The following is a 56268-nucleotide window of genomic DNA, read 5'->3' as shown; positions in this document are numbered from 1 at the left end:
CCGTGGACGCGACCAGGGTGAGGCGGCCGCGCTCGGCGGCCTCGACCTCCACGCCCTGCGCGAACTGCGCGTAGAACGCCCCCACCACGTCGTACATGAGCACCGCGATCGTCTTGCGGCCCGCGCCCGCCAACGCGCGCGCGTGCGCGTTGGCGACGTAATCCAGGTCCTTGACCGCGCGCAGCACCTTGGCGCGCGACGCCGTGGACGTCGGGTAGTTGCCCGCGAGCACCCGCGAGACCGTCGCCACCGAGACGCCCGCGCGCGCGGCCACCTCGCGGATGGTGACCCGCTCACCCACTGTGTCTCCCTCACCTAGCCATCGGTCGACCGCCGTCCGGCGGCCAACCCGCCGGGAGCGGGGCGGAGTTGCGGCCGCCATGGCCTGTCCCGCCCCGGTCCCATCATCCCGCGCCCCGCCGCCGGGTCAGTGCGCGGCCTCGTACTCCTTCAGGAACTCCTCGGCGGCCCGCTCGCCGCCCTGCGACCGCCACTTGCGGTAGACGCCGTCCCAGTCGGATAGCTTCTTGCGGCCGGAGACGATCGCCGTCACGCCGTCCTCGATGACCTGCTGCATGGAGGCGCCCTGCCGGTTGTACGTGTCCGACATGAGGCCCCAGTGGTCGTCGGGCACGAGGAGTGGGACGACCTTCTTCTCCCAGGCGTGCAGCCGCTCGGTGAGGTCGGGGAAGCCGGGGAAGTACAGGGGCTGCGGCGCGTCCATGAGGTACGGGAAGGGCAGGTTGGTCCTGGAGTCGATCAGGCCGAGCTCGGTGGCGACCGGGTCGCCGTCCTTGTTGTACCTGAAGTGGGTGCCCTCCACTCCGTAGTGCATCAGCTCGTACTCCTTCGAGCCGAACGGCGAGGCCAGCCAGTCGAGCACCCGCAGCATCAGCCGCACCCGCTCCTTGGAGGCCTTCTTGATGACGGTGTAGCCGAAACAGCCGCGGTTCTGCTGGTAGACGGGTGTCGTGCCGTCGACCGTGTAGGGCTCGGCGACGTCGAGGGTGAACTCGTCCTTGATGCCCTGGGCGTTGGAGATGACGGCGCCCCAGCCGTCGGTCATCGAGCGGACGGTGCCGTTGTAGAACTGGGTCTTCAGGTCGACCTGGGAGATCGACGTGGCGTCGGGGTTGTACGAGCCGGCCTTGCGCACCCCGGCCATGTACTCGAGGGCGGCCTTGAACGCGTCGGTCCCGTACATGTCGGTGACCTTGCCGTCCTTGATCTGCCATTGGTTGGGCGCGCCGTGCCACATCGCGTGGTACAGGTATCCGAAGAAGCCGACCGCCGACGCGCCGAGGGCGTACTTCCTGCCCTGCGAGGCCTCCTTCGCCATCGTCCGGAAGTCGGACGCGGACATCCCCGGCTCGTACCCGGCCTTGTCGAACGCCTCACGGTTGATGAACATCGCGCCCTGCACCTTGGCGCGCTCGATCGGCAGCCCGTAGATGCGCCCGGCGATGCGGCCCATGCCCTCCCAGGCGTACGTGGGGATGTTGGCGAGGTTGGGGTAGTCCTTGACCGCGTCGCCCGACAGGTGCTCGCTCAGATCGGCGCACCGCGACTTCACGAACTGCGACTCGCGCGGCAGGACGTACCCGCCCCCGAAGTTGATCATGTCGGGCAGGTCGTCGCCCGACATGAGCGTGGACATCTTGGCGCGGAAGTCCGCGTCCGGCACGACGGTGAACTCGACCTCCACGCCCAGCGCCTCGTTGACGGCCTGCCAGTACTCGTTGCGGCCGACCGGCTTCGGCGGGGTGCCGTAGGTGATGGTCATGACCTTGATCTTCTGCTTGCCGGTGCCCGGCTTCTCGCTCGTCGCGCGCACCAGCTCGCGCGGATACTTCGTGTACCCGGGCTGGACGCCTTCGGCGGTCGGCGCGAGGTCGGGAGTGGGGCCCTTCGCCGGCGTGTACTTCGGCCAGGGCACCGCCTTCTTGCCGGCGTTGGCGACGTCGCCGCCGCCGCTGGAGCCGGTCGAGCAGGCGGTGAGGACGGACGGGGCGGCCAGGGCGGCGCCGCCGACGGCTATGGAGCGGAGCACGGTACGCCGCGACATCGAGGAACCGGACACGTGGGTGAGCCCTTCTGAACGACGGGGTGCGGAGGGAGGGTGGATTGCGGTATCAGCTCTTGATGGCGCCGGTGAGCACGCCCTTGGTGAAGTACTTCTGCAGGAAGGGATAGACGAGCAGGATCGGCACGGTGGCGATCACCAGGACGGCCATCTGCGTCGTCTGCGGGGCGGAGACCATGCCGGCCTCGCTCAGCCCGGTGTCGGCGATCTGGGATCCGCCGATGACGTACGTCCGCAGGACCTGCGAGAGCGGCCAGTGGCCGGACTCCATGTAGATGGAGGCGTGGAACCAGGCGTTCCAGTAGCTCACGGCGTAGAAGAGGGAGACCACGGCGAGCGCCGCCTTGGACAGCGGCAGCACGATCCGCCACAGGATGTGCCAGTCACCGGCGCCGTCGAGCCGGGCGGCCTCGTACAGCTCCTCGGGTATCCCCTGGAAGAAGCCGCGCAGCACGATGAGATTGAAGACGTTGATGAGCACGGGGGCGATCAGCGCGGCGTACGTATCCATCATCCCCATCCCCTTGACCAGCAGAAAGGCAGGGATCATGCCGGGCGGGAAGAGGAAGGTGAAGAGGATGAGCAGCAGCACGGGCTTGCCGCCGAAGACGCCGGGGCGGGCCAGTGCGTACGCCAGGAAGGTGGTGCACGCGAGCGAGAAGAGCGTGCCCACGACCGTGAGGCCGACGCTCACGCCGAGCGCCTTGGTGACGATGCCGCCGTCGAGGATGGTCCGGTAGGCGCGCAGCGTCGGATCGCTCGGCCACAGCACCCAGCCGCCGTTGTCCACGACCTCCTGGTTGGAGGCGAGCGACGTCGAGATGATGACGAGGAACGGCACGAGCACGAGCGCGAGAACGACCGTCACCGCGACCGCCTTGGCGGCCTTGGTCGCGAACCGCGGCTTCTCCATCCAGGCGGGCCTGGTGACGTGTCCGGCACTCACTTGTAGACCCCCTGCTCGCCGAGCCGGTGGGCGATCCGGTTGGCGGTGAAGACGAGCGCCGCGCCGACGACGCCCTTGAACAGGCCCGCGGCCGCCGCGTATCCGGTGTCGCCGCCGACGATTCCCTGCCAGAAGACGAACGTGTCGAGCACCTCGCCGACCTCCGGGCCGACCGACTGCCGCTGGAGCAGCATCTGTTCGAAGCCGACCGAGAGGATGTCGCCGAGCCGCATGATCAGCAGCAGGATGATGATGGGCCGGATGCTGGGCAGCGTGACGTGCCAGAAGCGCCGCCAGGGCCCGGCCCCGTCGATCGCCGAGGCCTCGTACAGCTGCTCGTCGACCTGCATCAGCGCGGCGAGGAAGATGATCGTCCCCCACCCCGCGTCCTTCCAGATCACCTCCACGACGACGAGCGGTTTGTACGCGTCCGGATTGCCGATGATGTCGACGGTGTGCAGCCCTGCATCACTCAGGAACGTGTTCAACAGGCCGGTGTCACTCAGCACTTGCTGGAAGAGCGCCACGACGACGACCCACGACAGGAAGTGCGGCAGATAGATCACGGACTGCGTGAAACGACGCAGCAGATCCGAGGTCAGGCTGTGCAGGAGCAGCGCGAGGGCGAGCGGCGCGGGGAAGAAGAAGACCAGCTGCAGCACGGCGATGAACAGGGTGTTCCACGTCGCGTGCCAGAAGTCCGGATCACCGAACATCCGCGAGAAGTTCTCCGTGCCCACCCACGGGCTGGCCCAGAGGCCGTCGAAGGGGACGTACTCCTTGAAGGCCACCGCATTGGCGACGAAGGCGCCGTAGTGGAAGACCAGGAAGTACGCGAGCCCCGGCACCATGAGCAGCACGAGGAAACGGGTGCGCTGAAACCGCTTCCACAACGTATCGCGACCAGATTTCGTCCTGTCTGACCCGTTATCGCACCTGCCGGGCGGCGTCACCGCCTCGGTTTCCGCCCGGTCCTTCGTCACCGTCGCCACGGCAACCCCTCCGTCGTCGGAATAAGGTGCCCGGAATCTAAAGCGGTTACTTCGCCCGGTCAACCCCCCTTACCCCGCTGTCTCTTGACCACGATCCCGGATTGGTCCTAGCCTCCAGGCGCTGGTTGGTAACCGGTTACTACGAGGGGCGGTCACGCGTGGCGGAGCAGGCAGAGCAGGCGGATCGACGAGAGCGGAAACGGGAGCGGGACGGTGGCGCCGGCGCGCCCGTCGCGGCGCTGGCCATGGGGGCCGAGGTCGCGGAGCGCGTGTTCACACCGGATCTACGCGAACGGCTCGCCCGCAGCGTACGGCCGGCCCCGCCGCTCCTCTCCGGAACGCTCACGTCACCCGGGGCGAGAGCGGTCCTAGCCGAGACGGAAGTCCTGATCACCGGCTGGGAATGCCCGCCCCTGACCCGGGAGATCCTCACCTCCGCCCCCCGCCTGCGCGCCGTCATCCACGCCGCGGGCTCCGTCAAACCGATGGTGACGGAGGCCGTGTGGGACCGCGGCATCATCGTCTCCTCGGCGGCGGACGCCAACGCGGACCCGGTGGTCGCCTTCACGCTCGCCGCGATCACGTTCGCGGCGAAGGGGGCGCTGCCGGCCTCCGCCGCGTACGCGGCCGGCTGGCCGCGCTTCACCGACCGCGCCGGGGCCGACGCCCGCACGGTCGGCGTCATCGGGGCGTCCCGGATCGGCCGCCGCGTGATCGCGGCACTGCGGGCGTCGGACGCGGGCTTCCGCGTCCTGCTCACGGATCCCTACGTCGCACCCGCCGAAGCGGCGGAACTCGGCGTCGAACCGGTCGATCTCGCCGACCTGTGCGCGCGCAGCAGCATCGTCACGGTCCACGCGCCCCAACTCCCCGAGACGGTCGGCCTCCTGAGCGCCGACATGCTGAAGCTCATTCCCGACGGCGGTGTCGTCATCAACACGGCGCGGGGCTCTCTGGTCGACACGGAGGCGCTGGCGCGGGAGTGCGGGGCGGGGCGCCTGGACGCGTTCCTCGACGTCACGGACCCCGAACCACTGCCCGCGGGGCACGCCCTGCTACGACTGCCCAACGTGCTCGTCACCCCGCACATCGCGGGGGCTCAGGGGAGTGAGGTGCGGAGGCTGGGGGAGTACGCGGTGTCCGAGGTCGAACGTTACGTCGCCGGGGCGGAGCTCCGAGGCCGCCTCCTCCGAGGCGACCTCTCCCGCCTGGCGTGACCTGGCCCCTGGGCCTTGAGCGGGGCCCCCGTCGCCGGGGTAGGGGCGACTAGCCCGCCGCTTCGCGGCGGATGTATCCCACCCACCCGCCCGTTTGCCCCGCGACGCCATGCGGGAGTAGGAGCGAGTCGTCCCACCGGGGCGCAGGCGCTCGCGCGCCGGAGGGGGTGTGGGGGTATGTGCGAACGGAGCACCGAGCGAACTCTGGCGTCTTTGGACTTGAGGCGTGACGCAGGGATAGCGAGTACGCACATACCCCCGCGCCCCCGCCCCACAACCGAGCATGGGCGAGCCCGGCCCAACGAGCCGCAGCGCCTGCTACAGAGGGTGCGCCCTCACCCACCCAGGCCAGCGCCCGCGCCAACGCCAGCACCCGCGCCCCGCGCCTTAAGCAGCGCAGCCATCAGCGAGATCTCCGACTCCTGAGACTCCACCATCCCCCGAGCCAGCCGCTGCTCCGCGGAGACCTCGCACCGGTCCACGCACCCCTGAGCCATATGCACCCCACCCCGGTGGTGCCGCGTCATGAGCTGGAGGTACAGGACCTCCGCCTTCTTGCCGCTCAGCTTCCCCAGCCGTTCGAGCTCCGCCCCCGTCGCCATCCCCGGCATCAGCGCACCGTCCTTGCCCGGCGGCACGTCGCCCATGCCCATCCAGTCCATCGGGGCGCCGTCCGGAACCTTCGGGAGGTCCCACAGGTCCAGCCAGCCGAGCAGCATCCCGCGCTGGTTGGCCTGGGTCTGGGCGATGTCGTACGCGAGGCGCCGCACTTCCTCGTCGTCGGTGCGGTCCCGCACGATGTAGGACATCTCCACGGCCTGCTGGTGGTGGACGGCCATGTCGCGGGCGAACCCGGCGTCGGCCGAGGAACTCGCGGGCGTACCCGTACCCGTACCCCCCGAGCCGGAGTCCGTCGCGGCGACCGCCGCCGTGATGCCGCCACCGGCGAGGACCGCGGCTGCGACGCCCCCGACGAGCCAGTTGGTGCGCCGCCTCACTGGCCGAGACCGCTCGTGCACGCCGCCCCCGGCTCAGGCGTCTGCTTGCCCTGGACGTACTTGGAGAAGAACTCCTTGACCTTCGGGTCGTCCGCGCCCGAGACCGTCCGCTGGTGGGCCCAGGCGGTCAGCATGACGGGGTCCTTCTGGTCCTTGACCGGGCTCATCAGGGAGTACGGCGTGGCCTTGACCTTCGCTTCGAGCTTCTTCAGGTCGGCGGGCTTCGCCTTGTCGTTGTACGTGACCCAGACGGCCCCGTGCTCCAGGGAGTGCACGGCGTTCACCTCCGGGATCTCCTTCTTGTAGACGTCGCCGTTGCAGTTCATCCACACCTGATTGTGGTCCCCGCCGACGGGCGGCGTCATGGGGTAGTCCACATTCTTCGTGACGTGCGTACGGCCGAGTTTGCCCCAGGACTTCTCGCCGTCCGCGGAGACCTTGTACTTCGGCCAGCCCTTCGCGTCGTCCTTGGAGTCGGAGTCGTCGGAGGCCTGGGAGAAGAGGAAGAACCCGCCCACGCCGAGCGCCGCGACGACGACCGCGCTGAGGGTGATCGTCAGGGCCCGCCCCCGGCGGTCACGCGCGCGATCGGCCCGGCGCATCTCCTCTATCCGGGCCTTGCGGGAAGCGTTGCTCGTGTTCTTGGCGGAACCCATGATGTGTCCTTCTGGGGAAAGGGCCGGACGGGACGACGAACGAGTCCGCTGATCGTAATGCGAGGGAGGCCCACTACTACAGGGCGTCCGAGCTACTACAGGGCGTCCGAGCGCGGAATTTGAGCCAGGGATGCGCATTACCTACGCTCGGAGGCATGCGGCTCATGCGATCCACCGACCTGGCGCTGCGCACCCTCATGCGCCTGGCCGTGGTGAGCGACGCGGCCCCCACGACAGCAGCCCCCAAGACAGCAGCCCCCACGACGCGCGAGGTGGCCGCCGACATGGCGGTGCCGTACACCCATGAGGCGAAGGTCGTCGCCGAGCTCCAGAAGATGGGCCTGCTGGAGGCCCGCAGGGGCAGGGGCGGCGGGCTCGCGCTGACGGAGGCGGGCCGCCGGGCGTCGGTCGGCGCGCTGGTGCGGGCCTTCGAGGGCACGGGCGACGTGGTGGACTGCGAGGGCGGCGGCACGCCGTGTCCGCTGAACTCGGCATGCCGCCTGCGGGACGCGCTGCGCAGGGCGCAGGAGGCCTTCTACGCCTCGCTGGACGGGCTGACGGTGGCGGACATCGTGGCGGCGCCGACGGGCCCGCTGCTCCTGGACATCACGACCCGCGACGCCACCTGAGCGGCCTGCGCGTCTTCCTCAGCCCTACGCCGGTTCTCAGCCCTGCGCCAGCCACAGGTCGGGGCCGAACACCTCGTAGTGGATGTCCGCGGCGGCGACCCCGCGCTCGATCAGCTGGGAACGTACCGTCCGCATGAACGGCAGCGGCCCGCACAGGTACGCGCGCGTGCCCGGCGCGACCGCGGGAAGCGCCGCCAGATCGGCGAACCCCGTGAGCTCCGAGGGGTGTCCCGCCGCGGGCCGCTCATAGAAGAAGTAGGCGGTGCCGTCCGGGAGTTTGCCGGTGTACGCCTCGTGGTCGGCGCGGAGTGCGTGGTCCGCGGGGGAGCGGTCCGCGTGCACGACCGTGACGGGTCCGCGGTGGCCGGCGGCGGCGAGCTGCTCCAGCATGGCGATCATCGGGGTGACACCGATGCCCGCGGAGGCGAGCAGCAGCGGAACGTCCGCGTCCGCGTCCGTCTCGTGGAGGACGAGGTCCCCGTACGGCGGGGAGACGCGCAGGACGTCCCCTTCGCGCACGCGCGCGTGCAGGTGGTTCGAGACCTCACCTTCGGGCGTCCCGGGCGCCCCCACGCCCCCCGGCACCCGCTTCACACTGATCTGCCGTATCGGGGAGCCAGAGCCGGAGCCGGCAGCCATGCCCGCCGCCCCGATTCCGCCCGACAAGCTGTACTGCCGTATCTGACGTGCCCCGTCCGCGAGTTCGACCTGAACGGACACGTACTGCCCCGCGCGGAAGCCCGGCACGGCCTGCGCCCCGTCGACGGGACGCAGGCGAAACGTGGCGACGTCGTCCGTTTCCTCGACGCGCTCCACCACTTCCCACTCGCGCCAGGTGTCGGCGCCCGCGGTGACGCCCTGTTCGGCGTAGAGGCGGGCCTCGATGGCGATGAGGGCGTTGGCCATGAGCCAGTAGACGTCGTCCCAGGCGGCGGCGACCTCGGGCGTGACCGCGTCGCCGAGCACCTCGACGATGGCGGCGAAGAGGTGCTGGTGCACCGTCCCGTACTGGTCGGGGGCGACGCCGAGCGAGGTGTGCTTGTGCGCGATGCGGTTGAGCATGACGTCCGGCCGCTCGTCGGGGTGCTCCACCAGGTGGACCGCGAAGGCGGCGATGGAGCCGGCCAGGGCCTGCCGCTGGGTTCCGGCGGCCTGGTTGCCCCGGTTGAACAGGTCCCGCAGAAGCTCAGGATGGGCCTCGAAGAGCCGTGCGTAGAACCGCTCGGTTATCTCCCCGATGGCGGCCCCGACGACGGGCAGGGTGGCACGGACGGTCGCGGCGGACTGCTCGGACAGCAACGGGACTCCTCAGCTCCGGGGAGATACGCCATACGCCTCCCTTGTCTGTTTTCAGACCGTAGAAAACTTGCATCTCATATGCAAGTTAACGTCGCCGGCAGCCGGCGGTGACGCGGAGAGAGATCCACGGCCCGCTGTTACCGAGCCGCCGCGAAGCAGGCACTATGGGCACAGAGCTCGGACACACAACACAGACACACAGCACGGACACACAGCACGGACACAGCGCGGCGGACGCGACGGCACGGAGCCCGCAACGCGTTCGAAACCGCGGAGTGGGATGCTCGGGTGTCAATGTGTCCCGGGCGTGTCCCGAGCGTGCCCAGAGTGTGTCCCGCGGCACGGACGCAGGTGGCCTGACCAGCAAGGATGGGTGGAAGCGGAAGATGAACAAGCAGCAGGAATTCGTGCTCCGTACGTTGGAGGAGCGCGACATCCGGTTCGTGCGCCTGTGGTTCACGGACGTCCTCGGCTTCCTGAAGTCGGTGGCGGTGGCCCCGGCCGAGCTGGAACAGGCCTTCGACGAGGGCATCGGCTTCGACGGTTCCGCCATCGAGGGCTTCGCCCGGGTGTACGAGTCGGACATGATCGCCAAGCCGGACCCCTCCACCTTCCAGGTGCTGCCCTGGCGTGCGGAGGCGCCGGGCACGGCCCGCATGTTCTGCGACATCCTGATGCCGGACGGCTCCCCGTCCTTCGCGGACCCCCGCTACGTACTGAAGAGGGCCCTCGCCAAGACCTCCGACCTGGGCTTCACCTTCTACACCCACCCCGAGATCGAGTTCTTCCTCCTGAAGGACAAGCCGCTGGACGGCTCGCGGCCCACCCCCGCCGACAACTCCGGCTACTTCGACCACACCCCGCAGAACGTGGGCATGGACTTCCGCCGCCAGGCCATCACCATGCTCGAATCGATGGGTATCTCGGTGGAGTTCAGCCATCACGAGGGCGCCCCCGGCCAGCAGGAGATCGACCTCCGGTACGCCGACGCGCTCTCCACGGCCGACAACATCATGACCTTCCGCCTGGTCATGAAGCAGGTCGCGCTCGAACAGGGCGTCCAGGCGACCTTTATGCCGAAACCGTTCTCCGAACACCCGGGCTCGGGCATGCACACCCACCTCTCCCTCTTCGAGGGCGACCGCAACGCGTTCTACGAGTCGGGCGCCGAGTACCAGCTCTCCAAGGTCGGCCGCTCCTTCATCGCGGGCCTGCTGCGGCACGCCGCGGAGATCTCGGCCGTCACCAACCAGTGGGTGAACTCCTACAAGCGCATCTGGGGCGGCTCCGAGCGCACCGCTGGCGCGGGCGGCGAGGCCCCCTCGTACATCTGCTGGGGCCACAACAACCGCTCGGCCCTGATCCGCGTCCCGATGTACAAGCCCGGCAAGACCGGCTCGGCGCGGGTCGAGGTCCGCTCGATCGACTCCGGCGCCAACCCCTACCTGACCTACGCGGTACTGCTCGCCGCCGGCCTCAAGGGCATCGAGGAGGGCTACGAACTCCCGCCGGGCGCCGACGACGACGTCTGGGCCCTGCGCGACGCGGAACGCCGCGCCCTGGGCATCGAGCCCCTCCCACAGAACCTCGGCGAGGCCATCGCCCTCATGGAAAAGTCGGAACTGGTAGCCGAGACGCTCGGCGAGCACGTCTACGACTTCTTCCTGCGCAACAAGAAGCAGGAGTGGGAGGAGTACCGCTCCGAGGTAACGGCCTTCGAACTCCGCAAGAACCTGCCGGTGCTGTAGGCACAGGCCAGAGCACTCTTTGCTCGCCTCACTGAGAGGGCCCGTGGTCGCCGACCGTGGGCCCTCTTGGCTGTCTGCCTGGGGGCGGGGCCGTCTGTGGGTCGTCTGGCCCCGGAGCTGATGATCATCAGTGAACCCGCGAACTGCCCAACCGCCCGACGGTTCGGCGCATCAAGTCCGCCTCCATGTCCGCCAAGGCCGCGTGATGATCTCGCGGTAGGTGTGGTGCGAAGGATGCTGGCCGCAGTGCTTGAGAACCCAGTCCTGCGGCTCCGCGAAGTCCTCACTGGCCGGTGACGTCTCACCATCCACAGCGCATTGCATGGCGTACGTCGTCGGCTCCGCATCCGGTTCTCGGTCGGGCTCGAGGGTCCATGTCTCATGCCGCAGGACGGCCCGGGTGCTCACAGCCCGCACCTCCCGTTGCCCAAGGAGGCCGCGTTGACCATGGACACCTTCGCGCTCAGGTCCTCGGCTTGAGTGGGCAGGCGGAGCGCTTCGGGTGGGACGTCCCATTCCGTGCCGCCGCGAGGTGGGCGGAGCTGCACGTAGGGACCCTCGTGCCCCATGACGACGCCCGCTTTGCCGGTGCGCTCATCCACCATGAGGACGCCGATAGCCGGAGGGTCCGCTTTGTCACTCACTTCTGTTGTCTCCTCGCCGTGGGAACGAACCGGCGCGGAACCGGAGTGCCGTGTCACTCGACAAGCAGTCAGCACCCGTCCGTGCTCATGCGGAGAAGCATCAGGCCGACGGGCAGGACCTAGGAACCACCCCCAAACCCCACTTCGGGACGTTCCGCGTCGGGTAGAACGTCCCTAGTGCCGTCCCAGGACTCAGGGGGAAGCTCGTGCAGAACGAGAGACTACGTGCCGTCATGGCGGCGGGAGGCTGGACGTACGTCGCCCTGGCAGAGGCAGTTGAGGTCGACCCCAAATCGGTTGAGCGATGGGCGAACCTGGGCCGTACCCCACGCCGCGCCACAGCCTTGCAGGCGGCTGAAGCCTTAGGAGAAGACGTGCACGCACTCTGGCCGGCACTTCGGCAACCCCGTGCCGCCCGCGGAATCAGCCCGGAACTCGTGGCACTCCACGAACAGCGTGCGGACCTCCCCGTGTCCACCTACGTCGACATGATGACGCAGGAGCGAGAGCGCATTGACGTGCTCGTCTACGCGGCCGTCTTCCTGCACGAGGCGTACCCCCGGCTCAACGATCTGCTGCGTGAGCGAGCCGCCGAAGGCTGCACTGTTCGCATCGCGGTGGGTGACGCCGAGAGCCCCAACGTCCAGGCACGCGGCCAGGAGGAGAAGTTCGGGCACGGCATCGAGTCGCGGTGCCGACTTGCCTTGATGCACTACAGCTCTTTGACCGGAGTGTCCGGCATCGAGATAAGGACCCACGAAACGACGCTCTACAACTCCTTGTACCGCGCCGATGACCAGCTGCTGGTCAACGCCCACGTCTGGGGTGTGAACGCATACGGTGCCCCGGTGTGGCATCTCCGCCGTAACGGGGAAGGCGGCATGTCCGACACCTACGCCCAGAGCTTCGACGCGGTCTGGGCGACGGCGAAGCCGGTGCAGCAGGAGGAGTGACCATGGCGCGGACCGAGTACTACGACGACCCGAACGCACCCAAGCCGAACAGCATGGTTGTCGCGGCCTCCGCGGTCGTCACCGACGAGCAGGGGCGCATCCTGCTCCAGCGCCGCCGTGACAACGACCTGTGGGCCCTGCCCGGAGGCGGAATGGACCTCACCGATTCCCTACCCGGCACGGCGGTCCGCGAGGTCAAGGAAGAGACCGGCCTCGACGTTGAAATCACCGGTCTAGTCGGTACGTACACCGACCCGAAGCACATCATCGCGTACACGGACGGCGAGGTCCGGCGCCAGTTCAACGTCTGCTTCACCGCTCGAGCTGTCGGCGGCCGACTCGCGATCTCCAACGAGTCGACGGAACTCCGGTTTGTCCGTTCGGAGGACCTTGAGGAGCTGGCGATGCACCACACGCAGCGGCTCAGGCTCCGGCACTTCTTGGAGCACCGCGAGCGCCCATATCTCGGCTGACGGTGACGGATCACAGTAGTAGCTCGGCGTCGAGCGATAGTGGCTGTCGCCGAAGGCCTCGCATACGCCACTCAACACGCTTTCCAACTGTGGTGGTGGGTGGTTGGCTGCTTACGTGCGCGTTCGCCTGTGTTCATGGGTGGCTGACTAGCTTCGCCGGAGCAGTACTGAGGGTGAGCCGCGACGGCGGACGCGTGGTTCCGAGGCCTGGAGCAGTGACTGCTTTGTCCCGAAGCGACTCGGGATGGTTGCTGTCCTTGGGCCGCTATGCCTGTCACCTGCTTCGATGGTCTGCTGACGTCCACGGTTGTTCGTGGTCGTGCGTCGCGGTTGTCACGCAGTTAGACACTCACCTGGTGCGGCCCGCCATGGGTGTAGGGGGCGCACATTGGCCGATCGCCTGAAGTGATCTCGTCTGGGCTCACATGATGATCTAGTGTCTGCCGAAACTGCGTTCACTGTGGCCAGTATTGCTTGTCAGTCCCTCGGCCTGGCCGCTGCTGCTGACGGCTTCCGCCGAACCTTCAAGAGCTCTGCCGCGCCCGGCGAACGGTTCTTCAAGCGGGTGCTAGCGACCGAAGCCGCGATGCTGCGCCGGTGGTGGACGGCGCTTGTTCGTGGGGTGCGTCGCTTACTAAGGCGTCCTTCCCCTCCCGTGACGGGGACTCTCGACACGGCCCTGGAAGTCTCGGCCGCAATGAACGTACGCGGCCTCTTCCAGTTCGGCCCGCTGCCGGACGCGACACAAGATCCAGCAGCCTTCGCGACCGAGATCGAGCGCCGCCTGAACCAGGTTTACCGACTCGCTCAGGATGTTGAGCACAACCTCGCAGAGGAAGTGGACTCTCGCCGCAAGGCAGACCAACGAGTCGCTTCGGAACTGGAGACCCGCATCTTGTTCTTGGACGAAGAGGCGAAGCACGGCGACATTCGCGGTTTGCACGAGCAGGTGCTCGGCTGGTTCTTCGTCGCACTCGGTCTTGTCGCTCAAGCCTTGGCCGACCTGGTGCTCTAAGCAAATGTCCCTTTGGACTCGAAGCTCCGACGAGGGCCTAGGGCGCGTATCGAGTCGTGATCAATGTGTGAGCTTTCCCCTCGTTGCACTTCGTTCTGGAAGATCGTCTGGCGTGGCCGGTGTCTGTGCTCGCGCCGGCCGGAATACGCACTCACGGTCGCCGGTTGCAGCGGAACGTGCACCATCCTCAGGAGCCGCCCAGCGGCATACACCCACTGCTTGCCGGGCGCTTCAGCCCCTACCGGTTCGATCCGTCAGCGGTGGTCGACGACCATGCCCTCGGACTGCTGCTGGAAGCCGCGCGGTGGGCACCATCGGCAGGGAACTCCCAGCCGTGGGGCTTCTTCATTGGCAGGCCCGGTGAGCCGGAGCATGACCGGGTGCTCCCTCACCTTGCACCGAGCTCGGCCCGCTGGGCTACGGATGCGAGCCTGCTCGTCGTCACGCTGACGCGCCGACACGTCGATGACACCCAACTGCTGTACTCCGAGTTCGCGGACTACGACCTCGGCCAGGCCGTCGCCCACATGACTGTTCAGGCCCAGGCCATGGGACTCGCCGCGCACCAATTCCGGGCCTTCGACCTGGAAGGGCTCACCAAGGAGCTGGACCCGAACCCGGGCTGGGTGATCGTCTCCATGGTCGCGGTGGGCAAGGCGCCTGACAGCCCCTCAGCGCTCCGTGCCCGGCGTAGCGTCGCGCACTTGCGCTCTGCTCCCTGGTCGCCGGCGGAGTAGGCGACGGGTCGGAACCGGGCCGCGCTGTCAGTGGGCTGGGTTAGGTTCGCTGGTCATGGACTCGGAATCCCTGCTGCAGCACCTGAGCAACGAACTCGACGCGTTCCGCGCATGCATCGATGGTGATCTGTCTGTACCCGTCGAACACTGCGGCGAGTGGACGCTCCGCGACTTGGCCGAGCACCTGGGCGGCTCAAATCTGTGGGCGGCGGCCGCAGTCACCGAGCAGCACGGCAAGCACGAACCCACCTCGGCTCCGCGTGATCCCGATAGGTTTCTGCGGTGGTTCGAGGAAAGTTCAGTAACTCTGCTCAAGGCCCTCGACACCGACCCGAGTGCGAGCGCCTGGACTTTCCATCCGCCGCACACGGCGGGTTTCTGGCAACGGCGCCGTGCGCTGGAGGCACTCATTCACCGCTGGGATGCCGAGAACGCACTGGGCAGAAGTCGACCGCTCGACCCGGTGCTGGCCGGCGAAGGCGTGGCCGAGGTCTTCGACACGATGGCACCCAGGCAGATAGCCCGGGGACGAGCCCAGCACCCGCAGCACGCCCTGCGACTGCACGCGACGGACACCGGAATCTCCTGGGTGTACGGCCCTGGCACTGCCGTGGCCACGCTCACAGCGACGGCGGAACAGCTGGTACTGCTCCTGTGGGGTCGGATGCGCAGCGCGGATGCCGCCTTCAGCTGGACCGGCGACCAAGAGGCGGGGCTGCGCATTCTGACCGGCACCTTGACGCCCTGACCCTGTTCAGGAGCGCAGCCAGAGGCGGATTGCGGCGATCCAGGACCTGCATCGGGTCGTCATCATGTGGTCCGGTTGAGGTCCTTGATCCAGATCATGGAGGCGCGGAGGTGGAGTCCGGCCAGGTAGCTCTTGGGGGTCTTGTCGAACCGGGTAGCGACGCCCCGCCACGCCTTGAGTTAATTGATCAGACGTTCGACGGTGTTGCGTTCCTTGTACAGATCGGCGTCGTGGGTGACCGGGCGGCGATGGTGGACGGGGTGGGAGCCCTCTCGCGCGCCGCGATGGGCAGCCCGCAGTCGCGTACGGCGCCCCTCCATCCCAGAGTCACAGCGCCCCCGCGCCGGAGGCATCGCCTTGCCTCTAGGTCGATTCGTCGGGTGATCGCCGATTGGCCCCGGCCCTATCCGTGTGTGGGCGGGCGTCGGCGCAGCCGGGGCGGAGCGGGCCGAAGGCAGGAGCGGCGCCCCGAGTGGAGCCGTGAGCCCGCCCGGCGGAGCGAAGCGCGACCGGGTGCCTTGAACCAGTAGAGAAAGTCGTGCCTCAGGCATCACGTGAGATGCGCCAGAGCGGTGCTTCGTACTGGAGTGGGCGACGGTTGATCAGCAACTCACGCAGAGGCTGTCGGTGTTCGCCGCCAAAGCCTAGGGCTTCGGTGATTCTGCGGAACGTCGTGTGCGTGATGCCGCGTCGGCGGGCGGCTGTCTCGAACTCGGCGAGGCGGTGGAGTGTGCGGGTGGGGTCGAGCTTGCGGGCTGGTTGGGTCGCGAGTCGGCTCGCCTTGATGCGCTCGTAGTCGATTTCCGAGTAGCCGCAGATCTCGCGGCTGTACTGCTCCGCCTGGGCGAGGGTTCTTGTCGTGAGGAGAGCGCGGGCCAGCTTGTTTCGGTGCAACGCCTGGTGCAGGGGCGCTTCATGGAGGGTGGCGCTCTGGTCGGTGAGCGGGACCGCTAGGCCGGCGTCTCTGACTTCGCACAGGCCGCGGACTCCTCGGGCTGCGGCGGCCAGCATGCCCGTGGCCTCGGAAGGGTGCCATTCCAGTACCGAGCTGATCGGTGCGATGTGGTTGCTCGTGAACGTCAGGACCGGCGGGCCCATGCGGGCGGTCAGGTCTTCGGCCGGTATCTCGCCGTCCAGCCCTGGGCCGGCAACCAAGAGCCGTACGTGGGCTTTGAGTTGTGAGCACGCGGAGAGCGTGAGCGCGTCTGCGAGGGGGCTGCGAAGTGTGGGTTCGTCGCCCTTGGCGAGGATGTCGCCGCCGACGTCCAGGAGGTCGATGGACTCGGGGTTCAAGTGGTGCACCAGTGAGGTGATTTGGTGCGCGATGCCCTCGGCACCGTGCTGGGGGTCGATCAGCGCGAAGGTGTGGGGGAGTTCGCTCGCCAACCGGGGGAGCGTGGAGCCTGCCGGTGCGATCGGCCTCGCGGTCGGCGGGACTGCCCAGACGCTTCGCGTGAGAGGGGTCAGCCCCGTTAAATCGCCCGGCCCTCGGGGGCCCGGCACCGGGTCGACGAGCAGCCGGTCCCACGCGTACGTGAGGATCACCGCTGGACTTCCGCTGCCCCCGTACAGGGCTGCGTCGACCACCGCGGCGGCGACGGCGTCACCTCCTCCTCCGGCTGCCACGATCAAGCGTGTCACCCACCTCAGCGTAGGCGCTCGCGTATTGGCCAGCCTCATACGAGCTGACGTGTTCGATCGACGACTGCCTCCTGATGCTCTCGGAGTTGGTGACGAACGCCGTCCTCTACGGCGAGGCCGAGGAGTCTTGGAGAGTGCGCGTCGAATGGTGGCGTGCGGGAGAAGCCCTGGGGGTCGATGTGCACAACCGGGGGCTCCCGGCTGACGTTCGGCGGCGTGATCCTGACGCGGATGACGCGCATGGGAGGGGACGGCTCCTGGTCAATGCGCTGTCCGACTCCTGGTGCGCCGGGCCCAGCCGTTTCGGTGGCACTGTCGTTTCCTTCCGGGTCGATGCGGCCTGGAAGCCGAGTTAGAGGAGTTTTACGCCGTTGTGGGAGCGGGGGATGGCCTGTGTGGGCGCCGCGTCGAGTGCGTACAGGACGCGGGTCTCGTCGCCGGTGGTGGGTGTGCCGTGCCGTGGGGCCACGGTGGCACTCGGGTGAAGTCACCCCCGGCGTCGGTCGTCACTGATACGCCTCCCTGAAGTCCGGGTACCCGTGCCCTGCCGCGTGGCACGGCGGGTGCCGCGGGCCGACGTGGAGGTGGGCGTGGACGCTTCGGTGGACCGGATCGCGCGGCCGTGGGGCGGCCGGACTCCGTACGGGCGGCACGAGCCGTGGCCCACCCGGGTCGACACGTTCCTCGAAGAGGGTGTGGACCCCGCGTCGGTGCGGGAGTGGGTGCAGACGGCCTCGATCCTGCACTCCGACGGGGACGCCATGGACGTCGCCGTCGTCGACGGGCGGATGGTCGGCGTGCGCGGCCGGGCGGTCGACCGGGTCAACCGGGGCAGGCTCGGCCCGAAGGACCTGTTCGGCTGGCAGGCGAACGGTTCAGCGGACCGGCTGACCAGGCCTTTGATCCGCCGGGACGGGCGGTTGGTGGAGTGCGACTGGGACACCGCGATGGAGCGGGTCGTCGAGCGTTCGCGCGACCTGCTCGCCGAACGCGGGCCCGGGTCCATCGGCTTCTACACCAGCGGCCAGCTGTACCTGGAGGAGTACTACACCCTCGCGGTGCTGGCCAGGGCCGGGATCGGCACGAACCATCTGGACGGCAACACCCGGCTGTGCACCTCCACCGCCGCCGAGGCGCTGAAGGAGTCCTTCGGCTGCGACGGTCAGCCCGGCAGTTATGACGACATCGACCACGCCGACGTGATCGCCCTGTTCGGGCACAACATCGCCGAGACCCAGCCCGTGCAGTGGATGCGGATCCTCGACCGGCTGGCCGGCGCCGAGCCGCCCCGGCTGCTGTGCGTCGACCCGCGCCCCACCCGGGTCGCCCGCGAGGCGACCGTGCACCTGGCGCCGCGTAGCGGCACCAACGTCGCCCTGCTCAACGCGCTCCTCCACGAGCTCATCCGGACGGACCGCGTCGACCACGACTACATCACGGCGCACACCGTCGGTTACGAGGAGCTGGTGTCCCGGGTAGAGACGTGCACGCCCGAGTGGGCCGCCCGGATCTGTGACGTACCCGCCGCGCGGATCGAGGAGGCCGCCGAACTCATCGGGACGGCCGACCGGCTGCTGTCCACCGTCCTCCAAGGCGTCTACCAGTCCCACCAGGCCACCGCCGCCGCCGTCCAGATCAACAACCTCCACCTGGTCCGCGGCATGCTCGGGCGGCCCGGCGCGGGCGTCCTCCAGATGAACGGGCAGCCCACCGCCCAGAACACCCGCGAGTGCGGCGCCGACGGAGACTTGCCGGGCTTTCGCAACTGGCAGAACGACAGCCACGTCGCCGACCTGGCACGGGTGTGGAACGTCGAACCGAAGACCATCCCGCACTACGCCCCGCCCACCCACGCCATGCAGATGTTCCGCTACGCCGAACAGGGCTCCATCCGCATGCTCTGGATCAGCGGCACCAATCCGGCCGTCTCCCTGCCTGAACTGTCCCGCGTCCGCTCGATCCTCGGCCAGGACCGGCTCTTCATCGTCGTGCAGGACCTGTTTCTCACCGAGACCGCCCAACTGGCCGATGTCGTCCTGCCCGCGGCGACCTGGGGCGAGAAGACCGGCACGTTCACCAACGCCGACCGCACCGTGCACCTGGCCGACAAGGCTGTCGAACCGCCCGGCGAGGCCCGGCCCGACCTCGACATCTTCCTCGACTACGCCGCCCGCATGGACTTCCGCGACAAGGACGGCGGGCCGCTGATCGGCTGGCACGACCCGGAATCGGCGTTCGAGGCGTGGAAACGCTGCAGCGCCGGCCGCCCCTGCGACTACACCGGCCTCAGCCACGAGCGGCTGCGCGGCGCGAGCGGCATCCAGTGGCCGTGCGACGACCGCAACCCCGACGGCACGGAACGCCTCTACACCGACGGCGTCAGCTGGGCCCACCCCGACGCCTGCGAGTCGTACGGCAAGGACCTGGTGACCGGCGCGTCGAGCGACGCCGTCGAGTACCGCTCCCTCAACCCCGACGGCAAGGCGATGATCAAGGCGGCCGGCTATCTGCCGCCTCACGAGCCGCCCGACGAGGACCATCCCTTCCAGCTGACCACCGGGCGCACGATCTACCACTTCCACACCCGCACCAAGACCGGTCGCGCCCCGCAGCTGAACGCGGCCGCGCCCGACGTGTGGGTGGAGGCGTCCGCCGCGGACGCGGCCGCGCTCGGGCTCGACGAGGGCGACCTGGTCGAGGTCAGCACGGACCGGGGCGCCGTCCGGGGCAGGCTGCGGGTGACCGGCATCCGTGCGGGGCTGCTGTTCATCCCCTTCCACTACGGCTACTGGGACACCGAGGCCGGACACGCCCCGGACGGCGCCACCCCCGGGCGCGCCGCGAACGAGACGACCGTCACCGACTGGGACCCCGTCTCCAAACAGCCCCTGTTCAAGACCGCAGCGGCCGCACTCCGCCTCGTCGCACGCGCGGACGGCGAAACCGCCCCCGCGCCCACGACCGCCGCGTCCGCTCCCGCCCGCCCCGGCTCCGTACCGGCCACCGCCGGCGGCCCGGCCGCCCACGTCACGGAGGACGCCGGATGAACGGCATCGCCCTCACCCTGCGCGCCCTCCACCACGGTGAGAAGCACCTGGCCGGGGAGCTGCTCGCGGTGGCCGACCGGCACCGCGACGAGCACGAGGTCCACCATGTGGCGACCGATCTCGCGGGCTGGTCCCAGGAGCACGCCGGGCTCCTGGCCGGGACCGCCTACAATCGCGGCCTCGACCTGGGTGCCGTTCCTGTCCCCGTCCCCGTCCCCGAGGGAGCCGCGGGAACAGAAGCCGAGCCCGGCCTGCTCCTCCTCCGTGACCTGCGCGCGCTCCACCTGGCCGGCGTTGAGAACTCCCTCCACTGGGAGATGCTGGCCCAAGCCGCGCAGGCCACGAAGGACGAGGCGCTCCTCGCGCTGGCCTCGCGGTGTCATCCACAGACCCTGCGGCAGATGCGCTGGACCAATACGATGATCAAGGTCATCTCGCCGCAGGTGCTCACCAGCCTGTGAGACGGCCCCGCCACGGCTTAGCGCTCAGGGATCAGGGCTTGGGCACGATCGCATCCCGCAGCGACGTCGTAGCCCGCACCCGGTACTCCTGGATCGCCCACCCGTTGCCGTCCGGGTCCTTGAAGTACATGAACGTGCCGCCGTCCTGCGGCGCGTGCTGCACCGGCTCGCTGACGTCCAGGCCGCGTGCCGTCAGCTCGGCGTGCGCGGCCTTCGCGTCGGCGACGCACAGTTGCAGGCCCTGGTAGGAGCCGGTGGCCGGCCTCGGGCCTGCCATCGTCTCCCAGAGCGCGTCGCCCGTCAGGGCGATGGAACAGCCCGAGCCCGGCGGGGTCAGCTGGACGATGCGCATGCCGGGCATGACCTCCGCGTCGATGTCGACGTGGAAGCCGAGCTTGTCGCGGTAGAACTCCATGGACCGGTCGATGTCGGAGACCGGCAGCGGGATCACTTCGAGTGTGTATTCCATGAGCCGCAGTACATCAGGGAGTTGGGGCCGTGTCAGCGTTCCGCGAGGTCGTGGCCCGCCACTCGGGCGTACGGTCCCCGGGCCGGCCGCCGGATCGTGGGCCGCGCGCTCCTCGAAGAGGCGGTTCGAAGGGACGGTTCGAAGGGGCGGACTCCGCGGGCGCGCCGAGTTCATCGCTCAGGCCGTAGGCTCGGGCCGAGGAGTGATCGAACGGAGGATCGGCATGACGCTGCCGCAAGGGCGCCGGAGCAGTACGTTCACGCGGCTGCTGCGGCACGGGTTCACCGACCCGTCCGCCGCCGAGCGGCTGCTCGACGACCCCGCGCTGAGCGCCGTACGCTCCGACCCGCTGCTCCTGGACGCGCTCGGCGCCACCGCCGACCCCGACCTGGCGCTGCTGGGCCTCGTCCGGCTCGTCGAGGCGCAGGAGAGCGACCACGGGCGGCGGAAGCTGCTCGACACCCTCGTCACCGCGAAGCCGCTGCGCGACCGGCTCCTCGGCGTGCTCGGCGCCTCCGAGGCCCTCGCCGATCACCTGGCCACCCACCCCGGCGACTGGCGTGCCCTCGTCACGTATGAGTCGGCGGACCTGCATCCCGGTGTGGCGGAGTTCGAGCGGGGTCTCGGCGAGGCCACCGACCCCGTGTCGCTGCGCGTCGCCTACCGCCGCTGCCTGCTCTCCATCGCGGCGCGTGACGTGTGCGGCACGACGGACGTGGCCGAGGCGGCGGCCGAGCTCGCGGACCTCGCGACGGCGACGCTGCGGGCGGCGCTCGCCATGGCCCGCGCGGCGGCGCCCGGCGACGCCTCGCTGTGCAGGCTCGCGGTCATCGCGATGGGCAAGTGCGGCGGCCACGAGCTGAACTACGTGTCCGACGTCGACGTCATCTTCGTGGCGGAGCCCGCCGAGGGCGCCGACGAGGGCAAGGCGCTGCGGGCCGCGACCCGGCTCGCCTCGCACATGATGCGGATCTGCTCCGAGACGAACGTCGAGGGCACCATCTGGCCCGTCGACGCGAACCTCCGCCCCGAGGGCAGGAACGGCCCGCTGGTGCGCACGCTCTCCAGCCACCTCGCGTACTACCAGCGGTGGGCGAAGACCTGGGAGTTCCAGGCGCTCCTCAAGGCCCGCCCGGTCGCGGGCGACCTCGCGCTCGGCGAGGAGTACGTCGCCACGCTCGCGCCCCTCGTCTGGCACGCCGCCGAGCGCGAGAACTTCGTGACCGACGTGCAGAAGATGCGCCGCAGGGTCGTGGAGAACATCCCGGCCGGGGAGGTCGACCGGGAGCTGAAGCTCGGCCCCGGCGGGCTGCGCGACGTCGAATTCGCCGTACAGATGCTGCAGTTGGTGCACGGGCGCAGCGACCCCTCGATCCGCAGTGGGTCGACGCTGGCGGCGCTGCACGCGCTGGGCACGGGCGGTTACGTGGGGCGGGTGGACGCCGCCCAGCTCGACGACGCGTACCGCTTCCTGCGCTCCCTCGAACACCGAATCCAGCTCTACAAGCTGCGCCGCACCCACCTCGTGCCGGAGGACGACGCGGACCTGCGGCGCATCGGCCGCTCCCTGGGGATGCGCACCGAGCCGATCACCGAGCTGAGCCGCGCGTGGAAGCGGCACACCTCCGTGGTGCGCCGCCTGCACGAGAAGCTGTTCTACCGCCCGCTGCTCGACGCGGTCGCCCAACTTGCGCCGGGCGAGGCCCGGTTGAGTACGGAGGCGGCCCGCGAGCGGCTCGTCGCGCTCGGCTACGCGGACCCCAGCTCCGCGCTCAGGCACCTGGAGGCGCTCGCCTCCGGCGTCTCCCGCAAGGCGGCCATCCAGCGCACCCTGCTGCCGGTCCTGCTGGGCTGGTTCGCGGACTCCGCCGACCCGGACGCGGGCCTCCTCGGCTTCCGCAAGGTGTCCGACGCGCTCGGCAAGACCCCGTGGTACCTGCGGCTGCTACGGGACGAGGGCGCGGCGGCCGAGAACCTCGCCCGCGTCCTGTCCGCGGGCCGCCTCGCCCCCGACCTGCTCCTGCGCGCCCCCGAGGCCGTCGCCCTGCTCGGCGACCAGCACGGGCTCGAACCGCGCGGCCGCGCCCACCTGGAGCAGGAGGTCCTGGCGGCGGTGCGCCGCGCCGACGGCGCCGAGCAGGCCGTGGCGGTGGCGCGCGGCATGCGCCGCCGCGAGCTGTTCCGCACCGCCGCGGGCGACATCATCGGCTCGTACGGCACGGAGGACAGCCCCGCCGAGGCCGACCCCGGCAGGCTCGCGGACCGGGTGGGCGGCGCGGTCTCGGACCTGACGGCCGCCACGATCTCGGGCACGCTGCGCGCGGTCGTCCGCGAGGGCTGGGGCGACACGCTCCCCACCCGCTTCGCGGTCATCGGCATGGGCCGCTTCGGCGGCCACGAGCTGGCCTACGGATCGGACGCGGACGTCCTGTTCGTCCATGAGCCGCGCGAGGGCGCCGACGAGCAGGAGGCGGCGAAGGCCGCGGCCAAGGTCGTCGCCGAGATGCGCCGCCTCCTCCAACTCCCGTCCGCCGACCCGCCGTTGCTCATAGACGCGGATCTGCGCCCGGAGGGCAGGAGCGGCCCGCTGGTGCGCACCCTGGGCTCGTACGAGGCGTACTACCGCCGCTGGTCCCTCGTCTGGGAGTCCCAGGCGCTGCTGCGGGCCGAACCGGTCGCGGGCGACGAGGAGCTGGGCCGCGCCTTCATCGACCTCGTCGACCCCCTGCGCTATCCGGCGGACGGCCTCGACGAGGACGCGGTCCGCGAGATCCGCCGCCTCAAGGCCCGCATGGAGGCGGAGCGGATGCCGCGCGGCGCCGACCCGACCCTGCATGCCAAGCTGGGCCGCGGCGGCCTCTCCGACGTCGAATGGACCGTCCAGCTCCTCCAGTTGCAGCACGGCGGGGCAGTGCCGGGCCTGCGTACGACCCGCACCCGCGCGGCCCTGGCCGCCGCCCGCGACGCGGAGCTGATCCCCGCCGAGGACGCGGCGACCCTCGACGAGGCGTGGGTCCTCGCGACCCGCGTGCGCAACGCGGTGATGCTGGTGCGCGGCCGCGCGGGCGACACGTTCCCCTCCGACGGCCGTGAACTCGCTGCCGTGGCCCGCTACTTGGGCTACGACACCGGGCACGTCGGCGACATGCTGGACGACTACCGGCGCACCACGCGCAGGGCGCGAGCGGTGATGGAGGAACGGTTCTACGGCTCCTGAGAGCCGTCTTCAGTTCTGCCCGCCTCGCCCGCGCTGCCCCAACAGACACTCAACCCTGCCCTTGCGCACCTGGCCCGGCGGCCGACCCATGGCGTATCCAGGAAGAGTCAGAGTCCGTCTGCCTGGAGGCCCCATGCGCGCCCGCGAAACCGCCCGACCCGCCGACGGGGAGCGAGCCGGCCGCGCCCCGGCCCGTCCCGCCGCGTCGCCGTCAAGCGCGGGCGGCACCATGAGCGCGCAGGAGCTCATGGCGTTGCAGCGCACCGCGGGCAACGCGGCCGCCGTCCACGCGGTGCAGCGGTCCGCCGTCCACGACGTGCTCCGGGCCGGCGGGCGGCCCCTCGACACCGCCACCCGCACCGACATGGAGGCCCGCCTCGGCGCGGACTTCTCCGACGTCCGCGTGCACGACGACAGCGCCGCGAAGGCCTCCGCGGCCGAGGTCGGTGCCCGCGCCTACACCTCCGGGAACCACGTCGTCATCGGTGACGGCGGAGCCGACCGGCACACGCTCGCCCACGAGTTGACGCACGTCATCCAGCAGCGGCAGGGCCCCGTCGCCGGCACGGACAACGGCAGCGGGCTCCGCGTCTCGGACCCGTCCGACCGTTTCGAACGCGAGGCCGAGGCGAACGCCCACCGGGTCCTCTCGGGCCCGGCGCCCGCGGACCGCACGGAGGCGGTCCCGGCCCAGCGCGCGACCGCGACCACAACCGCGGTGCCGGACGCGGCAGCCGTGCAGCGTGTCACCGGCACCCAGATGGGCCCCCGGGTTGACTGGAACCAGCTCCTGGACATCATCGTCGGCCAGGACCGTACACTCGCCGGTTTCCAGTTCGGCCCCGAGTGCCGGAACAACGGCGGCAACAACCTCATCTCCCGGCCCGTCGTGGTCAACGTGAGCGACGGCGGTACGACGGCCCAGCTCGCCGTCCACCTCAACGTGATGCTCACCAGCGGCGGCGAGGTGCAGGACCGCAAGACGGGCGCGTCCACGGCATCCATCAAGGGCTCGCTCTTCCACCTGACGGCCCGCCCGGTGGCCGGCCAGAACCTGATCCACGAGGCCGGCGCGTCCGCCCTCACGGCGTCCGAGTCGATCCACGTGGGCCGCAACAACGCCGCGGGCTGGAACAACCGTCCCGGCAACACCCAGCAGCTCGCGGCCGGCGTGGGCGTCTCGGCGAAGGCCCTGATCGACACCCTGGAGTCCCGCTACCCGCTGGGCGACGTACAAGACCTGATCGACCGCTTCAAGACGGACGTCGGCCGCGCGGTGGTCCACGGCCTCGCCCCGGAGGTCGTCCACGTGAAGTGGGACGGCGACGAGTCGTTCAAGTAGGGCCTGACGTACGCTCACACGCCGTCGTAAGCCGCCAGCATCGCCCGCGCATGCGCGATGAAACCGTCGAGCGCCAGCTCGAAAGCCCGTTCCGCGCGGCCGTGCGGCACCGCGTCGAGGGCCTCGGCCAGCCGCGGCGTCGCCGTATCGTCGGTCAGGACCCACATCGTCTCCGGCGCCGCCAGGTCGAGCGCCGAGCCGAGGACGAGGTTCTCCAGGCCGGTGATCAAGGGCATGACGTCGGGGAGGGCGAACCCCGCGGCCAGGAGCCGCGTCACCGCGCGCTCGTACTGGTCGAGGACGCGTGGGGCCCGCACCGGGGACGTCGTCAGGAGCGGGATCGCCTTGGGGTGGGCCGCGAAGGCCGCGCGGTAGGAGCGGGCCCAGGCGGCCAGTGAGGCGTCCCAAAGGTGGTCGGGGGCCAGCGTGCCGGAGTCGATCGACTCGGCCACCCGCTCGCGCAGCAGCTCGACGATGCCGTCCCTGCCGTCCACATGGTGGTACACCGAGCCCGTCTGCACGCCGAGCCGCCGCGCGATCTGCGGCACGCTGAAGTCGCCCTGCTCGTCGACGAGTTCCAGCGCCGTCGTGGTGATGCGCTCCCGGTCGAGGAGCGGTGTGCGCGGCCGGCCCATGGCTCTGATCTCTCTGTGAAGTCTTTCGAACTCTTCCCGAACTGCCCAGGGTGAGGCTACATTGCCGAAACCGAAAGCCTTTAGGTTTTCGGCCCCGTCCCATGCCCCTCCCCACGCCATGCCCTGCATCCGCCCGCCGCAGAAGGGCTGCCACCCCATGGCCAGCGCCAGCACGCTCCGCACCGGCACACTCGGCACCGCCGACATCGCCTTCTTCGTGGTCTCCGCCGCGGCCCCGCTCACCGTCATGGCGGGCGTCGCCCCCATCGCCCTCACGCTCGGCGGCATCGGCGCCCCCGTCGGCTACCTCCTCGCCGGCATCACCCTCACCGTCTTCGCCGTCGGCTTCACCACGATGAGCCGCCACGTGCGCAGCGGCGGCGCCTTCTACGCGTACATCACCCGCGGCCTCGGCCGCCCGGCCGGCATCGCCGCGGCGCTCCTCGCCATGCTCGGCTACAACGGCATGGAGATCGGCGTCTACGGTTTGCTCGGCACCGCCACCCAGGACACCGGACTCGCCCTCTTCGGCGTCGACATCCCCTGGCTGCCGGTGTCCCTCGCCGGGCTGCTGCTCATCTGGTACGGCGGATTCCGGTCCATCGACTTCGGGGCGAAGCTGCTCGGCGTGCTCCTGGTTGCCGAGACCGGCATCCTTGTTCTGCTCGCCGCCGGCGTCCTCCTCGAAGGCGGTGCCGACGGACTCGGCCTGCGGAGTCTCGCACCGGACAACGTCCTCGTACCCGGCACCGCCGCCGTCCTCGCCTGCGCCTTCGCCGCGTTCACCGGCTTCGAGTCCACCGTCATCTACCGCCGCGAGGCCCGCGACCCCGACCGCACCGTGCCCCGCGCCACCTATATAGCCGTCGCCTTCCTCGGCCTCTTCTACGCCTTCGTCGTCTGGACCGTCGTCCAGGCCTTCGGTGAGGAAGAAGTCGTGAAGGCCGCGGGGTCCGATCCCGCCGGGCTCTTCTTCTCCGCCATCACCACCTATGTGGGGGGCTGGGCCGCCGACCTCATGCACGTCCTCATCGTCACCAGCGTCCTCGCCTCCCTGCTCGCCTTCCACAACGCCATCAACCGCTACAGCCTCTCCCTCGCCGAGGAAGGCGTCCTGCCGAAAGCGCTCGGCCGCGTCCATCCGCGCCACCGCTCCCCGTACGTCGCGGGCGCCGCGCAGACCGTCCTCGGCGCGGTCGTCGTCCTCGCCTTCGCCGCGGCCGGCGCGGACCCGTACCAACAGCTGCTCCTCTGGGTCAACACCCCCGGAATGATCGGCCTGTTGGCCCTCCAGCTGCTCGCCGCCATCGCCATACCCTGCTACTTCCGCCGGATCAGCCACCAGGAAGGCGTCCTGCGCACCGTCGTCGCGCCCGTCGCCGCGAGTGTGCTGCTCACCGGCGCGCTCGTCCTGGTCGTCACGCACATCGACCTGTTCACGGGCGCCTCGACGTTCGTGAACACGGTGCTTGTCGTGCTCGTGCCCGCCGTTCTTCTGCTCGGCCTCGCCCTGGCGGTACGGCTCCGCCGGAGCAGGCCGGAGGTCTACGCGGGCTTCGCCGCCGAGCCGCCGCGGGAGCAGGAGCGGCCCACCGAACCCCTCACCGAGACCACGAGCCCCCTCGCCTAGGAGCAGAGAGCCATGCCCGCAGCCGACCTCATCCTCACCGGCGCCCACATCCGCACCCTCGACCCCGGCCGCCCCCACGCCACCGCCGTCGCCGTCCGCGACGGCGTGATCGTCGCCGTCGGTGATGAAGGAGACGCAGACGTATGTGACGCACGCGGCCCCCGCACCGAGGTCATCGACCTCGACGGGGCCACCCTCACGCCCGGTCTCGTCGACTCCCACAGTCACCCGGTGTGGGGGCTCGAGATGGCCACCGGGACCGATCTCTCCGGCGTGCGCGATCTGGACGAGCTGCGGGCGGCCCTGCGCGGGGCCGGGCGGACCGAGGGGTGGGTCGTCGCGTGGGGGCTGGACCACAACGTCTTCGGCGGGCGGCCCGTCGACCGTGGGCTCATCGAGGACGTGCTCGACGGCACGCCCGCCTTCATCCGGCTCTACGACGGGCACTCCGCGCTGGTCAGCGGCGCCGCGCTGCGGGCCGCCGGGGTCGAGGGGCCGCGCGAGTTCGCCCAGCGGTCCACCGTGGTGTGCGACGGGGAGGGGCGGCTCACCGGGCACCTCGTCGAGCATGCCGCCATGGACCTCGTCCAGGCCGTGCTGCCCCGGCCCTCGTACGCCGAGCGCCGCGCCCGGCTGGTCGAGCTGCTGTCCGCCATGGCGGCCACCGGGCTGACCGGTGCCCATGTGATGGACCTCGGCGGGGGCGACGTCCCGCAGCTGCTCGCGTCGGTGGAGGAGGACGGAGACCTGCCGCTGCGGCTGCGGCTGGCGCCCTGGTGCATGCCCGGCGTGGGGGAGGAGGGGATCGACGAGATCATCGCTCTGCAGGCGGAGGCCGGGCGGCTGTGGCGGGTCGGTGGCGCCAAGTTTTTCATGGACGGCACTGTCGAGGGCGGCACCGCCTGGCTGGAGCACGCGGACTGCCACGGTCAGGGCACCGAGGCCTTCTGGCCGGACCCGGAGGCGTACGCGGACGCCCTGCGGAAGCTGCACGCGGCCGGGGTGCGGACGGCGACCCACGCCATCGGCGACGCCGCCGTGCGGCACGTCCTCGACACCGTGGCGTCACTGGGCGGCAGCGGCCGCCTCGCGCACCGGATCGAGCACATCGAGACCGTGCCGGACGACACGATTCCGCGCTTCGCCGAGCTGGGCGTCATCGCCTCGATGCAGCCGCCGCACACCGCGTACACGCGGGCCGACCACAGCGACGAGTGGTCGAAGCGGCTGGGCGACGCCCGGGCCGCCAGGGCCTGGCGCACCCGGGACCTGCGGGACGCCGGGGCCTACGTCGCCCTCGGCTCCGACTGGCCGATCGCGCACTACGACGCGCGCGGGGTCCTCGCCACGGCCCGGGTGCCGCGGGGCGCGGCGGGCCGCGCCCAGGGCCTCACGGGGCTCATGGCGCTGGAGGGCTGCACGACGCACGCCGCCGTCGCGGGCGGGGAGGCGGAGGTGGCGGGCCGCGTTGCCCCCGGGTTCCGGGCCGACCTGACGGCCTTCGGGCTCGATCCGGTGGCCGCGCCCGCGGACGAGGTGGCGCAGGCGCCGGTCCGGCTGACGGTGGCGGGCGGGAACGTCACGTACCGCGACGCATGAGCATGCGGAGGGCCGCATCCGACCTGGGCGCGGCCCCCGCCACCTCGCGGGGCAGCGCGTACGGCATCGCGCCGTACCAGAGCCGGGCCACCAGGAAACCGAAGGCCAGGCAGATCATGCCGCCGACCGCGTCCAGCCAGAAGTGGTTGGCCGTGGCCACGATGACGACGAGCGTCGCGACGGGGTAGAGCAGGCCGAGCACCTTCGCCCACGGCACCGACGCCAGGGCGAAGATCGTCAGGCCGCACCACAGCGACCAGCCGATGTGCATCGACGGCATCGCCGCGTACTGGTTCGACATGTTCTTGAGGTCGCCGGAGGCCATCGAGCCCCACGTCTGGTGGACCACCACGGTGTCGATGAACGTGGTGCCGTTCATCAGGCGCGGCGGCGCCAGCGGGTACAGGTAGTAGCCGACCAGGGCCACCGCCGTCGTCGCGAAGAGGACGAGGCGCGTGGCCGCGTACCGCCCGGGATGCTTGCGAAAGAGCCAGACCAGGACGCCGAGCGTCACCACGAAGTGCAGTGTCGCGTAGTAGTAGTTCATGCCGACGATGAGCCATGTCACCGAGTCCACGGCGTGGTTGACGCTCTTCTCGACGGCGATGCCCATGTCACGCTCGAGGCGCCAGATCCAGTCGGCGTTCCGCAGCGCCTGCGACTTCTGCTCCGGCACGGCGTTGCGGATCAGCGAGTACGTCCAGTAACTCACCGCGATCAGCAGGATCTCGAACCAGAGCCGAGGGCGGCGCGGGGTGCGGAACCGGCGGAGACGACGCGGCGCAGTGCGCCCATTGCGAGCGGTCTCGGCGCCCGCGATGGGTGATGCATCGGGCCTCTGCCGGCCCTCAAGTGTCGTCACGGTCGTCTCACCCATAGGGACAGAGTCTGCCAGATCCCCACCCTTCGACCGATCATCCCCTGGTCGGGTTCGGGCCGCATTCTCTACGCCACAGGGACGAGCCCGCCACCCGCACATGATCCTGCTGTTCCCCTAGGGGCGCCTGGGGCCGGAAGCCGTTGAACCGCGGACCACCAGTTCCGGCATGAAGACAAACTCGCTCGGCGGCGCGGGGGTGCCGCCCAGCTCCTCCAGGAGGGTGCGCACCGCCGCCTGGCCCATCGCGGGCACCGGCTTGCGCACCGTCGTCAGCGGCGGATCTGTGAACGCGATCAGCGGGGAGTCGTCGAAGCCGACCACCGACACGTCGTCCGGCACCTCCAGACCCCGCTGCCGCGCCGCCCGTATCGCACCGAGCGCCATCATGTCGCTGGCGCACACGACGGCCGTGCAGCCGCGGTCCATCAGCGCCGACGCCGCCGCCTGGCCGCCCTCCAGCGTGTACAGGGAGTGCTGGATCAGCTCTGTCTCGATGTCGTCGGGGGACAGGCCCAGCTGCTCCCGCATCGTGCGTACGAACCCCTCGATCTTCCGCTGTACCGGCACGAACCGCTTCGGGCCGAGGGCGAGACCGACGCGGGTGTGACCCAGCGAGACGAGGTGGGTGACCGCGAGGCGCATCGCCGTCCGGTCGTCGGGGGAGATGGACGGCGCCTGCACCTTCGGCGAGTAGCCGTCCACCAGGACGAAGGGGACGCCCTGCGCCCGCAGCTGCTCGTACCGGTTCATGTCGGCGGAGGTGTCCGCGTGCAGACCGGAGACGAAGATGATGCCCGCGACGCCGCGGTCCACCAGCATCTCGGTGAGCTCGTCCTCGGTGGAGCCGCCCGGGGTCTGGGTGGCGAGCACCGGCGTGTACCCCTGCCGGGTGAGGGCCTGCCCGATGACCTGCGCGAGCGCGGGAAATATCGGGTTCTCCAGCTCCGGCGTGATCAGCCCGACGAGGCCCGCGCTGCGCTGCCGCAGCCGCACCGGGCGTTCGTAGCCGAGCACGTCGAGTGCGGCGAGCACGGACTGACGGGTGCCCGCGGCGACGCCCGGCTTGCCGTTGAGCACGCGGCTTACTGTCGCTTCGCTGACCCCCGCCTGGGCTGCGATGTCGGCTAGCCGTGCGGTCACAGGATTGGACTGTACCGGTCGTATCTCAGGCTGCCCACCAGACCGTTGAATCCGCAGGGAGTACGGTCCCCTCGGCACCCGGCCCGGCCTCCGGCGCCACGTCCGCGCTCGCGAGGAGCAGCGTGCCGGGCGTGGGCACCGTGACGGGGGAGGAGGACACGTTCGTCGTGCACACGAACGAACCGGCGGACGTGGTGCGGCGGAAGGCCAGCACGCCCTCGGGCGCCGGCTCCCACGCGATGTCACGGCCCGCCCCCAGCGCCGGATGCGCGCGGCGCACCGCGAGAGCGCGGCGGTAGAACTCCAGGGTCGACGCCGGGTCGCCCGTCTGCGCCGCCACCGACAGGTCCTTCCAGGAGTCAGGCTGCGGCAGCCAGCTCGGACCGCCCTCGACAGGGCCGAAGCCGAACGGCGCCCGCTCACCGGACCACGGCAGCGGCACCCGGCAGCCGTCCCGCGTGCCGTCCTGCCCCGAACCGCGGAAGAACGCCGGGTCCTGGCGCACCTCGTCCGGCAGCTCCGTCACCTCCGGCAGGCCCAGCTCCTCGCCCTGGTAGAGGTAGGCGGAGCCGGGCAGCGCCAGCATCAGCAGCGTGGCGGCCCGCGCCCGGCGCAGCCCGCGGGCCGCGTCGCCGTCGGCGAAGCGCGTCGAGTGCCGTACGACGTCGTGGTTGGAGAGCACCCAGGTGGCGGGCGCGTCCACGGCGCTCATCGCGGCGAGGGAGCGGTCGATGACGGCGCGCAGCGCGGCGGCGTCCCAGCCGGTCGTCAGATACTCGAAGTTGAAGGCCTGGTGCAGCTCGCCGCGGCGCAGGTAGAGGGCGCTGCGCTCGACCGTGGGGGTCCACGCCTCGGCGACGGCGATCCGCTCGGTGCCCGGCCCGGCGCCGTACTCGTCCAGGATGCGGCGCCAGTCGCGGTAGATCTCGTGCACGCCGTCCTGGTCGAAGTAGGGCACGGCCTGCTTGCCGAGCAGCCTGACCTGCTCCGCGTGGCCGATGTCCGGCAGGCCCGGCGCCTTGACCAGGCCGTGGGCGACGTCGATGCGGAAGCCGTCGACGCCGAGGTCGAGCCAGAAGCGCAGGACGGAGCGGAACTCGTCGTGGACGTCCGGGTGTTCCCAGTTGAAGTCGGGCTGCTCGGCCGCGAAGAGGTGGAGGTACCACTCGCCGTCCGCGACCCGGGTCCAGGCGGGGCCGCCGAAGACGGACTCCCAGTCGTTCGGGGGCAGCGTCCCGTCCGCGCCTCTGCCGGGGCGGAAGAAGAAGCGCTCGCGCGCCGCCGACCCGGGCCCGTCCCGCAGCGCCTGCCGGAACCACTCGTGCCGGTCGGAACAGTGGTTGGGGACGATGTCGACGATGAAGCGCAGACCGAGCGCGTGCGCCTCGCGGACGAGACGGTCGGCGTCGGCGAGGGTCCCGAACATCGGGTCGACGGCGCGGTAGTCCGCCACGTCGTACCCCGCGTCGGCCTGCGGCGACGCGTAGAAGGGCGAGAGCCAGACGGCGTCCACGCCCAGGTCGCGCAGGTACGGCAGGCGGGCCGTGATGCCGGGCAGATCGCCCATCCCGTCGCCGTCCCCGTCGGCGAAGCTGCGCGGATAGACCTGGTAGATGACCGCGTCGCGCCACCACTCCCGGACGGAGGCGGAGCCGGTGGTGGGGGCGGCGGTGGCGTTCTGGGTCATGTCGTCCCTTGGAAGTGCGGGGAGTTACGGGGGACAGGCGCGGGAGCGCGGGCGGAGCGGTCGGACACTCCGGTAAAACGCCCGGCGGAACGCGAAGGACACGACGGCCTCCGCCGCACCGGTGCGATCCGGCCCCGCGCACCGAGGGAACCCCCGCCCGGAGACGGGCGCAGATCGTATCGTCACGAAGCCTCCGCGAGAAGGAAGTTCCTGGATCTTCACCGTTCCCGGTCGTAGCACCGTCATCATCTCCCGGAGCGTCCGCCGGAGCGCTAACTTGGTCGGGCAGGCCCGCGGGGGGTCTGCCCCACCAGCCCCAAAGGGGCCCCGCGTGAGCGTCAACGGCAAGGCAGGCACCACGATCCTGGTGGTAGACGATGTCGCCGCCAGCCGGTATGCCCTGAGCGCCGTCCTGCGCAGGGACGGCCACTCCGTCGTGCTCGCGGCCAGCGCCAGTGAGGCGCTCATCGAACTCGACCTGCGGCGGCGCAACGGCGAACTGCCCGACGTGGCCCTCGTCGACGTCGGCCTGCCCGACATGAGCGGCTTCGAACTGTGCCGCCGCCTGAAGGAGTCACCGCCGTTCGCCGCGCTGCCCGTCGTGCACTTCTCGGCCGCCCGGATAGCCCCCGCCGACCGGTGCCGAGGCCTCGACGCGGGCGGCGAGGCCTATCTGACCGTGCCCGCCGAACCGGAGGAGATCCAGGCCGTCGTGCGGGCCGCCGCCCGCGGCGCACGCCACCGGACCGACGCCGAGGCGCAGGCCGGGCACCTGACCCGGCTCGCCGAGACGATCCTCGACGTGCAGTCGGCCCGCTGCCCGCGCGAGCTCGCCGAGGCCGCCGCCACCGGTGCCGCCCGCCTCACCCACGGCCCCGCCGCCGCGTTCGTCCTCGGCGACGACGGCGAGGTCCACCGCGGCCTGTCCCGGCGCAGAGCCGCCGCCTCACTGCCCGACGACGGCGCGCACGAAGCGGTGGCCCTCCTCATCGAGCGCGACATGTCGGGCCGGGTCGGCGTGCGCGACCTCTTCGTGCCCGCGCCCCTGTGGCCGGCCGGCTTCTTCCAGGCCGATCCGGCCCGCGACGGCGGAGTCCCGGACGGCGCCCGGCTCACCCTGGCCCGCGCCCGCGAAGGCGCCGCACCGGTGTGCCTCGCCACGCCCGCGTACGACCGCGGACTCGTGCCCGGCACCGGACGGTTCGTGGGCCGGCTCGCGCACGCCACCGCGGTCGCCGCCGAGCGGCTGCTGATGTACGAGGTGGAGCGGCACATCGCCCTGACCCTCCAGCGCAGCTTCCTGCCCGCGCACGTGCCCCAGATCCCCGGCACGGAAGTCGTCGTCCGCTACGAACCGGCCTCCCGCGACACGGAGATCGGCGGCGACTTCTACGCCTCGCTCAGCACCGCGCAGGGCCTCCTCACGGGCATCGGCGACGTCGTCGGGCACTCCCTGGACGCCGCCACCGTGATGGTCGAGATCCGGCACGCGCTGCGCGCCTACTGCATCGAGGACCCCGACCCCACGACGCTCGCCCGGCGCCTCGACAACATGCTGCAGCGCTACCACCCCGAGGTGACCGCCACCCTCTGCCTCGCCCTCGTCGACCCCGCCACCGGACACACCCGCGTCGCCAACGCCGGACACATCCCGCCCCTCATCGTCGGGGACGACGGCACCGCCGACTACCTCCGGGCCGGCGGCCCGCTGCTCGGCCTCGGCCTGAAGAGACCACCGGCCACCGAGACGGTCCTGCGCCCCACCGACCGGCTCCTCCTGATCACCGACGGCCTCATCGAGACCCGCGGCACCGACCTCGCCGTCTCCATGGAGCAGCTGCGCGAGGTCGCCGCCGCGGCGCCCCTCGGCGTCGCGGCCCTCTGCGACACCCTCCTCGCCTGCCTGGGGCACGGCCGCGACGACGACATCGCCCTGCTCGCCATGCGGCTGCGCGCGGACGGCTAGCAGACGCCTGGTCCGAGCGGCCGCTCCATGAGCAGGACCCCGTACGGGCTGCCGTCGGCGGCACGCTTGTCGCCGAGCTCTCCGACCACCGCGTAACCGTCCTCTTCGTAGTACGCGCGCAGCCGCGGATTGGACACCACGACGTCCAGGCGGCTCAGCGCGCGGCCCGCCGCGGCGATCCGCCGCTCGGCGTCCCGCAGCAGCGCCCGGCCCGTCCGGGCGGGCGCCCCGCGCCGCGTCATCAGCCGGTGCACATACCCGGCCACCGGCGGCTGGACGCCCCACGCCTGCTCGTCGGACCACCACAGCTCGTACGCCCCGAGAGCCCCCGCCCCGTCCCCTACGAGCCATACCTCCTCCGAGGGGGACTCGATCAGCCGGCGGAAGTGCCGCTCGTCCTTGGCGCCCGGCTTCCACTGGTCGATGCCGTGGTCCAGCATCCAGCGTGCCGCGCCTTCGTAGAGGCCGACCAGCGTGGTGAGGTCGGTCATGTCCGCCCTGCTGAACGTCAGTTGCGCCGTCATGTCGATCACCGTAAGGGTGGGTATGACACCGGACGAACAAGGGGTGGCCCATGCCGCAGATCACCGTCGACTACTCCGAGCAGCTCGCGGACGGCTTCGACCGCAGGGGGTTCGCCCTCGCCCTGCACCCGCTGCTCGCCGACGTCGCGGGCGCCGCGCCGGAGGCCTGCAAGACCCGGTTCGTGCGGACCGAGGAGTGCGTCGTGGGTGACGGCGCGGGCAGCGACGGCATCGTCCACGTCATGATCGGACTGCTGGCCGGGCGTTCGGCGGAGACCAAGGCGCGGGTGACGGAAGGCGCCCTTGAGCTCGTACGGCAGTACGTGAAGCCCGCCGACGGCCTGCGGCTGCACGCCTCCGCCGAGATCCGCGACCTGGACGCCTCCTACCGCAAGTCGGCGGAGGCCTGAGGCACCAGCGCGAACAGCCGGTCGAGGAGCTCGGTGAACGGGCCGTCGGCCGGCTCCGTGACGAGGATGCCGCGCAGCAGCGCCGCCATCTCCTCGTCGTACGCGGCGCTCACCGCGGCCAGCGCCGCGAAGTCGTGCACCAGCTGCAACTCCAGTTCGGCGCGCGGAATGCGCCGGCCGTCCAGCCAGATCAGCGCCGTCGACTCGGCGAGCGAAATCCAGGACCGCACGACGAGTTCGAGCCGGGCGGGCGGGTCCGTGACGCCCAGGTGCGCGAGGATCTGGTCGTAGGCCGCCTGCCGCACGGAGTCGATCAGCGCGTTCGTCGCCGAGGCCGTCTCCCGCGCGAGCGCCCCGCCCGCCGACACCGCGGGACCGCCCCGCATCAAGGCGGAGAAACCGGGCCCGTGCTCGTCGACGAAGTCGAGGAAGCGCCCCATCACCCGCAGCAGCCGCGCCCCGAGCGGACCCTCGCGGGGCTCCACGAACCGCTCGGCCAGGTCGTCCGCCGCCCGACGCAACGCCGCCTCGTAAAGGCTGAGTTTGCCGGGGAAGTAGTGGTAGACCAGCGGGCGCGAGATGCCCGCGGCCGCTGCTATCTCGTCGATGGAGACGTCGTCGGGCGAGCGGTGACTGAACAGCTCGAGCGCGACCCCGATCAGCTGCTGCCGCCGCTCCTCGACACCCATCCTGCGGCGCACCCCGGTTGTCATGCGAACACCTTACCGAGCAGAACCGGCCCCGCTGCCGACCGGTGCGCGCCCGCTCGCGGGTGCGCACCTCACATGTCGAGGACGAGCCGCTCACCGCGCGCCCGCGAGACGCAGATGAGCATGGAGCCGGCCCGCTCGCCGTCCGTGAGCAGCTCGTCGCGGTGGTCGATCTCCCCTTCCAGGACGCGCTGTTGGCACGTTCCGCAGAAGCCCTGCTCGCAGCTGTACGCGGTGTTCGGCAGCTCGGCGCGGACGGCTGCGAGCACCGTGGTGTCCGCCGCGACCGCCACCGTACGGCCGCTGCGGCGCAGTTCGACCTCGAATGCGGCGTTGCCGTCGGCCGACGTGCGTGGCGTGAAACGTTCGAGGTGCAGCGAACACCCGTCCGGCAGGACGGTGCCGACGGCGTCCATCAGCGCCTCGGGCCCGCACACGTGGACGGCGGTGCCGGGCGGTGTCCCGTCGAGGAAGGCGGCCAGGTCCGGCAGCCCGTCCTCGTCCTCCGCGACGACGGTGACGCGCTCCCGCCGGCCGCCGCCGAGCTTCTCGACCTCTTCCAGGAACGGCATCGAGGCCCGTGAACGCCCCCCGTACAGCAGCCGCCACTCCGTCCCGGACGCCTCGACGGCCCGCAGCATCGGCAGGATCGGCGTGATCCCGATGCCACCCGCCACGAAGACGTACGCCGCCGCGTCCGCGAGCGGGAAGCGATTGCGCGGCCCGCGCACCTCCACCCGAGCGCCTTCCCGGAGCCCGTGCACCTCGCGGGAACCGCCCCTGCCGCCCTGCTCGGCCGTGATCAGCCGGGTCGCGACGGTGTACGACGAGGAGTCCTCGGGGTCGCCGCAGAGCGAGTACTGCCGCACGAGCCCCGACGGCAGCACGACGTCGAGGTGGGCCCCCGGCTCCCACGCGGGCAAGTTCTCGCCCTCCAGGCGCAGTTGTACGACGCCGTCGGCGACCGTCTCGTGCCGGGCGACGCGGAGCCGCAGCGCCCGCGAGCGCGGCCGCCCGGAGACCGGCTCCTCCAGGGCGGGCAGCGGCCACAGCGGCGAAGTCGCGATGCGGCGCCGCATGGCCCGCCGGGCGAGCAAAGCGGCGCCCGCGACGAGGGCGACGGTGCGGATGCGGGGCATGTCAGACGGCCCCCTTCTCGGCGGCCAGGGCGGCGCGGGCGGCGGGCGATGAGGCGAGATAGGCGACGGCCTGCGCCGTGCTGCCCTCCTGCGAGGGGTGGTAACTGCGACTCAGGTAGCGGGGGATGGACCGGATCATGTCACCGGTGGAGGGCAGCGTCCCCGCCTTCCCGCTCCGGTGGAAGTCCTTGAAGCTCGCCCTGCCGTCGACGAGCGTCGGGTCGTTCTCCATGAAGAACCGCGCCCCGCGCTGCCACAGGAAGACCAGGGCGCTGAACGCGGTCGCCCACGTCCTGGCCCGCCGCCGGTAGCCGCCGTCGACGTGCATGAACAGCTCGAAGGCGACGGAGCGGTGCTCGACCTCCTCCGCGCCGTGCCAGCGCAGCAGGTCCAGCATCGTCGGGTCGGCGCCCCTGCGGTCCAGCTCCTCGGCGTTCAGCACCCAGTTGCCGAGGAACGCGGTGTAGTGCTCGATGGCCGCGATCATCGCGACGCGCTCCATCAGCCACCACCGGCGCGCCCTGCCCGGCGGCAGCGTCCGGTCGCCGAGCAGCTTCTCGAAGAGCCAGTCGACCTGCGCGGTGTACGGCGTCGGGTCGAGCCCCTGCTCCTTGAGGTGCGGCAGGACCTCGTCGTGGGCCTGCGCGTGCATCGCCTCCTGGCCGATGAACCCGATGACGTCCGCGCGCAGCCGCTCGTCACGGATGAGCGGCAGCACCTGCTTGTAGACGTGCACGAACCAGCGCTCACCGGCGGGCAGCAGCAGATGCAGCACGTTGATGGTGTGCGTGGTGAACGGGTCGTCCGGGAGCCAGTGGAGCGGGGTGCTCTCCCAGGAGAAGGAGACGTTGCGTGCCTTGAGCGCTATGTGCTCGGACGCGACGGGCTCGGGCGCCCGGCTCTGCGTATTAGACATGGCGTCAATGTACTGATGGGTAGTACGGGGGTACAGGGGTCTGCGCGCGGAACTTCCGCGCTCCTACCGCAGCGTCTGCACCTTCGTGCCGTCGCCGAGCCTGCCGCTGAGCCGCGCCTGCGCGGTCCGCTCCGTCCTGGTGGCGAGGAGGTTGCCGGCCACGCGCGTGCCGCCGGACGCGGTGATGGAGGTGACGTTCTTGCTGCCCGCGCCGAGGAGGTACCAGCTGCCGGCCCGGGACTTCCACAGGACGCCCGCGAGCACGTGCGGGCTGCGGGGGCCGCAGTCGGGGGAGTCCGCGGCCTGCGCGGCGACGGCGCCCGAGGGCCCGTCGGCGGTCCGGAACTCGGCGAGGGTCCGGCTGCCCATTCCCCGCCAGGTCTCGGCACGCGTACAGGCCCAGTCCGCGACGCCGTTGCCCTCGGGCAGCGCCTGCCGGGCGTACGTCCACGAGTTCACGGACCGGATGCCGTGCGAGCGCACCGACGCGAGGGAGCACGCCGACTTCGACCAGTCCGCGGCGGTGGCCTCGCGCGGGGCCTGCGGGCGGCCCGCGGTCAGATGGGCGGGGACCAGCTCCCCGAGGTCGGTCGACATGCGCACCGCGCCCGAGCGGTCGCGCAGCCGCAGCGCGTTCCACGACGCGCAGTGGCCGGTCGCCGACGGTCCGGCGAAGGGCGCGGTGACGCCGTCCTCGGAACGGCGCAGGGCGACGGGGCCCGCGGCCGGCTTCAGCAGGTCCTGCACCGAGGCGGACCGGACCCAGGGAGCCGTCAGGTAGCGGATGTTCCCGTCGGCGCGGTCGACGACGACGGCGTCCGCCTCGGTGCCGGTCGCGCCGTCCACGCGCGCGAAGTCGAGCGCCGCGCCGCTCGTGCCCTTGCGCGGTTCCGCGTACCGCACGATGCGCAGGCCGTCGTAGAGCAGCACCACGCGCGCGGAGTCGATCTCGCCGGCGAAGAGCAGCTGGGCGGGGCCGGGCGGCGCCCCGGCCGCGGTGCCCGGCGTCGCCGAGACCTGCACGGACTCGCCGGGCCGCGCCCAGACGGCGAGGGCGCGGCGCAGCAGCTCCTTGTCGCCGACGAGGTTGCCGCGGGCGGGCCACGCGGAGAAGTCGACACGAGCGGAACGTTTCCACGCCCCCGCGGGCGCCGCTCTCAACTGCCCCGGATCGAGCGCGGCCTGGGCGGCCGGGTTCTGCGCGTAGGGCGGCGCGGCGGCGCCGTCGGGCCCCCAGCCGTCACCGGGCATCCCGAGCAGGGCCCCGCACACCAGCGCGGCGGCGACCGCGACACCCGCGGCCTTCATGTGCTGCCTGCGCCGCATCAGGTCGGTCGGCCTGGCCTGCAAGGTGCAGGGGTCGAACCCGGGCGACGCGAGCAGCTCGTACTGCGCGTCGATGTCGTCGGCCTCGTCCAGGGCCTCCTCGGGGTACTCGCAGCCCGCGGCGGCGAGCACGGCGCACACGCCGTCGTCGTCGAGGCCCTCCATCCCGCGCAGTACGTAGGCGGCGCGGGCGGCACCCGACAGCTCGGCCAGCTCCTGGTCCAGGGCGAGCTCTTCGGCGCCCCCCGAACGCGGGAAGAGCCGCAGCCCCCGGACCTGCGGCAGCAGCGGCGGCAGCTGGGCCCGCTTGGGCCACGAGGTCCACCGCAGGGGGAGCCCGGCGTCGAGCGCGCAGCGCACCACCTGGAGACGAACGCACGCGTACGCCGGATCGCCGTGCGGCCCACCGCTCCCGCGGCCCCGCTGCGACGGGACGACGACCGCCTCACCCGTCCTGCGGCTGCGCGGCAGGGCGCGCTGGGTGAGCGCGTGCGCGGTCAGGACCCGGCGGTTGCGGCCGAGGCTCGGTGGCAGCACCAGATAGGCCAGCCGCACGAGCCTCGGGTAGTGCTCGACGAGGGCGGCCTCGGCCTGCTCCACGTCGACGACGGGGGCGGGGCCGCTGGGCTTCGGGGACTTCGACGGAGACTGCACATTCGACGACACGTTCAGCAAAACGAGCGAATCCTCGGTTGGTCACCTCATGGCCGGCCGTCCGCCACGAGCGCGCGGGCGTAATTCGCCATCGACCGCTGGTAGCGCGGCAGATGAGGGGCGAGGGCGCCCAGCACGAGGGCGAGGCCCTCGCGCTCCCGGCCGAGATCCGCGAGACACAGGGCGAGGCAGGCCCGCACGGCGTCGTCCAACTCGTCGGACGGCGCGTCCAGTTCGGCCCTCAGCAGGGCGACTCCTTCCTCGGCCCGCCCCACGTTCCGCAACGAACTCGCGAGCTGTACGGCCGTACGCCGCCTGCGGTACCCGTCGAGGCCGCGCTCCAGGGCTTCCTGGTAGAGCGGCACGGCGCGGTCGGAGTGGCCGGTGGAGTCGAAGGCGCAGGCGCGCTCGAAGAGGCCGACGGGGTGGTCCGGCGGCAACTCGTCCGCGAGCGCGTCGATCACGCGCCTGAACGCCGCGCCCTCCTCCTCCCCGTAGGAGTCGAACTCCCCCCAGGCCTCCGCTACCCGCTGCTCCCACGCCGCATCCATGCGCCCACGGTGCCAGCCGCTCCACTCCTCAGCCACTCCTTTTTCCGGGGCGGGGCGGGGTGGGTTCTGCCCTGCGCCGGCCTGCGGGGGTAGGGGCGACTAGCCCGCCGCTTCGCGGCGGATGTATCCCACCCACCCGCCCGTTTGCCCCGCGACGCCTTGCGGGAGTAGGGGCGACTAGCCCGCCGCTTCGCGGCGGAAGTTTCCCACCCGCCCGCCCGTTCGCCCCGCGACGCCCTGCGGGAGTAGGAGCGAGTCGCCCCACCGGGGCGCAGGCGCTCACGCGCAGGAGGGGGTGTGGGGGTATGTGCGAACGGAGCACCGAGCGCACTCTGGCGTCTTTGGACTTGAGGCGTGACGCAGGGATAGCGAGTACGCACATACCCCCGCGCCCCCGCCCCACAGACGAAGCGAAGGCGCACACCCCAGCCGAGGGCGCCCCCTACCCGCCCAACTCCCACCCGCTGAACTCCACCGTCCCGCGCTCCCCGTCACCCCCATTCGTCGCGCTCATGAACAGCCCAACGTCCAGGCCCGCCGCCGCCCCCGGCACCTGTACCGTCGCCACGGTGCGCCACGTCGCCCCGTCGTCCGTGGAGCAGGACCCCGTGAAGGAGGGGCCCGCGCCGCGGGTGAGGCGGAGGAGGACCGGGGCCTTGATGCCGGTGATGCGCTGGTACGTGTCCAGCGTGCCGTCCCCGTTCGTGTCGTAGGAGAGGACGACCCCGTTGGCGGGGGTCACGGCGAGGTTCACGAAGCCGGGGGAGAGAGGCGTGCGCAGGGAGTTGCGGGCGATGAGACCGGCCCGCGCCCACGGCCCAGTGACCGCCTGCGCGTCGACCCGGACCGTCACGGAGACCCCGTCCCGCAGCGCCCCGCCCCGGTACAGCGTCCCGAACTCGGCCGTGCCCTTCCACAGGTCGGCGCCGCCCCCGTTGATCGCGTACCGCCCGTCCAGTTCCCCGAAGACGGCCGCGTTGTTGCTGTAGCTCAGCCACGCGTCGCTCACGGGGCCGGCCTCGAACAGCGTCCCTTCGTGGACGGAGCGGATGCGGCGCTCACCCAAGGGGCCGTAGCGGACGGCGATTTCGTACGGGTGGGTGCGGAGTGGACGGTCCAGGGGAGTCTCCGGCGTGGCGGCCCGCCACGTGACCTTGCCCGTTCCCGCGGGTTCGACGCGGGGCAGCGACTCGGGCCCGACCGGCTCCGCGTCGATGCCGGTCAACGCGAAGTCGACGCGGCCGGTGGCGCGCAGCCCGTTGACGTTGCGGAAGGTCGCCGTCAGGAGGGAGCGGCCGCCCGGGGGGACGGCGGGCGGGTCCGCCGTGACTTCCAGGGTGCCCTGGTAGGGCGCCCGCGCCAGCACGTCCCGTACGCGCGAGGCGGCCCGGTACGGCGTGCCGACGGGCCGCAGCGGATAGTCCTCGCGCTCCCGCGTCCACGCTTCCTCGAAGGCGAACCAGTCCACCGGCCGCGCCGCCCGCCCCGCCGACAGCGCGTCCTCCAGCTCGTCGAGCCACTTCTGCCACCGCGGCACGTAGAAGTCGCCCATGAGGCCGTGCCATTCACGGTTGCCGTAGTCGTGGAGGCGGCCCGCGTCGGAGGTGGCGCGGTCGCCCCACACGGTGATCAGGACCTTCGCGGTCCGTTCGAACTCGGCGCGTTCGGCGTCGTTCGTAGCCATGCGGCGGGCGTCCTCGATCCAGGGACCGAGCAGGAACGCCGGGTGCGTGCCCGTCACTTCGTCCGAGAGGCGCATCAGGCGCAGCCAGAGCCGGGAGAGGGAGCCGAAGGCGGCCCGGTCCTTCCTCTCGTACGCGGTGCGCAGCTGCGGCAGGAGCTGCCGGCTGCGGTGGGCGAGGGCCTGCCGGGCGACGTCGACCAGGTCGTGCCGGTAGGCGGCGCTGCCGCGCAGCCCGCCGGCCACCCCGAGGAGTCCGGTCAGGGCGGCGTCGAAGCGGCCCGGGTCGTAGGTGAGTGCGCGCGGCGCGTACTCCGCGGCGCGGGCGGCCGCGAGGTCGGGCCGCGCGGCGAAGAGCGAGTCGTGCGGGTCGCTGCGCTCGACGGCGGTGTGCCGGTAGGCGGTGTCGTGCAGCGCGCGCCACGCGGCCCGCGCGCCCCGGTCGCGGCCGCCGTACCGGAAGTCGGCGTACGAGGAGAACCACGCGGCGCGGTCCGGCGGGGTCTTCATCCAGGCCAGCTCGGAGAAGAGCTCGAAGGCGGCGGGGTCCCGGTCGGTGGCCTCCGGCATGAAGGCGGTGCCGACGAGCGCGCTGCCGGCCTTGTCGCGCCAGGCGAAGAACTTCTCGTTCCAGAGGTGGGTGCGCGCCCCGATCGTCGTGCGGCCCCCGAAGTTGGGGATGGTCCCGAAGGCGTACGGCGTGCCGCCCCAGTCCTTCTCCCGGTCCGTCACGCTCGCGTACCGGTCCGAGACGCCGTCGACGATGAGCATCCGCTTCTTGTCGACGGCGTTCAGGAGCGCGGGCAGCGGATTGGCCTCCCAGCCGAGGATGACCCAGATCGCGCCGGGCCGCGCCTTGCGCAGAGCGGTCTCCACGCCTTGCGCGGCGGCGGGCACGGGCACGTCGCCCGCGGTGCCGCCCTCGTGCAGGAGGTCCATCTTGAAGAGGTCGGCGGGGCCGAAGAGCTGTTCCTGGTGCCGGTAGAAGGAGGCGGCGACCTTGGCGAAGGCCGTGGTGCGGGGGTCGAGCCAGTCGGGTCTCCGGAACCCGTGCCAGACGCCCTGCGGCACGACCCGCGCGTCCCCGCCGTTGCGCTCGACGAACCCGTCGGGGACGTGACCGTAGTAGCCGGGGAGCACCGGGGCGATCCCGAGCTCCCGCAGCCGCCTGACGATGCGCTGCCCCAACTCCGCACGGTCGTCGATGAGTTGTTGCGAGAGGGGCCCGCCGTACCCGGAGAGGTTCTGGAGCAGCCACCACGGCTGGTGCGAGGGGGCGGGCAGCCACGCCCTGGACTCGGCGTCGGAGTAGCCGAACTCTTGCAGGACACGGTGGTACACGGCCTCGGCGCCCGCGATGACCAGGACTTCGTTGCAGCCGTGCAGGGCGAGTACGTCGATCATGCGCTCCCAGTACGCCCAGTCGGCGTACGGCGCGGTGTACCCGTCGTTGGTGTCGTTCAGGGCGAACCGGTGGGGGAGCGTGGTGGAACGTTCCAGCGGCCGGGCCGGGGCGGGCAGTCTGCGCGGCAGGTCGAGCTGGCTGCCGTTCCAGGTGATGTGGGCCCCGCACACGTACTTCAGGTACCAGTGGACGCCGGTGAGCAGTACGGCGGGCGTCGTGCCGGACACCTCGATCCGGCCGGTGGAGCCGGTGACTCTGAAGCGGTCCTCGTGGGCCCCGCGGTTCTCGCGGCCGCGCGCGGGGACGAGTCTGAGCCGGATCTGCTCCGCGTGGTGCGGCAGGAGTCTGTTGAGCGCTGAGCGCGCGGCATCCGTATCCAAGGCGGGAGCCTCGGCGGGTCGCGCGGCCGCGGTGCCGGTCAGGGCCGGCAGGCCGCCGACCGCGGCACCGAGGCCGAGGGCCCCCGCGCTGCCGAGCACGGTACGTCGGGACGGTTCGGACATGTGTACCCCCTGGGGTGAAGGCTGCGCGCACGGTATCCGCGTCGCCCCGAGTGCTCAACGGTCCACGTGGAGCGGGCGGGTCGAGTTAGCTGAAAGGGAGTGCCGGGACGATGAGGGCAGCACGGAGCGCGCTTTCGGGCATGGCTGTGGGAGTCCTGCTGACGGTGGTGGGTTGCGGCTCGGGGGGTGACGGCACACCACGCACGGCGAGCGGCAGCCTGGAGCAGCTGGCGGCCGAGGCGGGATGCAGGCCCGACGTCCGGACGGACGCGGCAGAACTGCGCCAGGCCACCTGTGAGAACGGTGCCCGGCGCTACGTCCTCGTAACCTTTACAAACGCCCGTGGCCAGGCCGAATGGCTCGACGAGGCGAACGACTACGGCGGTACGTACCTCGTCGGCGGCAGCAGCTGGGTCGCGGTCGGGGACGCCGACGACATCACGGCGCTGCGCGACCGCCTCGGCGGAACCGTGGTGGACGCCGCGGGGAGGCACGGCGGCCACCACGGCCCGCACGAGGGGTGAGCGCGCCCGCGGTCGGGGCGGGCGCGCGGGTCTGTGTCAGGTGCAGCGCTGACCCGAGTTGACGCACTTCGCGACGCGCCGCATCAGCCGCTCGTCGAAGACGTTGATGAAGTCGCCGTGGTCGGTGACGGGCTTGTGCAGTTGCTCGGGGAACGAGTCGACGGCGAATCCGGGGCCCGGCGGCACGTCGTACACGACGCGCTGCACCAGCTGGGGAATGGCCCGGAAGCCCTGCGGACAGGCGCCGGTGCGCGGGTCGGCGAAGGCGACGTGGGTGCGGTGGTTGGCGCTGTCGGTGTTCTGTCCGTCCCAGCAGCTCTGGAAGTTGAACGTCCGGACGACCTTGCTGCCCTCGGGGCAGATCGGGTATTTGTCCCTCAGCTGCCGGTTCTCGAATCCGGTGCAGCTCCACGACGCGTTGGCGTTGGCGTCGCCGTTCGTGAACGCCTTGGCGTCACCCGTGATGATGCGCAGGAAACGCGGCATCGCGACGACCTTGCTCACCGGATTCCCGGCGAATTTCAGCGTGACGGAGGCGGGTGTCTGGATTTCGCCGGTGTTCTGGTCCTTTCCGCCGCCGTCGGCCTGGGCGTCGTCCTCGTTCTCGCCGTTCTGCAGCCTCAGGACGGGCCAGTAGTACGTCGACTTGTCGCCCTGGTTGCGGCAGCTGGTCTGTCCGGCGGCGAGGTCGTCATCGCTGGAGAAGGCGTCCGTCGCCTGGTTTCCCACGTAGTCGTGCATGTGGTGGGCGCCGTTGCTCACGCCCGGCGCGACGATGACGTTGTCCGGATTGAACTTGCCGTTCTCGTTCCGCCCGCATTTCGTGGTGAACGCGCCGCGTGAGGCGTTGCGGCCGTCGCGGGGGCGTTTCACATTCGGCCGGACGGACTCGATCTCGACGAAGTCATCGGCCTCGGGCCCATTGCCGCTCTGCCCCTGTTCTTGTCCTTGTTCCTGGTCGTCGGCGCGCAGCGTGCAGGGTGCCATGCCGTCCAGCCCCTCGGGGGGCCGGACACCGGCCTGGTCCAGGGCGTTCGTGATGCCGTCGAGGGTTTCCCTGCGCTTCTCCTCCAGGGGCGGGAGCAGCGACTCCTTGTCCCGCGTCCGCTCGAACCGCCCGTACGCCTCCGTGATCTGCCCGTCGAGATCGGCGAGTCGCCGGTCGACTTCGCCGCGCGCGGCATCGGGCACCTCGGGCAGCTGATTGCCCACGTCCGGGCAGCTGATGGTCGACACCTGCTGCCCGGCACTCTCCGGGGGAGGCCGATCCGCGCCGTCTTCGGCGTTCGCGTAGACGTTCACGGCGACCAGGCCGCCGCCGCCCATGATGAACGCTGCCGACGTGGCGACGACGCGCCGCGTCAGCCTTGATCGTTTTCGTGAGGTACGTCCCATGGGGCTACATACGCATCAGCGGCCCGGCGCGTTCAGCGCCCCCGGCCGAGGGTTCAGCGCCCCTGGTCCAGGTACGCCAGGACCGCGAGCACCCGCCGGTTGTCGTCGTCGGAGACCGCCAGATCCAGTTTCCCGAAGATGTTGGACGTGTGCTTCGCGATGGCCCGCTCGGTGACGACGAGCTGTGCCGCGATGGCCGCGTTCGACCGGCCCTGCGCCATGAGTTCGAGCACTTCGCGCTCGCGCGGGGTGAGCGCCCCGAGCGGCTGGTCGGTGGCGCGCCGCGACAGGAGCTGCTGGATGACCTGCGGGTCCATCGCGGTGCCGCCGGCCGCGACCCTGCGTACGGCGTCGATGAACTGCGCGGCGTCGAACACCCGGTCCTTGAGGAGGTAGCCGACGCCGCCGGTCCCGTCGGCGAGGAGCTCGCGCGCGTACAGCTGCTCCACGTGCTGGGAGAGGACCAGGACGGGCAGCCCCGGCCTGGCCCGGCGGGCGGCGAGCGCGCACTGCAGGCCCTCGTCCGTGTGGGACGGCGGAAGCCGGACGTCCACGACGGCGACGTCCGGCTGCAACTCCTCCAGGGCCCTGGTCAGTTCGGGCCCGCTCTCCACGGCCGCCGCGATCTCGAAGTCGAACGCCTCCAGCATCCGCACCAAACCGTCGCGCAGCAGGAAGAGGTCTTCGGCTAGGACAACTCGCAAGGGATCTCCATGGTCACCATGGTCGGACCGCCCGCGGGGCTGCTGACGGCAAGTACGCCGTCGAATGTACCGAGCCGGCGTTCGACGCCGGTCAGCCCGGACCCCGAACCGATGGCGGCGCCGCCCTTGCCGTTGTCCGTGACGGCGATGCGCAGCATGCCGTCCGCGTGGTGCATGTCCACCCAGATCCGGTCGGCCCCCGAGTGCTTGATCGCGTTGGTCAGGGACTCGCTCACCGCGAAGTACGCGGCGGACTCGACCGACTCCTCGGCCCGCCCCGTCAGCTCCACGTCGACCTCGGTGGTGATCGGGAGGCGCAGCGCGAGGGCCTTCACCGCGTCGCCGAGGCCGCGTTCGGCGAGGACCGGCGGGTGGATGCCGCGGACCAGGTCGCGCAGTTCGGTCAGCGCCTCGCCGGAGTTCTGCCGCGCCTTGGCGAGCAGCTCCTTGGCCTTGGCGGGGTCGGACTCGATCAGCGCCTCGATGGTGCCGAGGTCCATGCCCATGGCGACCAGGCGGGCCTGCGCGCCGTCGTGCAGGTCGCGCTCGATGCGGCGCAGCTCGGCGGCGGAGTTGTCGACGGCGTCGTGCCGGGTCTCGGTCAGCCGGTCCACGCGCCGCGCCAGTTCGCGCTCCCGCATGCTCGTGGTGGGGGCGAGGAGCGTACGGGCGAGGAGGAAGTGGGCGCGTACGAGGGAGGGGTTGACGAAGACGCCGAGGACGAAGAAGCCCGTGCCGAGCAGCGCGGCCTGGTTGGCGGTGGACTGCGAGGTGACGTGGATGAAGGCGAACCACTCGCCGCCGCCCGCGTTGTAGATCGGCTCCCAGACGCCGAGGGCGAGGACCCAGCCGTACAGCATGTAGAGCATCAGCGCGGGGGCGAAGACCGCGACTATCGGGGCCGCGGTCATGTTGACCAGCAGCCACTGGAGGTCGCGCCAGGTCGCCGGGTCCTTCAGCATCAGCGTGCAGCGCTCCACCTGCCCCGTGACGCCGGTCCGCAGGTCGGCGGGGAAGGCGCGGTAGGCGTCCGGGATCGTCACGCCGGACCACTCGGCGGCCAGGTTGCGGTAGGAGTTCGCGTACTTGCGCACGCCCGTGAGGACGAGCGGAGTCGTGAAGACGCCGATACCCAGCAGGATGAACGCGATCGAGAGGACCGAGAACACGAACAGGACGATCGAGCCCACCAGCGCGTAGATCGTCAGCCAGAGGCCCCTCGCCCCCGCGACCACTGCGTCCTTGAGCCTCGTCATGGTCATCAGTCCCTCTCGTCGTCCCCGTGTCCGGCCGCGTTCCGTGCGTCCGGCACCGTTACATCCTCGCTGGTACGGCGGGTGCGGGTCATTGGGCCCGGCACCCGGCCCGGGGGTGTACCTGACGACACCCCCCGGCCTCGCCCTGTGCTTCAGCGAGAGGGGGCTTCGGCGGCTGGGGCGCACGGCCGCCGATTCCTAGCGTGAGTCACGTCTTATCCGACGCATATTCACGCAGACTTGATGGGGGCGAAGCGCCATGAGGCGGAACCTCGCGGCACGACTCGGTGTGTGGAGCGCACACCACCGGAAGGCGGCCATCCTCGGCTGGCTGGTCTTCGTGGTCCTGGCCACGGCCATCGGCGGGGCCTCCGGCATGGTCACCGCTTCCGACGACGAGATGGGCGTCGGCGACTCGGGCCGGGCCGCCACCATCCTGAAGGACGCGGGCATCGAAGAGCCGGCGGGCGAGCTCGTCATGGTCACCGCGCGCACCGCCGGCGGATGGCGGGACGCGGCGGCCGACCTGTCGAAGGCGCTGACCGCGACCGGCGACGTACGCGGCCTCAAGGCGCCGCTGCCCTCAGAGGACGGCAGGGACGCGCTGCTCCGGTTCGAGATCAAGGGCCCGGGGGACGAGGCCGCCGACCGCGTACAGCCGGTCCTCGACGCCGTGGCGAAGGCCGAGGAGGACGGCAAGGGCCAGGGCATCTCCGTCCGCCAGTTCGGCGACGCGAGCTCCGAGAAGCAGCTGTCCGACCTGCTCGCCGACGACCTGAAGAAGGCCGAGTTCACCGCGGTGCCGCTCGCGCTCGGCATTCTCCTGGTCGCCTTCGGCGCCGTCGTCGCGGCGCTGCTCCCGGTGGGGCTCGCGCTCACCGCGTGCGTGGCGGCGTTCGGGCTGCTCTCGCTCGCCAGCCACCAGCTGCACCTGTTCGAGACGACGTACTCCGTGATGTTCCTGATGGGCCTCGCGGTCGGCGTCGACTACTGCCTGTTCTACCTGCGCCGCGAGCGGGACGAGCGCGCCGCGGGACGGGACGCCGAGACGGCGCTGCGGATCGCCGCGGCCACCAGCGGCCGCGCCGTCCTGGTCTCCGGCCTCACCGTGATGGTCGCCATGGCGGGCATGTTCCTGTCCGGCCTGCTCCTCTTCGAGGGGTTCGCCGTCGCCACGATCCTCGTGGTGTGCGTGGCGATGCTCGGCTCGGTCACGGTCCTGCCCGCGCTGCTCGCCGCGCTCGGCGACCGCATCGACGCCGGCCGCATCCCCTTCCTCAACCGCCGTGCCAAGAAGGGCGTGCACGCCAGTGGCGGCACCGCGGCGAAGATCCTCAAGCCCGTCCTCGCCCGCCCGAAGTTCTTCGCCGTCGGTGCCGCGGCCGTCCTGCTCGCCCTGGCCGCCCCCGCACTCGGCATGAAGACCGAACAGCTTGGCCTGGAGAAGCAGTTCGGCTCCGACGCCCCGCTCTCCGTCTCCTACCAGCGGATCACCGAGGAGTTCCCCGGCGGACCCGCTCCCGCCCGGGTGGTCGTCGAGTCCGACGACATCGGCGCGCAGCCGGTGCGGGCCGCGCTCGACTCGCTGACCGAGAAGGCCGGTGACGGGGCCGAACTCACCGTCCACAAGGCGGCCGGCGTCGCCGAGATCGAGATCCCGCTGCCCGGCGACGGCACCGACGCCGAGGCGAAGAAGGCCCTGCACGAGCTGCGCGACGACACGGTCCCCGCGGCCTTCGAGGGCGTGGACGCGACGGCGTACGTCGGCGGTGACCTGGCCTCCTCCGAGGACTTCAGCGACCAGCTCAGCAAGGGCATCGTCCCGGTCTTCGCCTTCATCGCCGCGGTGACCTTCCTCCTGATGCTCTTCAGCTTCCGCTCGGTGGTGATCGCGGTGACGTCGATCGGACTGAACCTGCTGTCGGTGGGCGCCGCCTACGGCGTCATGACCGCCGTCTTCCAGCACGGCTGGGGCGCGGAGCTGATCGGCTCGGAGAAGGTCGGCGCGATCGAGAACTGGATGCCGCTGTTCGTCCTCGTCGTCCTCTTCGGCCTCTCCATGGACTACCACGTGTTCGTGGTCTCCCGGATCCGTGAGGCCCGCGACCGGGGCATGGACAACCGCTCGGCGATCCACGAGGGCATCACGCGCACGGCGGGCGCGGTCACCGGCGCGGCCGTGATCATGGTGGCGGTCTTCGCGGTGTTCGGCACGCTGTCCATGCAGGACATGCAGCAGATGGGCGTGGGCCTCGGCGTGGCGGTCCTGCTGGACGCGACGGTCGTCCGCATGATCCTGCTGCCGTCCCTGATGACCCTGCTCGGCGAGCGCAACTGGCACACGCCGCGGTACCTGCGGTGGCTCCCGCGGATCTCCCACGCGGAGGAGGCACCGACCGCGCCGCCGCGTCCCGACCCGTACAACACCCCGGTGGCGAGCGGCCGTTGACGAGACACCCGCACACCTGACGTGGCCCCGGCGCCTGCACCGCGCCGGGGCCACGCCCTGTCACCTCACAGGCCGAGCGCCTTCGCCTCCTTCTCGGGGGCGAGCCCCACGACCGGCCGGTCGGGCCGCTGCGGCGCCGTCCCGCCGATGGACCGCAGCCACTCCCACGTGTCCCGCACCGTCTCGGCGGCGGGCCGGGTCCGAAGGCCCGCCGCGACCGCCTTCTCCGATGACGTCCGGTGCATCGTGTCGTGCAGCTCGCCCGGGGCCAGCCACACCGGCAGCTCCATCCACGGCTCGATGCCCGCGTCGAGCACGGCCCGCGGCTCCGTCCAGCGCAGCTCCGCCTCGGGCCCCGCCACCTCCACGCACGCGTCGAGGAGTTCCCCCATCGTGATCCGCCCCATCGGGCTGATCAGGTTGTACGCCCCGTGCAGCCCGGCGGCGGCCGCGTCCAGGACGAACTCGGCGAGGTCCCGCACGTCGACGTACTGGATGGCGAGGTCCCGCGGCCCGGGGGCCAGCACGGGCCCGCCGCGCGCCACCCGGTTCAGCCACCACGGCAGCCGCCCGATGTTCTCGTACGGGCCGAGGATGAGACCGGCCCGCGCGAGCACCGTCCGCTCCGCGCCGAATTCGGCGATCGCCGCGAGCTCGCCGCCCCGCTTGTCCTCCGCGTACGCCGACGCGTCCGCGTCCGGGTCGCCGTCCACCACGGGGAAGCTCTCGTCGGAGCCGGCCTCGCCCGGGTAGCGGTACACGGAGCCGCTGGACACGTACACGTACCGCCCGGCGCGCCCCGCGAGCAGCCGGGCCGACTCCCGCACCACCCGGGGCGCCGCCGACCAGGTGTCGACCACCACGTCCCACTCGCCGTCGGCGAGCCCGGCGAGGCCGCCCTCGACGGTGCGGTCGCCGTGCACGACCTGTGCGCCCTCGGGCGCCGCGTGGTGACCGCGGTGGAAGACGGTCACCTCCCAGCCCCGGGCGAGGGCCGCCTCGGTGACCGCACGCCCCACGAATTCGGTGCCGCCCAGCATCAGAAGTCTCATGGTGGTGACTCTGCCCCGCCGACCCGGGTCCTGTGAACCGGATTCTGCTCGGGGCAGAGCCGGGAACCGCAGCTCAGCGCGGGGTCGGCGGCGCGTACTTGTAGCCGACGCGGCGGACCGTCTGGATCGTCCTGCGGTGCTCGGCGCCCAGCTTGCGCCGCAGCCGCGCGACGTGGACGTCGACGGTACGGCCGTCGCCCACGTGGCCGTACCCCCACACCGTCGTCACCAACTGGTCGCGGGTGTGCACCCGGTGGGGGTGCGCGACGAGGTGCGCGAGCAGCTCGAACTCCAGGTACGTGAGGTCGAGGGAGCGCCCCTCGACCTCGGCGGCGCGCCGCGCGGTGTCGATCCTGATCGGTCCTGCGGCGGGCGCGGGCGGCGCGGGCGGTGCCTCGGTCGGTACGAGGACGAGGTAGCCGACCATCGGCGGCTGCCCCGGCAGGGTCGGCAGGGTGTGCTGCGGCGCGGGCAGCCACGTGGCGCCGGGCGGCAGGACGTCGGAGATCCGCGCGATGGGGTGGGGCTCGTCGGGGTCGACGGCCCGCAGGCGTCCCCGGGACGCGGGGACGGGGGCCGCGGGAGTGGCGGTGGCGGTCGCGGTGGCAGTGAAGGTACGGGAGTTCGCCATGGTGGGATCAGCTCTTTCGCGCGAAGAAGGAGTCGTCGAGAACGAGACGTACGTCGTGCGCGTCAGGCGAAGGCCGGAGGGGCGGCTGTGGAAGCCCGCGGCAACGGCTTTAGAGGGCCCGCGCGTTCATCGCGCGGCAACACACCCGGTCGAAGTCGTGATGCTGCCGGGAGGGCCAGAAAGGCTCGAGGTCATGACGACCCGTCGAGGTGTTCCGGTGGCTGCCCATGGCTCCATTGAATCAGATGGCGACGGGGGCGCCCACCGGTATCGGTGGGCGCCCCCGTCGGTGGCGATCGAGTGCGATCAGGGTGCGATCAGACCTGGCCGGCCTTCTCCAGCGCGGTGCAGCAGGTGTCGACGAGCAGCCGCGTCACGACGTACGGGTCGACGTTCGCGTTCGGGCGCCGGTCCTCGATGTAGCCCTTCTGCTCCACCTCGACCTGCCACGGGATGCGGACGGAGGCGCCGCGGTCGGAGACGCCGTACTTGTACTCGTCCCAGGGGGCGGTCTCGTGCAGGCCGGTGAGGCGGTCGTCGATGCCCGCGCCGTAGTTCTTGACGTGGTCCAGCGGCTTCGAGCCCTCGCCGAGGGCCTCGCAGGCGGTGATGATGGGCGCGTAACCCTCGCGCATCGCCTTCGTCGAGAAGTTCGTGTGCGCGCCGGCGCCGTTCCAGTCGCCCTTGACCGGCTTCGGGTCGAGGGTCGCGGAGACCTTGAAGTCCTCGGCGGTGCGGTAGAGCAGCCAGCGGGCGATCCACAGCTGGTCGGAGACCTCCAGCGGAGCCAGCGGGCCGACCTGGAACTCCCACTGGCCGGGCATGACCTCGGCGTTGATGCCGGAGATGCCGAGGCCGGCCTTGAGGCAGTTCTCCAGGTGCGCCTCGACGACGTCACGGCCGAAGATTTCGTCCGAGCCGACGCCGCAGTAGTAGCCGCCCTGCGCGGCGGGGAAGCCGCCGACGGGGAAGCCGAGCGGGCGGTCGCCCTCGAAGAACGTGTACTCCTGCTCGATGCCGAAGATCGGCTCCTGCGCGGCGAAGCGGCCCGCGACCTCGGCCAGCTCGGCGCGGGTGTTGGACTCGTGCGGCGTCATGTCCGTGTTGAGGACCTCGCACAGGACGAGGATGTCGTCGCCGCCGCGGATCGGGTCCGGGCAGGTGTGGACGGGCTTGAGGACGCGGTCGGAGGCGTGGCCCTCGGCCTGGTTCGTGCTGGATCCGTCGAAGCCCCAGAGCGGCAGCTCGGCGCCCTTCGCGTCGTCCGCCAGGATCTTGGTCTTGGAGCGGAGCTTGGCGGTCGGCGCGGTGCCGTCGATCCAGATGTACTCAGCCTTGAAGGTCACGGGGGCCTCATCCTCATAACGCTCGGTACGGCGCAGAACGTGCGGGTGCTGCGGTGCCGTGGTGATGTGCGGCAGCTTGGCAACCCGCGATTTCCCGGCCGTTGCTCTTATGTGAACCCCGTGTTACCTGAGGCGGCTGTGGCCCGGCTCACGGCACCGCCCGCCCGCGGCCATGACACAGGCGCTCAGCGGGACAGCGCGTCCCGTACCGCCTCCTCCGTGCGGGCCACCACCGCCGTGCCGTCGTCCGCCGTGATGATGGGGCGCTGGATCAGCTTGGGGTGGTCGGCGAGAGCCTTGATCCAGCGGTCGCGGCCCGTGGCGTCGCGCGGCCAGGCCTTCCGGTCCTTGAGGTCCAGGTCCTTGGCGGCCTGCTCCTGGGTCCGCGTGATCTCCCACGGTTCGAGGCCGAGGCGGTCGAGGACGGCACGGATCTCGTCCTCGCTCGGCACGTCGTCCAGGTAGCGGCGGACGGTGTAGTCCGCGCCCTCCGCGTCGAGCAGCGTGAGTGCGCTGCGGCACTTCGAACAGGCGGGGTTGATCCAGATCTCCATGCCGCACACGCTACCCGCGAACCACCCGTCCCAGGGCTTCGCGCAGGCCTCTGTTCGAATACCGCAAAGCCCCTCTGGCCAGGGCGGATTGTCAGTGCCCGGCGGTAGAATCACAGTAGTGTTCGAGGGCGCCGACGGGGGGCCCCGATCGCGACAGGAGGATGCCTGTGCCCGCTGCCGCACTGAAGTCGAAGTCCGTGTCTCAACCCGTCCTCATCGACGTGCCGTACGTACCGCTCCAGAAGAGGGCGCTGCCCGCCGGCCGCCCCCGAGAGTGGTACGTCAACCACAACCGCCGCCTCAAGGCCATGCGCCTGGCCATCGCCCTGCTCGACTCGGGCGTCCTCACGCCGAACCAGGCGAAGAACAGCACGATACGGCGCATGGCGGAGGACGTCGGGATCCACCCGCCGTCCGACATCACCTGTCACATGGTGCGGGCGCTGATGCGGTACAGCCGCTGAGCAAATGCGGGGCCCGTGGAGGGAGTTGGCCTCCGCGGGCCCCGCACGCACAACCGCACGCATGCGCGCAAGGGGCTGTGCGGTCATGTGTGCGATGGGACATGCTGTGCCTCATGACCCAGCCGGAGCCCGTCGGCGAACTGCCGCTCCTGACGACCGCCGAACTGCCGGACGGCACCCGCCTTCCCGTGCGCGCCCTGTGCGCCCCCGCACCGGAACGCTTCCTTCCGTCCGGCTCGGGCCCGGCGCCCGGGCCGCCGCCGGCCCCCGCGGTGCTCATCCTGCCCGCCATGGGCACCCCCGCCCGCTTCTACCGCCGCTTCGCACGCCGGCTGCACGACGAAGGGCTGACGGTCCTCACCGTCGACCTGCGCGGCCAGGGCGAGGCGACCCCGCGCGCCACCGGACGGGGCGCGCCCGGCCACGGCTACCGCGCGATCGTCGAGGAGGACATCCCCGCGGTCGTCACGGCGGTCCGCGCCGAGCTCGGCACCGAACCGCCCCTCTTCCTCCTCGGCCACAGCCTCGGCGGCCAGCTCGCTCTCGTATACGCATCACTGGCCGCCGGCCGGGACGGCTCCGGAGTCGACGGGGTGGCGGTCGTCGCCACGGGATCGGTGTGGTTCCGCGCGTACGGCCCGTGGCGCGGCCCCGGCCTGCTCCTGGCGCAGGCGCTCATCACGGCGACGGCGGCCGTGCTCGGCCGCTGGCCCGGCACCCGGCTCGGCTTCGGCGGCGACCAGCCCAAGGGCGTCATGCGCGACTGGGCGCGCCAGGTGCGCACGGGCCGCTACAGCGGCAAGGGCTCCGCGCTCGACTACGAGGCGGCGCTCGCCACCCTGGACCTGCCCGTCCTCGCGGTCTCCGTCGACGACGACACGCTCGCCCCTGCCACCGCCCTCGACCACCTGCTCGGCAAGGTCCCGCGGGCCCGCCTCACCCGCCGCCACTGCACGGCACAGGAGGCGGACGCCCGGCTCGACCACTTCGCGTGGACGCGCGCGGGCGGCGCGCTCGCCAAGTGGGTGGCGGCGTGGGCCACGGCGCCAGGGGCATAGGGCGTGTCTTTCGGATCAGCCCGGGCCCGCGACGCCTGGCACGGCGCCTCGCGGCGTTGTCGCATCGCCCACGGACACCCGGTCCGCGGGCGATGCTCCGCCTTGCGATGCACCGCACCAGACGCCGCGGGCTGACCGGACCGATCCAAAAGACACGCCCTAGC

Annotated in this window: 48 protein-coding genes and 2 pseudogenes (1 of these 50 only partly in view); 21 read left to right on the top strand and 29 right to left on the bottom strand. The window is 71.3% G+C overall.

Annotation, left to right across the window (positions count from 1 at the left end; all coding sequences use genetic code 11):
* The 4 genes from ACI2L3_RS00250 to ACI2L3_RS00235 form a co-directional block, all read right to left on the bottom strand.
* Nucleotides 1-301, bottom strand: the 5' portion of a protein-coding gene (locus tag ACI2L3_RS00250; RefSeq protein ID WP_404750036.1) for a LacI family DNA-binding transcriptional regulator. Its footprint begins 764 nt before the window's first position; 301 of the gene's 1065 nt are visible here — the first part of the coding sequence; its start codon is at nt 299-301; its stop codon lies off the left edge, out of view.
* Nucleotides 302-427: 126 nt separating this feature from the next.
* Nucleotides 428-2065 carry an extracellular solute-binding protein gene (locus ACI2L3_RS00245; protein WP_404750035.1) on the bottom strand — a complete coding sequence of 546 codons (1638 nt, stop codon included), beginning with the start codon at nt 2063-2065 and terminating at the stop codon, nt 428-430.
* A gap of 67 nt (nt 2066-2132) precedes the next feature.
* Nucleotides 2133-2996, bottom strand: coding sequence for a carbohydrate ABC transporter permease (locus ACI2L3_RS00240; RefSeq protein WP_404750672.1), 864 nt, complete (start codon nt 2994-2996; stop codon nt 2133-2135).
* A 29-nt stretch (nt 2997-3025) separates the two neighbouring features.
* Nucleotides 3026-3880, bottom strand: coding sequence for an ABC transporter permease (locus ACI2L3_RS00235; protein WP_404750671.1), 855 nt, complete (start codon nt 3878-3880; stop codon nt 3026-3028).
* A gap of 386 nt (nt 3881-4266) precedes the next feature.
* Here ACI2L3_RS00235 and ACI2L3_RS00230 point away from each other — a divergent pair, with 386 nt between their 5' ends.
* Entirely contained in the window at nt 4267-5238 is a 972-nt protein-coding gene (locus ACI2L3_RS00230; RefSeq protein ID WP_404750670.1) for a hydroxyacid dehydrogenase, read from the top strand.
* 335 nt (nt 5239-5573) lie between these two features.
* On the opposite strand, the gene ACI2L3_RS00225 is transcribed toward ACI2L3_RS00230, so the two are convergent.
* Both ACI2L3_RS00225 and ACI2L3_RS00220 read right to left on the bottom strand, forming a co-directional pair.
* Complete coding sequence (locus ACI2L3_RS00225; protein ID WP_404750034.1) at nt 5574-6236, bottom strand: DUF305 domain-containing protein; 663 nt, start codon at nt 6234-6236, stop codon at nt 5574-5576.
* Complete coding sequence (locus ACI2L3_RS00220; protein ID WP_404750033.1) at nt 6233-6892, bottom strand: DUF3105 domain-containing protein; 660 nt, start codon at nt 6890-6892, stop codon at nt 6233-6235. Before ACI2L3_RS00220 ends, ACI2L3_RS00225 begins: the two co-directional genes overlap by 4 nt.
* A 155-nt stretch (nt 6893-7047) precedes the next feature.
* Between ACI2L3_RS00220 and ACI2L3_RS00215 the strand changes: the two genes are divergently transcribed.
* Nucleotides 7048-7521, top strand: coding sequence for an RrF2 family transcriptional regulator (locus ACI2L3_RS00215; RefSeq protein WP_404750032.1), 474 nt, complete (start codon nt 7048-7050; stop codon nt 7519-7521).
* Between the two features lie 36 nt (nt 7522-7557).
* Here the strand turns inward: ACI2L3_RS00215 and ACI2L3_RS00210 are convergent, their stop codons facing one another.
* Nucleotides 7558-8820 carry a globin domain-containing protein gene (locus ACI2L3_RS00210; protein ID WP_404750031.1) on the bottom strand — a complete coding sequence of 421 codons (1263 nt, stop codon included), beginning with the start codon at nt 8818-8820 and terminating at the stop codon, nt 7558-7560.
* A gap of 386 nt (nt 8821-9206) precedes the next feature.
* Between ACI2L3_RS00210 and ACI2L3_RS00205 the strand changes: the two genes are divergently transcribed.
* Nucleotides 9207-10568: a glutamine synthetase family protein gene (locus ACI2L3_RS00205; RefSeq protein WP_055564891.1), complete on the top strand. Its 1362-nt coding sequence runs from the start codon at nt 9207-9209 to the stop codon at nt 10566-10568.
* 404 nt (nt 10569-10972) lie between these two features.
* Here the strand turns inward: ACI2L3_RS00205 and ACI2L3_RS00200 are convergent, their stop codons facing one another.
* On the bottom strand, nt 10973-11173 hold the full coding sequence (locus ACI2L3_RS00200) for a hypothetical protein (protein ID WP_404750669.1): 201 nt from the start codon (nt 11171-11173) through the stop codon (nt 10973-10975).
* Between the two features lie 272 nt (nt 11174-11445).
* On the opposite strand from ACI2L3_RS00200, the gene ACI2L3_RS00195 reads away from it, so the two are divergent.
* The 5 genes from ACI2L3_RS00195 (at nt 11446) to ACI2L3_RS00175 (ending at nt 15138) form a co-directional block, all read left to right on the top strand.
* Nucleotides 11446-12165, top strand: a complete 720-nt coding sequence (locus ACI2L3_RS00195) for an XRE family transcriptional regulator (protein WP_404750668.1) — start codon at nt 11446-11448, stop codon at nt 12163-12165.
* Nucleotides 12166-12167: 2 nt separating this feature from the next.
* Nucleotides 12168-12638: an NUDIX domain-containing protein gene (locus ACI2L3_RS00190; RefSeq protein ID WP_404750030.1), complete on the top strand. Its 471-nt coding sequence runs from the start codon at nt 12168-12170 to the stop codon at nt 12636-12638.
* A gap of 436 nt (nt 12639-13074) precedes the next feature.
* The gene (locus ACI2L3_RS00185) at nt 13075-13653 is read left to right on the top strand and encodes a hypothetical protein (RefSeq protein ID WP_404750029.1); all 579 of its coding nucleotides are present in this window, start codon (nt 13075-13077) and stop codon (nt 13651-13653) included.
* Between the two features lie 176 nt (nt 13654-13829).
* A complete protein-coding gene (locus tag ACI2L3_RS00180) occupies nt 13830-14390 on the top strand; it encodes a nitroreductase family protein (RefSeq protein WP_404750667.1) in 561 nt (186 codons plus the stop codon).
* A gap of 55 nt (nt 14391-14445) precedes the next feature.
* Nucleotides 14446-15138: a maleylpyruvate isomerase family mycothiol-dependent enzyme gene (locus ACI2L3_RS00175; protein WP_404750028.1), complete on the top strand. Its 693-nt coding sequence runs from the start codon at nt 14446-14448 to the stop codon at nt 15136-15138.
* A gap of 62 nt (nt 15139-15200) precedes the next feature.
* On the opposite strand, the pseudogene ACI2L3_RS00170 reads toward ACI2L3_RS00175, so the two are convergent.
* A pseudogene (locus ACI2L3_RS00170) lies at nt 15201-15431 on the bottom strand (hypothetical protein); the annotation flags it as partial.
* A 250-nt stretch (nt 15432-15681) separates the two neighbouring features.
* Nucleotides 15682-16818, bottom strand: coding sequence for a DUF1152 domain-containing protein (locus ACI2L3_RS00165; RefSeq protein ID WP_404750027.1), 1137 nt, complete (start codon nt 16816-16818; stop codon nt 15682-15684).
* Between ACI2L3_RS00165 and ACI2L3_RS00160 the strand changes: the two are divergent.
* The 3 genes and pseudogenes from ACI2L3_RS00160 to ACI2L3_RS00150 all read left to right on the top strand — a co-directional run.
* Nucleotides 16812-17135 (top strand): annotated as a pseudogene (locus ACI2L3_RS00160) (ATP-binding protein); the annotation flags it as partial. The gene ACI2L3_RS00165 and the pseudogene ACI2L3_RS00160 sit on opposite strands and share 7 nt — an antisense overlap.
* A 234-nt stretch (nt 17136-17369) precedes the next feature.
* Nucleotides 17370-19826 carry a molybdopterin oxidoreductase family protein gene (locus tag ACI2L3_RS00155; protein ID WP_404750026.1) on the top strand — a complete coding sequence of 819 codons (2457 nt, stop codon included), beginning with the start codon at nt 17370-17372 and terminating at the stop codon, nt 19824-19826.
* On the top strand, nt 19823-20287 hold the full coding sequence (locus tag ACI2L3_RS00150; RefSeq protein WP_404750025.1) for a hypothetical protein: 465 nt from the start codon (nt 19823-19825) through the stop codon (nt 20285-20287). The genes ACI2L3_RS00155 and ACI2L3_RS00150 overlap by 4 nt, the downstream gene beginning before the upstream one ends.
* Before the next feature lie 31 nt (nt 20288-20318).
* Here the strand turns inward: ACI2L3_RS00150 and ACI2L3_RS00145 are convergent, their stop codons facing one another.
* Nucleotides 20319-20756, bottom strand: coding sequence for a VOC family protein (locus ACI2L3_RS00145; RefSeq protein WP_404750024.1), 438 nt, complete (start codon nt 20754-20756; stop codon nt 20319-20321).
* A 223-nt stretch (nt 20757-20979) separates the two neighbouring features.
* Here ACI2L3_RS00145 and ACI2L3_RS00140 point away from each other — a divergent pair, with 223 nt between their 5' ends.
* Nucleotides 20980-23973 carry a bifunctional [glutamine synthetase] adenylyltransferase/[glutamine synthetase]-adenylyl-L-tyrosine phosphorylase gene (locus ACI2L3_RS00140; protein ID WP_404750023.1) on the top strand — a complete coding sequence of 998 codons (2994 nt, stop codon included), beginning with the start codon at nt 20980-20982 and terminating at the stop codon, nt 23971-23973.
* Nucleotides 23974-24106: 133 nt separating this feature from the next.
* On the top strand, nt 24107-25315 hold the full coding sequence (locus ACI2L3_RS00135; protein ID WP_404750022.1) for a DUF4157 domain-containing protein: 1209 nt from the start codon (nt 24107-24109) through the stop codon (nt 25313-25315).
* A gap of 14 nt (nt 25316-25329) precedes the next feature.
* On the opposite strand, the gene ACI2L3_RS00130 is transcribed toward ACI2L3_RS00135, so the two are convergent.
* The gene (locus ACI2L3_RS00130; protein ID WP_404750021.1) at nt 25330-25950 is read right to left on the bottom strand and encodes a TetR/AcrR family transcriptional regulator C-terminal domain-containing protein; all 621 of its coding nucleotides are present in this window, start codon (nt 25948-25950) and stop codon (nt 25330-25332) included.
* A gap of 157 nt (nt 25951-26107) precedes the next feature.
* Here ACI2L3_RS00130 and ACI2L3_RS00125 point away from each other — a divergent pair, with 157 nt between their 5' ends.
* Entirely contained in the window at nt 26108-27580 is a 1473-nt protein-coding gene (locus ACI2L3_RS00125) for an APC family permease (RefSeq protein ID WP_404750020.1), read from the top strand.
* A gap of 12 nt (nt 27581-27592) precedes the next feature.
* Nucleotides 27593-29179 carry an amidohydrolase gene (locus tag ACI2L3_RS00120; RefSeq protein ID WP_404750019.1) on the top strand — a complete coding sequence of 529 codons (1587 nt, stop codon included), beginning with the start codon at nt 27593-27595 and terminating at the stop codon, nt 29177-29179.
* Here the strand turns inward: ACI2L3_RS00120 and ACI2L3_RS00115 are convergent.
* The 3 genes from ACI2L3_RS00115 to ACI2L3_RS00105 form a co-directional block, all read right to left on the bottom strand.
* Nucleotides 29160-30056 (bottom strand): phosphatase PAP2 family protein, encoded by an 897-nt coding sequence (locus tag ACI2L3_RS00115; RefSeq protein WP_404750018.1) that lies wholly within the window; start codon nt 30054-30056, stop codon nt 29160-29162. The two genes, ACI2L3_RS00120 and ACI2L3_RS00115, sit on opposite strands and share 20 nt — an antisense overlap.
* 117 nt (nt 30057-30173) lie before the next feature.
* Nucleotides 30174-31199, bottom strand: coding sequence for a LacI family DNA-binding transcriptional regulator (locus ACI2L3_RS00110; RefSeq protein WP_404750017.1), 1026 nt, complete (start codon nt 31197-31199; stop codon nt 30174-30176).
* A gap of 25 nt (nt 31200-31224) precedes the next feature.
* Nucleotides 31225-32886, bottom strand: a complete 1662-nt coding sequence (locus ACI2L3_RS00105; RefSeq protein WP_404750016.1) for a glycoside hydrolase family 13 protein — start codon at nt 32884-32886, stop codon at nt 31225-31227.
* A 331-nt stretch (nt 32887-33217) separates the two neighbouring features.
* Here ACI2L3_RS00105 and ACI2L3_RS00100 point away from each other — a divergent pair, with 331 nt between their 5' ends.
* The gene (locus tag ACI2L3_RS00100; protein WP_404750015.1) at nt 33218-34852 is read left to right on the top strand and encodes a SpoIIE family protein phosphatase; all 1635 of its coding nucleotides are present in this window, start codon (nt 33218-33220) and stop codon (nt 34850-34852) included.
* Here ACI2L3_RS00100 and ACI2L3_RS00095 read toward each other — a convergent pair.
* Complete coding sequence (locus ACI2L3_RS00095; RefSeq protein ID WP_404750014.1) at nt 34849-35376, bottom strand: GNAT family N-acetyltransferase; 528 nt, start codon at nt 35374-35376, stop codon at nt 34849-34851. The genes ACI2L3_RS00100 and ACI2L3_RS00095 overlap by 4 nt on opposite strands.
* Before the next feature lie 50 nt (nt 35377-35426).
* On the opposite strand from ACI2L3_RS00095, the gene ACI2L3_RS00090 reads away from it, so the two are divergent.
* Nucleotides 35427-35786, top strand: a complete 360-nt coding sequence (locus ACI2L3_RS00090) for a 5-carboxymethyl-2-hydroxymuconate Delta-isomerase (RefSeq protein WP_404750013.1) — start codon at nt 35427-35429, stop codon at nt 35784-35786.
* Here the strand turns inward: ACI2L3_RS00090 and ACI2L3_RS00085 are convergent.
* The 6 genes from ACI2L3_RS00085 to ACI2L3_RS00060 all read right to left on the bottom strand — a co-directional run bounded on the left by ACI2L3_RS00085 (nt 35762) and on the right by ACI2L3_RS00060 (nt 44671).
* The gene (locus ACI2L3_RS00085; RefSeq protein WP_404750012.1) at nt 35762-36499 is read right to left on the bottom strand and encodes a TetR/AcrR family transcriptional regulator; all 738 of its coding nucleotides are present in this window, start codon (nt 36497-36499) and stop codon (nt 35762-35764) included. The genes ACI2L3_RS00090 and ACI2L3_RS00085 overlap by 25 nt on opposite strands.
* A 68-nt stretch (nt 36500-36567) precedes the next feature.
* Nucleotides 36568-37635 carry a PDR/VanB family oxidoreductase gene (locus tag ACI2L3_RS00080; RefSeq protein ID WP_404750011.1) on the bottom strand — a complete coding sequence of 356 codons (1068 nt, stop codon included), beginning with the start codon at nt 37633-37635 and terminating at the stop codon, nt 36568-36570.
* Between the two features lies 1 nt (nt 37636).
* Nucleotides 37637-38551 carry a metal-dependent hydrolase gene (locus ACI2L3_RS00075; RefSeq protein WP_404750010.1) on the bottom strand — a complete coding sequence of 305 codons (915 nt, stop codon included), beginning with the start codon at nt 38549-38551 and terminating at the stop codon, nt 37637-37639.
* A gap of 63 nt (nt 38552-38614) precedes the next feature.
* Entirely contained in the window at nt 38615-40531 is a 1917-nt protein-coding gene (locus tag ACI2L3_RS00070; RefSeq protein ID WP_404750009.1) for a hypothetical protein, read from the bottom strand.
* A gap of 47 nt (nt 40532-40578) precedes the next feature.
* The gene (locus ACI2L3_RS00065; protein WP_404750008.1) at nt 40579-41082 is read right to left on the bottom strand and encodes a tetratricopeptide repeat protein; all 504 of its coding nucleotides are present in this window, start codon (nt 41080-41082) and stop codon (nt 40579-40581) included.
* A gap of 442 nt (nt 41083-41524) precedes the next feature.
* On the bottom strand, nt 41525-44671 hold the full coding sequence (locus ACI2L3_RS00060) for an alpha-N-acetylglucosaminidase (RefSeq protein ID WP_404750007.1): 3147 nt from the start codon (nt 44669-44671) through the stop codon (nt 41525-41527).
* Nucleotides 44672-44811: 140 nt separating this feature from the next.
* Between ACI2L3_RS00060 and ACI2L3_RS00055 the strand changes: the two genes are divergently transcribed.
* Entirely contained in the window at nt 44812-45195 is a 384-nt protein-coding gene (locus ACI2L3_RS00055; protein ID WP_404750006.1) for a hypothetical protein, read from the top strand.
* Between the two features lie 36 nt (nt 45196-45231).
* Here ACI2L3_RS00055 and ACI2L3_RS00050 read toward each other — a convergent pair whose 3' ends face one another.
* From ACI2L3_RS00050 to ACI2L3_RS00040, 3 genes are read right to left on the bottom strand one after another with little or no spacing between them, the layout of a single operon-like run.
* Entirely contained in the window at nt 45232-46590 is a 1359-nt protein-coding gene (locus ACI2L3_RS00050; RefSeq protein ID WP_404750005.1) for a DUF1996 domain-containing protein, read from the bottom strand.
* A gap of 53 nt (nt 46591-46643) precedes the next feature.
* A complete protein-coding gene (locus ACI2L3_RS00045; RefSeq protein ID WP_404750004.1) occupies nt 46644-47294 on the bottom strand; it encodes a LuxR C-terminal-related transcriptional regulator in 651 nt (216 codons plus the stop codon).
* Entirely contained in the window at nt 47279-48556 is a 1278-nt protein-coding gene (locus ACI2L3_RS00040) for a sensor histidine kinase (protein ID WP_404750003.1), read from the bottom strand. Before ACI2L3_RS00040 ends, ACI2L3_RS00045 begins: the two co-directional genes overlap by 16 nt.
* A 253-nt stretch (nt 48557-48809) precedes the next feature.
* Between ACI2L3_RS00040 and ACI2L3_RS00035 the strand changes: the two genes are divergently transcribed.
* On the top strand, nt 48810-50999 hold the full coding sequence (locus tag ACI2L3_RS00035; protein ID WP_404750002.1) for an MMPL family transporter: 2190 nt from the start codon (nt 48810-48812) through the stop codon (nt 50997-50999).
* Between the two features lie 65 nt (nt 51000-51064).
* On the opposite strand, the gene ACI2L3_RS00030 is transcribed toward ACI2L3_RS00035, so the two are convergent.
* The 4 genes from ACI2L3_RS00030 to ACI2L3_RS00015 form a co-directional block, all read right to left on the bottom strand.
* Nucleotides 51065-52051, bottom strand: coding sequence for an NAD-dependent epimerase/dehydratase family protein (locus ACI2L3_RS00030; RefSeq protein WP_404750001.1), 987 nt, complete (start codon nt 52049-52051; stop codon nt 51065-51067).
* Between the two features lie 73 nt (nt 52052-52124).
* Nucleotides 52125-52682: a winged helix-turn-helix domain-containing protein gene (locus ACI2L3_RS00025; RefSeq protein ID WP_404750000.1), complete on the bottom strand. Its 558-nt coding sequence runs from the start codon at nt 52680-52682 to the stop codon at nt 52125-52127.
* Between the two features lie 317 nt (nt 52683-52999).
* Nucleotides 53000-54028 (bottom strand): glutamine synthetase, encoded by a 1029-nt coding sequence (glnII, locus tag ACI2L3_RS00020; protein ID WP_404749999.1) that lies wholly within the window; start codon nt 54026-54028, stop codon nt 53000-53002.
* 185 nt (nt 54029-54213) lie between these two features.
* Nucleotides 54214-54582, bottom strand: coding sequence for an arsenate reductase family protein (locus ACI2L3_RS00015; protein ID WP_404749998.1), 369 nt, complete (start codon nt 54580-54582; stop codon nt 54214-54216).
* 167 nt (nt 54583-54749) lie between these two features.
* On the opposite strand from ACI2L3_RS00015, the gene ACI2L3_RS00010 reads away from it, so the two are divergent.
* Both ACI2L3_RS00010 and ACI2L3_RS00005 read left to right on the top strand, forming a co-directional pair.
* Entirely contained in the window at nt 54750-55046 is a 297-nt protein-coding gene (locus tag ACI2L3_RS00010) for a hypothetical protein (RefSeq protein WP_404749997.1), read from the top strand.
* Between the two features lie 113 nt (nt 55047-55159).
* Nucleotides 55160-56104: an alpha/beta fold hydrolase gene (locus tag ACI2L3_RS00005; RefSeq protein ID WP_404749996.1), complete on the top strand. Its 945-nt coding sequence runs from the start codon at nt 55160-55162 to the stop codon at nt 56102-56104.
* Nucleotides 56105-56268: the final 164 nt, after the last annotated feature.

This window comes from Streptomyces sp. NPDC029674 (genome assembly GCF_044903205.1).
Taxonomy (GTDB): Bacteria; Actinomycetota; Actinomycetes; order Streptomycetales; family Streptomycetaceae; genus Streptomyces.
The sequence above is the reverse complement of the archived record's forward strand: the minus strand, read 5'-3'. Positions and strand labels throughout refer to the sequence as shown.

Coding starts and splice junctions, on each gene's coding strand:
- ACI2L3_RS00065 (WP_404750008.1), bottom strand. CDS start 41,082: ATGGATGCGGCGTGGGAGCAGCGGGTAGCGGAGGCCTGGGGGGAGTTC.
- ACI2L3_RS00085 (WP_404750012.1), bottom strand. CDS start 36,499: ATGACAACCGGGGTGCGCCGCAGGATGGGTGTCGAGGAGCGGCGGCAG.
- ACI2L3_RS00190 (WP_404750030.1), top strand. CDS start 12,168: ATGGCGCGGACCGAGTACTACGACGACCCGAACGCACCCAAGCCGAAC.
- ACI2L3_RS00090 (WP_404750013.1), top strand. CDS start 35,427: ATGCCGCAGATCACCGTCGACTACTCCGAGCAGCTCGCGGACGGCTTC.
- ACI2L3_RS00105 (WP_404750016.1), bottom strand. CDS start 32,886: ATGACCCAGAACGCCACCGCCGCCCCCACCACCGGCTCCGCCTCCGTC.
- ACI2L3_RS00115 (WP_404750018.1), bottom strand. CDS start 30,056: ATGGGTGAGACGACCGTGACGACACTTGAGGGCCGGCAGAGGCCCGAT.
- ACI2L3_RS00120 (WP_404750019.1), top strand. CDS start 27,593: ATGCCCGCAGCCGACCTCATCCTCACCGGCGCCCACATCCGCACCCTC.
- ACI2L3_RS00200 (WP_404750669.1), bottom strand. CDS start 11,173: ATGGTGGATGAGCGCACCGGCAAAGCGGGCGTCGTCATGGGGCACGAG.
- ACI2L3_RS00240 (WP_404750672.1), bottom strand. CDS start 2,996: ATGGAGAAGCCGCGGTTCGCGACCAAGGCCGCCAAGGCGGTCGCGGTG.
- ACI2L3_RS00130 (WP_404750021.1), bottom strand. CDS start 25,950: ATGGGCCGGCCGCGCACACCGCTCCTCGACCGGGAGCGCATCACCACG.
- ACI2L3_RS00080 (WP_404750011.1), bottom strand. CDS start 37,635: ATGCCCCGCATCCGCACCGTCGCCCTCGTCGCGGGCGCCGCTTTGCTC.
- ACI2L3_RS00165 (WP_404750027.1), bottom strand. CDS start 16,818: ATGAGGCTGGCCAATACGCGAGCGCCTACGCTGAGGTGGGTGACACGC.
- ACI2L3_RS00030 (WP_404750001.1), bottom strand. CDS start 52,051: ATGAGACTTCTGATGCTGGGCGGCACCGAATTCGTGGGGCGTGCGGTC.
- ACI2L3_RS00025 (WP_404750000.1), bottom strand. CDS start 52,682: ATGGCGAACTCCCGTACCTTCACTGCCACCGCGACCGCCACCGCCACT.
- ACI2L3_RS00230 (WP_404750670.1), top strand. CDS start 4,267: ATGGGGGCCGAGGTCGCGGAGCGCGTGTTCACACCGGATCTACGCGAA.
- ACI2L3_RS00050 (WP_404750005.1), bottom strand. CDS start 46,590: ATGGGACGTACCTCACGAAAACGATCAAGGCTGACGCGGCGCGTCGTC.
- ACI2L3_RS00215 (WP_404750032.1), top strand. CDS start 7,048: ATGCGGCTCATGCGATCCACCGACCTGGCGCTGCGCACCCTCATGCGC.
- ACI2L3_RS00235 (WP_404750671.1), bottom strand. CDS start 3,880: ATGGTGCCGGGGCTCGCGTACTTCCTGGTCTTCCACTACGGCGCCTTC.
- ACI2L3_RS00125 (WP_404750020.1), top strand. CDS start 26,108: ATGGCCAGCGCCAGCACGCTCCGCACCGGCACACTCGGCACCGCCGAC.
- ACI2L3_RS00035 (WP_404750002.1), top strand. CDS start 48,810: ATGAGGCGGAACCTCGCGGCACGACTCGGTGTGTGGAGCGCACACCAC.
- ACI2L3_RS00140 (WP_404750023.1), top strand. CDS start 20,980: ATGACGCTGCCGCAAGGGCGCCGGAGCAGTACGTTCACGCGGCTGCTG.
- ACI2L3_RS00205 (WP_055564891.1), top strand. CDS start 9,207: ATGAACAAGCAGCAGGAATTCGTGCTCCGTACGTTGGAGGAGCGCGAC.
- ACI2L3_RS00195 (WP_404750668.1), top strand. CDS start 11,446: ATGGCGGCGGGAGGCTGGACGTACGTCGCCCTGGCAGAGGCAGTTGAG.
- ACI2L3_RS00040 (WP_404750003.1), bottom strand. CDS start 48,556: ATGACCATGACGAGGCTCAAGGACGCAGTGGTCGCGGGGGCGAGGGGC.
- ACI2L3_RS00060 (WP_404750007.1), bottom strand. CDS start 44,671: ATGTCCGAACCGTCCCGACGTACCGTGCTCGGCAGCGCGGGGGCCCTC.
- ACI2L3_RS00150 (WP_404750025.1), top strand. CDS start 19,823: ATGAACGGCATCGCCCTCACCCTGCGCGCCCTCCACCACGGTGAGAAG.
- ACI2L3_RS00005 (WP_404749996.1), top strand. CDS start 55,160: ATGACCCAGCCGGAGCCCGTCGGCGAACTGCCGCTCCTGACGACCGCC.
- ACI2L3_RS00075 (WP_404750010.1), bottom strand. CDS start 38,551: ATGTCTAATACGCAGAGCCGGGCGCCCGAGCCCGTCGCGTCCGAGCAC.
- ACI2L3_RS00015 (WP_404749998.1), bottom strand. CDS start 54,582: ATGGAGATCTGGATCAACCCCGCCTGTTCGAAGTGCCGCAGCGCACTC.
- ACI2L3_RS00145 (WP_404750024.1), bottom strand. CDS start 20,756: ATGGAATACACACTCGAAGTGATCCCGCTGCCGGTCTCCGACATCGAC.
- ACI2L3_RS00220 (WP_404750033.1), bottom strand. CDS start 6,892: ATGGGTTCCGCCAAGAACACGAGCAACGCTTCCCGCAAGGCCCGGATA.
- ACI2L3_RS00095 (WP_404750014.1), bottom strand. CDS start 35,376: ATGACGGCGCAACTGACGTTCAGCAGGGCGGACATGACCGACCTCACC.
- ACI2L3_RS00055 (WP_404750006.1), top strand. CDS start 44,812: ATGGCTGTGGGAGTCCTGCTGACGGTGGTGGGTTGCGGCTCGGGGGGT.
- ACI2L3_RS00175 (WP_404750028.1), top strand. CDS start 14,446: ATGGACTCGGAATCCCTGCTGCAGCACCTGAGCAACGAACTCGACGCG.
- ACI2L3_RS00135 (WP_404750022.1), top strand. CDS start 24,107: ATGCGCGCCCGCGAAACCGCCCGACCCGCCGACGGGGAGCGAGCCGGC.
- ACI2L3_RS00245 (WP_404750035.1), bottom strand. CDS start 2,065: ATGTCGCGGCGTACCGTGCTCCGCTCCATAGCCGTCGGCGGCGCCGCC.